Source organism: Sphaerisporangium sp. NPDC049457 (assembly GCF_055586705.1).
In genome coordinates this window covers 198335-254631 of sequence record NZ_JBVJHR010000005.1, presented here as the reverse complement: position 1 = coordinate 254631, position 56297 = coordinate 198335, and the positions used below count along the sequence as shown (strand labels likewise).

Annotated in this window: 52 protein-coding genes, 1 tRNA gene and 1 pseudogene (2 of these 54 running past the window's edge); 27 read left to right on the top strand and 27 right to left on the bottom strand. The window is 69.9% G+C overall.

Annotated features, from left to right (window positions below; translation table 11 throughout):
• A protein-coding gene (locus ACZ6QO_RS10435) for a DEAD/DEAH box helicase (protein WP_465849519.1) crosses the window boundary here: on the top strand, positions 1–302 show its 3' end. 2035 nt of this gene lie to the left of the window's left edge; the window shows 302 of its 2337 coding nt (coding positions 2036–2337); its start codon lies off the left edge, out of view; the stop codon is at positions 300–302.
• Positions 303–435: 133 nt separating this feature from the next.
• On the opposite strand, the gene ACZ6QO_RS10430 is transcribed toward ACZ6QO_RS10435, so the two are convergent.
• The 8 genes from ACZ6QO_RS10430 to ACZ6QO_RS10395 all read right to left on the bottom strand — a co-directional run bounded on the left by ACZ6QO_RS10430 (position 436) and on the right by ACZ6QO_RS10395 (position 9299).
• Complete coding sequence (locus ACZ6QO_RS10430; protein ID WP_465849695.1) at positions 436–870, bottom strand: Rv3654c family TadE-like protein; 435 nt, start codon at positions 868–870, stop codon at positions 436–438.
• The gene (locus ACZ6QO_RS10425; RefSeq protein WP_465849517.1) at positions 815–1246 is read right to left on the bottom strand and encodes a TadE family type IV pilus minor pilin; all 432 of its coding nucleotides are present in this window, start codon (positions 1244–1246) and stop codon (positions 815–817) included. Before ACZ6QO_RS10425 ends, ACZ6QO_RS10430 begins: the two co-directional genes overlap by 56 nt.
• Before the next feature lie 367 nt (positions 1247–1613).
• Positions 1614–1841, bottom strand: coding sequence for a DUF4244 domain-containing protein (locus tag ACZ6QO_RS10420; RefSeq protein WP_465849516.1), 228 nt, complete (start codon positions 1839–1841; stop codon positions 1614–1616).
• Positions 1842–2416: 575 nt separating this feature from the next.
• The gene (locus ACZ6QO_RS10415; protein WP_465849515.1) at positions 2417–2968 is read right to left on the bottom strand and encodes a type II secretion system F family protein; all 552 of its coding nucleotides are present in this window, start codon (positions 2966–2968) and stop codon (positions 2417–2419) included.
• 885 nt (positions 2969–3853) lie between these two features.
• Positions 3854–4573 (bottom strand): type II secretion system F family protein, encoded by a 720-nt coding sequence (locus tag ACZ6QO_RS10410; protein WP_465849513.1) that lies wholly within the window; start codon positions 4571–4573, stop codon positions 3854–3856.
• A 266-nt stretch (positions 4574–4839) separates the two neighbouring features.
• Positions 4840–5997, bottom strand: a complete 1158-nt coding sequence (locus ACZ6QO_RS10405) for a TadA family conjugal transfer-associated ATPase (protein ID WP_465849511.1) — start codon at positions 5995–5997, stop codon at positions 4840–4842.
• A 181-nt stretch (positions 5998–6178) separates the two neighbouring features.
• Positions 6179–7219 (bottom strand): septum site-determining protein Ssd, encoded by a 1041-nt coding sequence (gene ssd, locus ACZ6QO_RS10400; protein ID WP_465849509.1) that lies wholly within the window; start codon positions 7217–7219, stop codon positions 6179–6181.
• 1228 nt (positions 7220–8447) lie between these two features.
• Positions 8448–9299, bottom strand: a complete 852-nt coding sequence (locus ACZ6QO_RS10395; protein ID WP_465849508.1) for a Fic family protein — start codon at positions 9297–9299, stop codon at positions 8448–8450.
• Positions 9300–9705: 406 nt separating this feature from the next.
• Here ACZ6QO_RS10395 and acs point away from each other — a divergent pair, with 406 nt between their 5' ends.
• The 4 genes from acs (at position 9706) to ACZ6QO_RS10375 (ending at position 14149) form a co-directional block, all read left to right on the top strand.
• Positions 9706–11682: an acetate--CoA ligase gene (gene acs, locus ACZ6QO_RS10390; protein ID WP_465849507.1), complete on the top strand. Its 1977-nt coding sequence runs from the start codon at positions 9706–9708 to the stop codon at positions 11680–11682.
• Between the two features lie 250 nt (positions 11683–11932).
• Positions 11933–12484 carry a phage holin family protein gene (locus ACZ6QO_RS10385; RefSeq protein ID WP_465849506.1) on the top strand — a complete coding sequence of 184 codons (552 nt, stop codon included), beginning with the start codon at positions 11933–11935 and terminating at the stop codon, positions 12482–12484.
• 8 nt (positions 12485–12492) lie between these two features.
• A complete protein-coding gene (locus ACZ6QO_RS10380) occupies positions 12493–13419 on the top strand; it encodes an alpha/beta fold hydrolase (RefSeq protein ID WP_465849505.1) in 927 nt (308 codons plus the stop codon).
• A 73-nt stretch (positions 13420–13492) separates the two neighbouring features.
• Positions 13493–14149: a DUF309 domain-containing protein gene (locus ACZ6QO_RS10375; protein WP_465849504.1), complete on the top strand. Its 657-nt coding sequence runs from the start codon at positions 13493–13495 to the stop codon at positions 14147–14149.
• A 60-nt stretch (positions 14150–14209) separates the two neighbouring features.
• On the opposite strand, the gene ACZ6QO_RS10370 is transcribed toward ACZ6QO_RS10375, so the two are convergent.
• Positions 14210–15400, bottom strand: coding sequence for a MarP family serine protease (locus ACZ6QO_RS10370; protein ID WP_465849502.1), 1191 nt, complete (start codon positions 15398–15400; stop codon positions 14210–14212).
• A 61-nt stretch (positions 15401–15461) separates the two neighbouring features.
• Between ACZ6QO_RS10370 and ACZ6QO_RS10365 the strand changes: the two genes are divergently transcribed.
• Positions 15462–16109 carry a HEAT repeat domain-containing protein gene (locus ACZ6QO_RS10365; RefSeq protein WP_465849500.1) on the top strand — a complete coding sequence of 216 codons (648 nt, stop codon included), beginning with the start codon at positions 15462–15464 and terminating at the stop codon, positions 16107–16109.
• A 25-nt stretch (positions 16110–16134) separates the two neighbouring features.
• On the opposite strand, the gene ACZ6QO_RS10360 is transcribed toward ACZ6QO_RS10365, so the two are convergent.
• Both ACZ6QO_RS10360 and nth read right to left on the bottom strand, forming a co-directional pair.
• A complete protein-coding gene (locus ACZ6QO_RS10360; protein ID WP_465849498.1) occupies positions 16135–16782 on the bottom strand; it encodes an NUDIX hydrolase in 648 nt (215 codons plus the stop codon).
• A 175-nt stretch (positions 16783–16957) separates the two neighbouring features.
• Positions 16958–17614, bottom strand: a complete 657-nt coding sequence (nth, locus tag ACZ6QO_RS10355) for an endonuclease III (RefSeq protein ID WP_465849497.1) — start codon at positions 17612–17614, stop codon at positions 16958–16960.
• Between the two features lie 193 nt (positions 17615–17807).
• Here nth and ACZ6QO_RS10350 point away from each other — a divergent pair, with 193 nt between their 5' ends.
• Positions 17808–18488 (top strand): Crp/Fnr family transcriptional regulator, encoded by a 681-nt coding sequence (locus tag ACZ6QO_RS10350; protein WP_465849495.1) that lies wholly within the window; start codon positions 17808–17810, stop codon positions 18486–18488.
• A gap of 165 nt (positions 18489–18653) precedes the next feature.
• Here ACZ6QO_RS10350 and ACZ6QO_RS10345 read toward each other — a convergent pair whose 3' ends face one another.
• The 4 genes from ACZ6QO_RS10345 to ACZ6QO_RS10330 form a co-directional block, all read right to left on the bottom strand.
• The gene (locus tag ACZ6QO_RS10345) at positions 18654–19457 is read right to left on the bottom strand and encodes an MBL fold metallo-hydrolase (protein WP_465849493.1); all 804 of its coding nucleotides are present in this window, start codon (positions 19455–19457) and stop codon (positions 18654–18656) included.
• Positions 19454–20212 carry an NUDIX hydrolase gene (locus tag ACZ6QO_RS10340; RefSeq protein WP_465849491.1) on the bottom strand — a complete coding sequence of 253 codons (759 nt, stop codon included), beginning with the start codon at positions 20210–20212 and terminating at the stop codon, positions 19454–19456. Before ACZ6QO_RS10340 ends, ACZ6QO_RS10345 begins: the two co-directional genes overlap by 4 nt.
• 369 nt (positions 20213–20581) lie before the next feature.
• Complete coding sequence (locus ACZ6QO_RS10335) at positions 20582–21043, bottom strand: RidA family protein (RefSeq protein WP_465849489.1); 462 nt, start codon at positions 21041–21043, stop codon at positions 20582–20584.
• Entirely contained in the window at positions 21040–21195 is a 156-nt protein-coding gene (locus ACZ6QO_RS10330) for a DUF4177 domain-containing protein (RefSeq protein ID WP_248962398.1), read from the bottom strand. Before ACZ6QO_RS10330 ends, ACZ6QO_RS10335 begins: the two co-directional genes overlap by 4 nt.
• A 184-nt stretch (positions 21196–21379) precedes the next feature.
• Between ACZ6QO_RS10330 and bagA the strand changes: the two genes are divergently transcribed.
• Both bagA and bagB read left to right on the top strand, forming a co-directional pair.
• Entirely contained in the window at positions 21380–22384 is a 1005-nt protein-coding gene (gene bagA / locus ACZ6QO_RS10325) for an ATPase BagA (RefSeq protein ID WP_465849487.1), read from the top strand.
• A gap of 124 nt (positions 22385–22508) precedes the next feature.
• Complete coding sequence (gene bagB / locus ACZ6QO_RS10320) at positions 22509–23681, top strand: ATPase BagB (protein WP_465849486.1); 1173 nt, start codon at positions 22509–22511, stop codon at positions 23679–23681.
• A 130-nt stretch (positions 23682–23811) separates the two neighbouring features.
• On the opposite strand, the gene ACZ6QO_RS10315 is transcribed toward bagB, so the two are convergent.
• Positions 23812–24108, bottom strand: coding sequence for a WhiB family transcriptional regulator (locus tag ACZ6QO_RS10315; RefSeq protein ID WP_114029663.1), 297 nt, complete (start codon positions 24106–24108; stop codon positions 23812–23814).
• Between the two features lie 269 nt (positions 24109–24377).
• On the opposite strand from ACZ6QO_RS10315, the gene ACZ6QO_RS10310 reads away from it, so the two are divergent.
• Positions 24378–26645 (top strand): transglycosylase domain-containing protein, encoded by a 2268-nt coding sequence (locus ACZ6QO_RS10310; protein ID WP_465849483.1) that lies wholly within the window; start codon positions 24378–24380, stop codon positions 26643–26645.
• A gap of 140 nt (positions 26646–26785) precedes the next feature.
• On the opposite strand, the gene ACZ6QO_RS10305 is transcribed toward ACZ6QO_RS10310, so the two are convergent.
• On the bottom strand, positions 26786–27241 hold the full coding sequence (locus ACZ6QO_RS10305; protein ID WP_465849482.1) for a GatB/YqeY domain-containing protein: 456 nt from the start codon (positions 27239–27241) through the stop codon (positions 26786–26788).
• A gap of 136 nt (positions 27242–27377) precedes the next feature.
• On the opposite strand from ACZ6QO_RS10305, the gene ACZ6QO_RS10300 reads away from it, so the two are divergent.
• A complete protein-coding gene (locus ACZ6QO_RS10300; RefSeq protein WP_465849480.1) occupies positions 27378–28280 on the top strand; it encodes a metallophosphoesterase in 903 nt (300 codons plus the stop codon).
• A 91-nt stretch (positions 28281–28371) separates the two neighbouring features.
• Positions 28372–28445, top strand: a tRNA-Pro gene (locus ACZ6QO_RS10295).
• Positions 28446–29142: 697 nt separating this feature from the next.
• On the opposite strand, the gene ACZ6QO_RS10290 is transcribed toward ACZ6QO_RS10295, so the two are convergent.
• The 3 genes and pseudogenes from ACZ6QO_RS10290 to ACZ6QO_RS10280 all read right to left on the bottom strand — a co-directional run.
• Positions 29143–29535 carry a hypothetical protein gene (locus ACZ6QO_RS10290; protein WP_465849478.1) on the bottom strand — a complete coding sequence of 131 codons (393 nt, stop codon included), beginning with the start codon at positions 29533–29535 and terminating at the stop codon, positions 29143–29145.
• A gap of 65 nt (positions 29536–29600) precedes the next feature.
• A complete protein-coding gene (locus ACZ6QO_RS10285) occupies positions 29601–30251 on the bottom strand; it encodes a HEAT repeat domain-containing protein (RefSeq protein WP_465849693.1) in 651 nt (216 codons plus the stop codon).
• Positions 30252–31049: 798 nt separating this feature from the next.
• Positions 31050–31358, bottom strand: a pseudogene (locus ACZ6QO_RS10280) (ADP-ribosylation/crystallin J1); the annotation flags it as partial.
• A gap of 858 nt (positions 31359–32216) precedes the next feature.
• On the opposite strand from ACZ6QO_RS10280, the gene ACZ6QO_RS10275 reads away from it, so the two are divergent.
• Entirely contained in the window at positions 32217–33230 is a 1014-nt protein-coding gene (locus ACZ6QO_RS10275) for a winged helix DNA-binding domain-containing protein (protein ID WP_465849476.1), read from the top strand.
• Between the two features lie 298 nt (positions 33231–33528).
• Here ACZ6QO_RS10275 and ACZ6QO_RS10270 read toward each other — a convergent pair whose 3' ends face one another.
• From ACZ6QO_RS10270 to ACZ6QO_RS10260, 3 genes are all read right to left on the bottom strand, one after another.
• Positions 33529–35007 (bottom strand): non-reducing end alpha-L-arabinofuranosidase family hydrolase, encoded by a 1479-nt coding sequence (locus ACZ6QO_RS10270; protein WP_465849475.1) that lies wholly within the window; start codon positions 35005–35007, stop codon positions 33529–33531.
• Positions 35008–35040: 33 nt separating this feature from the next.
• Complete coding sequence (locus tag ACZ6QO_RS10265; RefSeq protein ID WP_465849474.1) at positions 35041–36465, bottom strand: glycoside hydrolase family 10 protein; 1425 nt, start codon at positions 36463–36465, stop codon at positions 35041–35043.
• A gap of 624 nt (positions 36466–37089) precedes the next feature.
• Positions 37090–37458 (bottom strand): YciI family protein, encoded by a 369-nt coding sequence (locus ACZ6QO_RS10260; protein WP_465849473.1) that lies wholly within the window; start codon positions 37456–37458, stop codon positions 37090–37092.
• A 266-nt stretch (positions 37459–37724) separates the two neighbouring features.
• Between ACZ6QO_RS10260 and ACZ6QO_RS10255 the strand changes: the two genes are divergently transcribed.
• Positions 37725–38453: a polysaccharide deacetylase family protein gene (locus ACZ6QO_RS10255; RefSeq protein ID WP_465849471.1), complete on the top strand. Its 729-nt coding sequence runs from the start codon at positions 37725–37727 to the stop codon at positions 38451–38453.
• On the opposite strand, the gene ACZ6QO_RS10250 is transcribed toward ACZ6QO_RS10255, so the two are convergent.
• A complete protein-coding gene (locus ACZ6QO_RS10250) occupies positions 38426–39496 on the bottom strand; it encodes an acyltransferase family protein (protein WP_465849692.1) in 1071 nt (356 codons plus the stop codon). The genes ACZ6QO_RS10255 and ACZ6QO_RS10250 overlap by 28 nt on opposite strands.
• 371 nt (positions 39497–39867) lie before the next feature.
• Between ACZ6QO_RS10250 and ACZ6QO_RS10245 the strand changes: the two genes are divergently transcribed.
• On the top strand, positions 39868–40731 hold the full coding sequence (locus ACZ6QO_RS10245; RefSeq protein WP_465849469.1) for an MEDS domain-containing protein: 864 nt from the start codon (positions 39868–39870) through the stop codon (positions 40729–40731).
• Positions 40728–41771, top strand: a complete 1044-nt coding sequence (locus tag ACZ6QO_RS10240) for an anti-sigma factor RsbA family regulatory protein (protein ID WP_465849467.1) — start codon at positions 40728–40730, stop codon at positions 41769–41771. Before ACZ6QO_RS10245 ends, ACZ6QO_RS10240 begins: the two co-directional genes overlap by 4 nt.
• Here the strand turns inward: ACZ6QO_RS10240 and ACZ6QO_RS10235 are convergent.
• Positions 41708–43936, bottom strand: a complete 2229-nt coding sequence (locus tag ACZ6QO_RS10235) for a molybdopterin-dependent oxidoreductase (RefSeq protein WP_465849465.1) — start codon at positions 43934–43936, stop codon at positions 41708–41710. The genes ACZ6QO_RS10240 and ACZ6QO_RS10235 overlap by 64 nt on opposite strands.
• A gap of 361 nt (positions 43937–44297) precedes the next feature.
• Between ACZ6QO_RS10235 and ACZ6QO_RS10230 the strand changes: the two genes are divergently transcribed.
• The gene (locus ACZ6QO_RS10230; RefSeq protein WP_465849463.1) at positions 44298–44609 is read left to right on the top strand and encodes a hypothetical protein; all 312 of its coding nucleotides are present in this window, start codon (positions 44298–44300) and stop codon (positions 44607–44609) included.
• Positions 44610–44705: 96 nt separating this feature from the next.
• Here the strand turns inward: ACZ6QO_RS10230 and ACZ6QO_RS10225 are convergent, their stop codons facing one another.
• Positions 44706–45419: an HNH endonuclease family protein gene (locus ACZ6QO_RS10225; protein WP_465849461.1), complete on the bottom strand. Its 714-nt coding sequence runs from the start codon at positions 45417–45419 to the stop codon at positions 44706–44708.
• 135 nt (positions 45420–45554) lie between these two features.
• Positions 45555–46367: a CPBP family intramembrane glutamic endopeptidase gene (locus ACZ6QO_RS10220; protein ID WP_465849460.1), complete on the bottom strand. Its 813-nt coding sequence runs from the start codon at positions 46365–46367 to the stop codon at positions 45555–45557.
• Between the two features lie 238 nt (positions 46368–46605).
• Here ACZ6QO_RS10220 and ACZ6QO_RS10215 point away from each other — a divergent pair, with 238 nt between their 5' ends.
• From ACZ6QO_RS10215 to ACZ6QO_RS10170, 10 genes are all read left to right on the top strand, one after another.
• The gene (locus ACZ6QO_RS10215; protein ID WP_465849458.1) at positions 46606–47397 is read left to right on the top strand and encodes a glycosyltransferase family 2 protein; all 792 of its coding nucleotides are present in this window, start codon (positions 46606–46608) and stop codon (positions 47395–47397) included.
• A gap of 291 nt (positions 47398–47688) precedes the next feature.
• A complete protein-coding gene (locus ACZ6QO_RS10210) occupies positions 47689–47991 on the top strand; it encodes a hypothetical protein (protein ID WP_465849457.1) in 303 nt (100 codons plus the stop codon).
• 131 nt (positions 47992–48122) lie between these two features.
• Positions 48123–49880 (top strand): PP2C family protein-serine/threonine phosphatase, encoded by a 1758-nt coding sequence (locus tag ACZ6QO_RS10205; protein ID WP_465849455.1) that lies wholly within the window; start codon positions 48123–48125, stop codon positions 49878–49880.
• A 54-nt stretch (positions 49881–49934) separates the two neighbouring features.
• Positions 49935–50975 carry a cobalamin B12-binding domain-containing protein gene (locus ACZ6QO_RS10200; RefSeq protein WP_465849453.1) on the top strand — a complete coding sequence of 347 codons (1041 nt, stop codon included), beginning with the start codon at positions 49935–49937 and terminating at the stop codon, positions 50973–50975.
• Positions 50976–51133: 158 nt separating this feature from the next.
• Positions 51134–51835: a phosphotransferase gene (locus tag ACZ6QO_RS10195; protein WP_465849451.1), complete on the top strand. Its 702-nt coding sequence runs from the start codon at positions 51134–51136 to the stop codon at positions 51833–51835.
• A gap of 334 nt (positions 51836–52169) precedes the next feature.
• Positions 52170–52430, top strand: a complete 261-nt coding sequence (locus ACZ6QO_RS10190) for an NERD domain-containing protein (protein WP_465849450.1) — start codon at positions 52170–52172, stop codon at positions 52428–52430.
• A gap of 219 nt (positions 52431–52649) precedes the next feature.
• Positions 52650–53612 carry a hypothetical protein gene (locus ACZ6QO_RS10185; RefSeq protein ID WP_465849449.1) on the top strand — a complete coding sequence of 321 codons (963 nt, stop codon included), beginning with the start codon at positions 52650–52652 and terminating at the stop codon, positions 53610–53612.
• Positions 53613–53619: 7 nt separating this feature from the next.
• Positions 53620–54450: a hypothetical protein gene (locus ACZ6QO_RS10180; RefSeq protein ID WP_465849447.1), complete on the top strand. Its 831-nt coding sequence runs from the start codon at positions 53620–53622 to the stop codon at positions 54448–54450.
• A 2-nt stretch (positions 54451–54452) separates the two neighbouring features.
• Positions 54453–54920, top strand: coding sequence for an NUDIX domain-containing protein (locus tag ACZ6QO_RS10175; RefSeq protein ID WP_465849445.1), 468 nt, complete (start codon positions 54453–54455; stop codon positions 54918–54920).
• Between the two features lie 749 nt (positions 54921–55669).
• Positions 55670–56297: the 5' portion of a Kelch repeat-containing protein gene (locus tag ACZ6QO_RS10170; protein WP_465849443.1), read on the top strand. It continues 506 nt past the right edge of the window; only the first 628 of its 1134 coding nucleotides appear in the window; the start codon lies at positions 55670–55672; the stop codon falls past the right edge of the window.

The following is a 56297-nucleotide window of genomic DNA, read 5'->3' as shown; positions in this document are numbered from 1 at the left end:
CCTGCGACCGCTGGGACATCGGCGGCGTCTCCACCGAGTTGCACCCTGACACCGGTCTCATGACGGTCTTCGTCTACGACGGCCACGAGGGCGGAGCGGGCTTCGCCGAACGCGGCTACGCCCGCGCCTTCGACTGGCTCACGGCCACCCGCGAGGCCATCGCCTCCTGTGAGTGCGAACGCGGATGCCCTTCCTGCATCCAGTCCCCCAAGTGCGGCAACGGCAACGACCCCCTCGACAAACAAGGAGCCATCCACCTCCTCGCCACCCTCCTCCCCCCTCCCACCCCCGAGCCATCCTGAACCCCGAGGGCAGGGACATCAGGAGTGGCGCTACCGCGTCGGATCGGGGACCAGCCGAACCGAGCTGGTCGGCGGACCAAGCCGAACGCGCACGGCGGACCGGGCCGAAGCGGGCTGGATGGCTGGATTGGGGCTATCTGGGGCCTGCGCGGGCTTCCGCGGAGGCGTAACGGTCAGCGAACCATGGGAGCCGCAGGGGGACTTGCACTCGCACGACCACCACCGTCCCATGAACGAGGCATCGCGTGATCGAGGCGTGGTTGGCGGACGCAAGGTCACGGGCGTGCCTGCACGCGGTGTCCGGAGCGGCGAGGGCCCGGCTCGCCCCCGCCAGAGCGCTGAGATCGGCCGCCGCCTGGGCTCGATGACGCGCGATGCGCGCGGCCCCCACCAGGACCAACGTGGCGGCCGTGAACCAGATCAACGTCATGAACGCGACGACCCAGATGGTGCCCGCCCCGCGATCGCCTGCCACCGTTCGCCGGTACACGTCCGTTTCCTCCCTACGACGGTCATGGTTGTACGCCCAGGCGATCAGCCGATGCCCGGCTCTCCTCCGTGACGGCATCATCGACTCCCCACTCGGTGGCGGAGGTGGCCGAAGCACCCACATGAACCGGCGGCATGCCAATGGCCCAGCTCGGGCGGATGAAGGCCGTGATCGTCACACGGCTCAGCCCCGCGTCGCGGGTGACCGAGACGACTGCGCCCGGTGGGGCGGCACGACCGGCGACCTGCCGGACAGCCTCCAGCGCCTCACCACGGGCGGCCGCCCTGGCCGCCGCCCGAGCAGCGTCCACACACTCGAGATGAGCACCCACCGCCGTGACAGCCCACAGGGCAGCTCCCAGCACCAGCGCCAGCGAGGGGAGCGCGACCGCCGTCTCGGCCGTCACCGACCCGGACTCGCATCGCCCGCGAGACGGACGCCTTCTCCAGCACATCGGCACCCGCCCTGACCACCCGGCCGCCGCCTTAGGCCCTCTCTGGCACATCGACACCCGCTCCAACCACCCGGCCCGCCGCCTTACGCCTTCTCCGGCACAGCGACACCCGCTCTGACCGCACGGCCGCCGCCTTACGCCTTCTCCGGCACAGCGACATCGCTCCGACCACACGACCGCCGCCTTCCACATCGACATCCGGCCGCGACCGCACGGCCGTCACGTTCGGCCCATCGACGTCCGCTTGGACTACATGGCGTTCGCCCACGGGAGGCGGAGGAGCAGCCCGCTCGGAGGCCGGCGTGGCCGGCGTGGCCGCCGTGTCGCCTTCACGCCGTCTCTGTGGGCCGCCATGGCGGCCGGCGGTTCACCCGGCGAGTCTCAAGGCACGACCGATGAGGTCGGACAGCATCTTGCGAACCTCGGGGCTACTCACGATCTTGAAGAGCAGGCCGGCGAAGGCACAGGCGGCGATCGTGCCCACCGCGTACTCCGCTGTCGACATTCCGGCCTGTGCTCGCATGCGGGCCGCCTTGGCCAGCGTGCACGCGGCTGCCTGGACGCGACTCTGCAGGCGCCGCAGCCGAAGATGCACCACCGCCCCCTTCCCACCCCGGATCGATTGGAGTGCACGCCGCCCCCATCGACGAATCCACCTGCGCATCGGACCTCCCCTTGAGTCGTCACCGTGGCCGTGCGGGTGAACCCGTACAGCCCCTGACCGGCGAGAACAGCTTGTCCGAGCAAGGTGGCGCTCTTCCTGGCCGAACGGCGTTCTGTGGACAGTCCACCGTCCATGGCCATGCCTGTGGACAACCTGCGGATTCCCGGTTGCGCCCGTGGACAGTTCGCCGATCCCGGTGCGCATGTGGACGGCGGCCCCATCTGGGCCAAGCCTGTAGATGTCAGCCCAAGCCTGTGGACAAGTTCTGAATGTCGGCCCGAGCCTGTGGACAGGCCACGGCTTCACGCGGGAAGAACGGGCCCACAAGTGTGGAGACCGCCTGTGAGCTGCCAGGACGGCGCGTACCAGGATGAGCGATGAGCAGCGCACCCAGACGCCTGTGTGGAAAGCGTTGGAGGGCATTCGTACAAGGATGGGCTGCGAAGAGCGTGGAGGGCATGCATCGGCGCGCCGTGCGGCGTCGCGCCGGCTACGTCATCTCTCTGTCAGTCAGTGAAGACCTGGCCGGCCAGACCCGCCACCACCGGGACTATCCCCAGGAGCACGAACGCCGGCAGGAAGCAGAGCCCGAGAGGCGCCACCGCCTGAACGCCCACCCGCCGTGCCGCGGCGGCAGATGCGGCACGAGCGTCCTGGCGAGCGTCATCGGCGAGCCTGGACAGCACATCCGCGACGGGTGCCCCGCTAAGAGCGGCGCGGAGCATGCCACGCGCCATGGCGGCGAGCGGCCGGTCGTCTTCGAGCGCCGACCAGGCGTCCTCGGGGCGGGCGCCGAGCCGCAGCTGGCCGGTCACCCATGTCAGACGCTCGCCGAGCGGACCGCCGATCGCCGTAGCGGCCGCCTGTACCGCAGCGCTCACAGGCTGACCCGCCCGTAGACAGGCCACCATGAGATCGGCCGCGAAGGGAAGATCGACTGTGATGCGCGCCTGCCTCCGGCGTACCTCGCCAGGTTGTCTGCGGCGACCGATGATCAGTAGCAGTACGCCCGCGCCTGCCCCGCCGACCACTCCCGGCACACCACCGACGAGCGCCATGCCTCCCGCCGCCGCGACGACCGGGAGGATCGCCTCCCGGAACGTGAGCGAGCCAAGGCCCCTTCTCGCCTGCCGTCCCGGTAGCCCGGAAGCACTTTCGGGAAATGGGAAAACCGGCACACCACGGGCTTCGCCGGGGCGCTCACCGACCCTCCGGGAAGACATGCCCGGCACCACAGCGCGAAGGGGGTTGTCCATGCCCCTCGGCCCGCTTTGATCTATCGGCAGACGGCGGGTGGGCGGCGTGATCGTCGGCGTGCTGGGCCAGGGTTGCCGGCCGTGGATCTGACGCTGAGGCAGCCTCGGAGCCGCGACGTGAAGTCGGTCCGAGGGCACGGCGTCACGTGGGCCCGGAGTGGAAGAGTCTGCCGGGCCCTCAAGCGGGTGTCCGGGACGGAGAATCGCCCGCGAGACGGGCAAGTCGCCCCCCGCTCGAGGGCCCGGAGGGGAAAAGTCTGCCGGGCCCTCAAGCGGGTGTCCGGGACGGGGAATCAACCGCGAGCCGGGCAAGTCGCCCCCTGCTCGCTGGCGGAGGGACGGCCTGTGCGGGAAGCGGGCCTGGCCCGGCCGATCACGCCCTTGGGCGCCGACCTGGGCCGCCGCCGGTAGGCGTGGACCATGCTGTCCATGATGCTCATCCGGATCTGGTCGCAGCCGGAACATGGCGATCTTGACGAGCCGTTCCCCCGCGTCCCACGGCGTGAGCCAGAGCCATGTGGACAGCGCGGAAAGCACGGTGAACGCCACAGCGAGCAAGAAGCTCATAAGACACCCGATCGTTCGTATCGGTCTAGGACCGGCCGACCGTGGCCGGCCCAGAGGTGAGACTGCTTCCCTTCTTCGGCGTACGTCCCTGCCTCTGCCTTGCCTTGCGTCTGCTCCGCTTTACGTTCCTGCCTCTTGGGCGTGTGATACGAGCCGGTTCATCCACCAGAGACCGGTCGCGTCCAGCAGCACACCGGCGACGAGACAGGCAGACCCGGCCGGACTTCCGAGCAGGAAGTCCAGCGGACGCAGTCCGAGGCCGGCCGCGAGCAAGACGCCGAGCACGGGAAGCCCCGCGAGCAGGCGAGCCGTCGAACGTGGCCCGGCCAACTGCGCCGCCACCTCTGAGCGGTGTGCCTCGGCCTCGCGCAACGAGCGACCCACGCGTTCCACCAAGTCGGTCAATGACGCACCCGTGGCCAGGCTGACACGCCAACAGGCGGCGAGTCTCAGCAGCCCCTCGCCTCCCTGCTGCGGAGCGGCACGTCGCAGGGCCGTCGCCACGTCCCCGCCATCCCTGGCGATGGCCACGACGGGACGAAGGGCGGCAGGATCGGGAAGGTCGAGGCAGGACACGGCCCGCGCCAGGGCATCCCCTGGCGTCCGCCCGGTCGCGAGTTCGGCGACGACGGCCTGGCACAGCTCGATCGAAGCCTTTCGCCAGGCGACGACCTGTCGTGCCTTGCTCTGCCGACGGGCGACGCGCGACAAGTGGCCGATGAACGGCAATCGTGCGTGATCGCGGGGGCGCGTCAGCGAGAGCAGCCGGACGGTCGCCGCATCGGGGCTCGTCCACACCCCCACTGCGACAGCCACCAGGATCACACCTATGGCGAGCACCTGACCCTCCTTGGGATCACGACTCCGGCAGGTACCGTCGGCCGCCTACCGTGCGCCGTCGACAGGCATCCGGCCGTCAGGGCACCGCGCGGGCATCGGCGGAGCCACACCGACCTGCGCCGGCGTGGCGCTCAGAGACCGCCAGGACACCACTGGGAACGAGCAGCCGTTCGCTGCTGGACCGAACCTGTAGCGGGCGTCCGCAAGGTCGTCGCTGCGCGCTGTGGGACTTGGCATCGAAGGTCTCTCGTGGTGGGCGATCGTGGTCATCGAAGGGCGTTGGGCGCCCTGGTGAGCAGGGCGGGCAGGGCTGGGCCGGGTTGGGGAGCACCGGTCGCCGGGAACGTGAGCGCGGGGACCACGCGGACGAAACCGGATGGCTCGCGTTCCATCAGGCATATCTCGGCGACCCTGCGCCGGCCGCCGCCAGGATCGCGGATCACGTGGATCACCGCGTCGAGCGCCGCGGCGATCTGGCTGTGGACGGCTTCCCGCGACAGGCCCGCAGCACAGGCGAGTGCCTCCAGTCGCGCGGGCACGTCGGCGGGGTTGTTCGCATGCAGGGTGCCGCATCCGCCATCGTGGCCGGTGTTGAGCGCGGCAAGGAGATCGACGACTTCGGCTCCGCGCACCTCGCCGACGACCAGCCGGTCGGGCCGCATCCGGAGCGCCTGCCGGACGAGGTCGCGCAACCCCACCCCGCCGGCCCCTTCCAGGTTGGGCGGCCTGGTCTCCAGGCGGACGACATGCGGATGGATCGGGCGCAGCTCCGAGGAGTCCTCCACGAGGATCAACCGTTCACTTGGGTGAGCCAGTGACAGCAGTCCCGAAAGGAGTGTGGTTTTCCCAGTTCCCGTGCCCCCGGTGACGAGAAACGCCAGACGTGAGACGACCATGGCGCGCACCGCCGCGGCACCTGGACCGGGAACGAGTTCCTCCAACGTGAACGATCTTCGCGGTGGGAGCCGCAGGGACAGACATGTGCCCTCGGACGCGACCGGCGGCAGGATCGCGTGCAGGCGTACGCCGCCCGGCAGTCGCGCGTCGACGTAGGGACAGGCGTCGTCAAGGCGTCTGCCGGCGGCCGCGGCCAACCTCTGGGCCAGCCGCCGCACCTCGTCGTCGCCTGAGAACACGACCGAGGTACGCCTCAGGCCGTCACCGGAATCGATCCAGACGTCACGGGGACCGTTGACGAGCACATCGGTGACGTCAGGCTCGGCCAGCAAGGGTTCGAGCGGCCCGGCGCCGATGAGGTCGGCGCGCAGGGCACGGGCGACGGCGAGAACCTCGGCGTCGCCCAGCACGGCACGCTCGGCACGGAGCGCGGCGGCCACCTGGGCGGCTGACGGCTCGGCGCCTGTGCGGGCCAGACGGACTCTGACGGCCTCCACCAGGTCGGGGGACACCACTGTGCGGTTCATCGGCGAACTCGCATGCCACGAGGAGGACGGGAGCGCCCGTTCAGCGATGGTGGGGCGAATCCCCGGCGTGCGCCGGGGCCCTTCGGCGAGGCCGGGACCGGGGATGGCGCCGCCGGAGTCGCCCGCTTGGAAGGCCGCACGACCCCCGCGATCAGGGTCTGGTCGTGTTGGGACGGAGGCGTCATCGGGACTCCAAGGTGGTGAGAAAGTCCATGCAGAACCGGCCGAGGGGGGTGCGGTCGCCCAATGGCGGCGCGTCGCCGCGGTTCAGGACGTCGGCGAGCCCGCGCTGGTCTTCGAGCACGCCGACACAAGGAACTCCGAGGGAGTGAGCGATCACCTCGGGGAGCAGCACGCCGGCGCGGACCAAGACACCGAGGGCGGAGGTGTGCCGGCTGATGTCGATCAATATCTGCGACGCGGACAGCACGCCGCGTACGTCCGCGGGCACGAGCAGCAGAGTGGAGACCGCCCGCGAGAGAGCCTCGCCCGACGCGGGGCCGACGTGCCGCGGGAGATCCACGACGATGAGATCGCACCCTCTGTGCGCCGCCTCGAGAACGGTGCGCATCGCCTCAGGAGGGATGGGCGGCGACTCGCCTCGATGCCATGACAGCACCGTGAGCTCGCCCATCGTCGGCAGGGCGGCCTGGAGGGCCGTGAAGCTCACCCGGCCCTCTCGCTCGACGATGTCGGGCCACCGTGCCCCGATGGCGTGCTCCTGGCCGAGGATGACGTCGATGCCGCCGCCGAGGGGGTCGGCGTCCACGAGAAGCGTGCGCAGACCTCGCCGTGCCCCGGTGAGGGCCAGGGATGCCGCGAGCACGCTCGCCCCGGCGCCGCCGCTGCCTCCGATGACGCAGACCGTGTCACCGGCCCGGATCACCGGCTCGGAGGCCTCGGCGAACTCGTCGACCAGCCGCCTTTCTGCCTCCGGCAACTCCAGGACCGCTTTGGCGCCCACGGCCACGCATCTTCGCCAGACGGCGGGATCATCGGACTCCCTGGTGACCAGCAGGACGCCCTGCCGTGGTGGCGGCGCGGCCGCGGCGAGAGCGTCGGCCGCGTCGGCGCCCACGACGACGAGCGGCGCCCGCTGCCAGTAGGGCCGGGCGTGCGTCGCGGCATGCGCCACGTCGATCTCGACCCCGGCGGCGGCCGCGACCCTCAGAAGATCGTCAAGCAGATCCTGATCTTCAGTGATCACCAGTGGGCGGTGCATGTGTGGCCTCCCTGTCGTTGGGAGCCCTCACCTTCTCCGATCTCCGCCCCCGCCAAGAGCACCGAACGTCGTTCTGTGGACAACCGCCTGCTGTGGACAAGTCCGCCTGAAGGATGAATACGCCGCTGCTCTCCGCGCTGATCATGTCCACGTTCGCGTGGTCCAGTTCGAAGGTCGAACGGACGGGGGCGGCAGGTGGCGCCGCACGGCCACTGCGGGCACGGCGCGACCCGGCGTGGCGCAGCGCGAGTGGCGTAGCGGTGGCACGGCCCGGCACCGGCGCAGCGCGAACGGGGCTGCGCCAGTGTGGGGGAGGCGCGGCGTGTGACCTGTGCGCCGAGGGGCGCGGGAGGGGCGGGTATCGCGGATCGCCCCGTATCGGGCTCCGTGGGGGACTGAGCCTGATGTTTCAAGAAAAAGGGCGACCCCCGCCGGGGGGGGAGAGCGGGGGTCGCCAACCGGTCCGGCTCCGGGGGGGTAGAGCCGGTCCCGTTTCAGAAGAAAGCTTTCATCGCCGACTGCGGCGCGGCAAGGGACTGCAAAAATCCTACCCGCGAACCAACGCCACAGTCATGTGGACACCAACGTATGGTGCCCGATGAACTTGAGTTCCGTCGAGGAGCAATCTCTGATTTCCGCGAGTTTTTTTCCGCCGTAGCGGATCGGCTACTACAAGTATGCGAAAAACGCCCCGACAGAGCCCGATCACGGTCGGTGATCGAAAGTGCTTCACCTGTCGTGTCAGGATCATCGAGATGGCTCGCCGGGGCCTCACGCGCGACCTCGCCGGCCGCCCCACGTCCGGCGCCCAGGACGCGCAGAAGTCGGTAAAGGTCTTGCTCTGAGGGGTTCCCATCAGGCGAGATCCGACGTAGAAAGGTTGCACGGACTGAGTGTTCGAGTGCGACCACCGGGTACCCACGCGCGACCAGCCGCGGGAGGCGCGTCGAGACGGGCTTGACCCGCTCCGACGATATGAGGTGCACGCTTGGTAACCCGGTGTGGCGCACTGGCGGCGGCGTCCCAGACCAGGGGCGCCGTTCGCTGCCGTTCAGAGCCGTATCACTTCCACCGGCCGGGCCGTAAAAGCTTCATCATCGCACACGGTTCCGTGTAGGATCTTCGCCTGTTCGGCCACTATTGAAAGTTTCTCCCGGCCTGGCCGTGCCGGACGCCGAGCGCCAAGTGCACGCCGAGCGCCGAGTCCGCCGGAGGCCGAGCGCCAGGGTCAGCCTCGTTGCAGGGCCTCGCAGATGGCCGTCGCCTCGCGGACGCCGAGTTCGACGGCGGCGGCGCAGTGCCGCACCCAGCCCGCGACGCCCTCGCCGGTGCCCTTGAGGTACCCCCGCAGGCTCTCCGCGTACGCGTCGCCAAGGTCATGGTGGCCGACCTCGACCGCCACCAGCGACTTGGGGTCCAGCCCGAACTCCACGAGCGTGAGCCGCTCGGCGGCGCGCGCCACCAGGCCGTCCACGGTGCCGAAAGGCCGGACGGCGACCAGCTCGGCGTGCACGATGGCGGCGAGCACCAGCGCCGGGGCCTTCGTCGGCGTCGTGATCAGGGTCACCAGCGACGCGACGCGCGCCGCCGCGGCGGCGGCGTCCGGAACGGGGCCGAGATCGAGGACGCCGGCCCCCAGGCGCTCAGGAGCCGGGCCGCGGGAGGAGTCACCCGCCTCCGTCGCGGGCGGCCGCTCGTCGGCGGGGGTCTCCGTGCGCGGGCGGCCCAAGAGCGGGTCGGGGACGAGACCCGCGGCGGCCAGGGCGTGGAGGCGGGCGAGCACCTGCCTCGGGGCCGTGCGCCAGGTGGCGCCGAGCCGTCCGATCTCGGCGGACGCGCGCAGCGCCCCGGCGGCGACCGGCGACCCGGCCTCCCCCGACCGCAGCGTCTCCAGCGCGACGTCGGCGCCTTCGAGCGCGGCCGACGCGCGCGCGCCCCGCAGGGCGGACTCCGCGGACACCTCTGGGCCGCGACGGCGCAGCACGCGATGTCCGTACAGCCGGTCGACCGCCGCCCGGGCATTCTGGACGGCCTCCGGGACGCCGGGTAGCCCGGCGAGGACAGACAGTGGGTCGCTCACGCCTCCCGACCCTACCGGCGAGTACGATGCGGACGTACGGCGGCGAAGGTCAACGGCGGGTCAAGGGAAGATCAGGGAAGTACCGGCGGAACGGACCGGGGTTCACAGGGACGCCATAGGCGTCCCCGGAGGACGCCGGCCGGCGAATGGGATGCCGTTCGGCGCGCGGTTCACACCGTTCAACGAGCATGCCCCGAATGGGCCTTCTGTGCCCACGGCTTTTATTGTTGGATATCATTTCCGCAACGAATCCGCTGCTTTTGTGACCGCCGGTAAAGCCCGTTGTGAACGTCCGCGGATGTCACCTCCGATGGGCTTCAGCGGTCCGTCCCCCTTGTCCCGCCACCGCGAGACTGGTGAAGTGGGACGCAGCCCAATCGAGCCAGGCCATGTGAAGGAGTACGTTGTGGCCCCGGAAACCCCTGGTCGTGAGACCCAGGAGACTCTGTCGAACCTGCTGCGCGAGAACCGGCGCTTCGCACCACCGGCGGATCTCGCCGCGGCCGCGAACGTCACGGCCGACGCCTACGACGATGCGGCGAACGACCGGCTCGCCTTCTGGGAGCGGGCGGCCGAGCGGCTGAGTTGGGGGCGGCGCTGGGAGACGACTCTCGAGTGGAACCCGCCCTTCGCCAAGTGGTTCCTGGGCGGCACGCTGAACGTCGCGTACAACTGCGTCGACCGGCACGTCGAAGCGGGCGACGGCGACAAGGTGGCGTACTACTGGGAGGGCGAGCCCGAGGGCGACTCCCGCACGCTGACCTACGCCGACCTGCGGCGCGAGGTGAGCAAGGCGTCCAACGCCCTCACCGAACTGGGCGTGGGCAAGGGCGACCGGGTCGCGATCTACATGCCCATGATCCCCGAACTGCCGATCGCCATGCTCGCGTGCGCGCGCATCGGCGCGATCCACTCGGTCGTCTTCGGCGGGTTCTCCGCCACCGCCCTGAGCGGGCGCATCCGGGACGCCGACGCCAAGCTCGTCATCACCGCGGACGGCGGCTACCGGCGCGGGGCGCCCAGCGCGCTCAAGCCGACCGTGGACGAGGCCGTCGCCGAGTGCCCCGGCATCGAGCACGTGCTGGTCGTGCGCCGCACCGGCCAGGACGTCCAGGTGACCGGCAAGGACATCTGGTGGCACGACCTCGTCGACCGCCAGAGCGAGGAGCACGAGCCGGCGCAGCACGACGCCGAGGACCCGCTGTACATCCTTTACACCAGCGGCACGACCGGCAATCCGAAGGGCATCCTGCACACCACGGGCGGCTACCTGACCCAGACCGCCTGGACCCACCACGCGGTGTTCGACCTCAAGCCCGAGTCGGACGTCTACTGGTGCACGGCCGACATCGGCTGGGTGACCGGGCACTCCTACATCGTGTACGGCCCGCTGGCCAACGGCGCGACGAGCGTCATCTACGAGGGCACGCCGGACACCCCGCACAAGGGGCGCTTCTGGGAGATCGTGCAGAAGTACGGCGTGACGATCCTGTACACCGCGCCGACCGCGATCCGTACGTTCATGAAGTGGGGGGACGATCTCCCCGCCAAGTACGACATGTCGTCCCTGCGGGTCCTGGGGTCGGTCGGCGAGCCGATCAACCCCGAGGCCTACGTCTGGTACCGCGAGCACATCGGCGGTGACCGCTGCCCGGTCGTGGACACCTGGTGGCAGACCGAGACCGGCGCCATCATGATCAGCCCGCTGCCGGGCGTGACGTCGGGCAAGCCGGGCGCCGCCATGCGTCCGCTGCCGGGCGTCGTGGCAGACGTCGTCGACGACCAGGCCGAGTCGGTGCCCGACGGCGGCGGCGGTTTCCTGGTGATCCGCGAGCCGTGGCCGTCCATGCTCCGCGGCATCTGGGGCGACGACAAGCGCTACGCCGACACCTACTGGTCGCGCTTCGAGGGCATGTACTTCCCCGGCGACGGCGCCAAGCGCGACGAGGACGGCGACCTTTGGCTGCTCGGCCGGGTCGACGACGTCATGCTGGTGTCCGGTCACAACATCTCCACCACCGAGGTGGAGTCGGCACTGGTGTCGCATCCCAAGGTGGCCGAGGCCGCGGTCGTGGGCGCCACCGACCCGATCACCGGCCAGGCCATCGTGGCGTTCGTGATCCTGCGCGGCAGCGCCGAGGAGGGCGCGGACATCGCCAAGGAACTGCGCGACCACGTGGCCAAGGCGCTCGGCCCGATCGCCAAGCCGCGCCAGATCCTGGTGGTGCCGGAACTGCCGAAGACCCGGTCCGGCAAGATCATGCGCCGCCTGCTCCGCGACGTGGCGGAGAACCGCAGCATCGGCGACGTCACCACTCTGGCCGACAGTTCCGTGATGAAGCTGATCTCCGAGAAGCTCCCCTCCGCGTCGAGCGAGGACTGATCCGGGTTCTGCGGGCTTCCATGACGGGAGTCGCCCGCGGGTGATCGTCAGGGTGCGGATCCGGCCGAAGAGGCACGGATCCGCACCCGCGGCGTTCCTGCCGCCCTTGCCGGGGCAGCACCTCGCATGCCGGCGGCCCATGATCGCCGGTACGAATGCGCGAGTCCGATGCGGCGAACGGGATGGCGAGGCGGGACGATGAACACCACGCAGGATGAATGTGACCGCAACATCCGATAGGAGAGCACACATGGCCGCTCCGCCCGAGGAGGAATCTCTCGGCGCCCTCGTCGCCCAGGCGAGCCACCACATCTCGACCCTGGTCCGCTCAGAGATCGAACTGGCCAAGGCCGAGCTGAAGTTCGACGCCAAACGCGTCGGCACGGCCGTCGGGTTGTTCGGCGTGGCCGCCTTCATGCTGCACCTGTGCCTGATCCTCGCCTCGTTCGCGATCGCCTACGGCCTGGTGCAGCTCGGCATGATGCAGTGGCTGGCGTTCACGATCGTCACGGTGTTCTACCTCGTCATGGCGGCGCTGCTGGCGTTCGTCGGCTACCGGCGGCTCAAAGGGCTCGCCGGGATGAAGCGCACCGCCCGGAGCCTGAAGAACCTCAAGGACGCCGCCAGGCCGGAGGCGGAGGAGTCCGCCGCCCTCCCGGCTCCCGCGCCCCGCCCGACGCCCGAGCCGTACCGCGGCCCGACGGCGGGAGAGGTGGGTCACCACCGCGTGCCGCTGTCCGGTTCGCCTGACGGCGCGGCCGCCGGTGACGGCGACGCCGGGCGTCCGCGCCCGGACCTGTGAGCCCCGCCATGATCGCGCGCCCTGACGAGTCGCTGACCCGGATCCCCGGGCCGTGGACCCATCGGTCCGTCCACGCGGGGAACGGGATGTTCCACGTCGTGGAGGCCGGCGACGGGCCGCTGGTGCTGCTGCTGCACGGCTTCCCGCAGTTCTGGTGGACGTGGCGGCACCAGCTCGAGTCCCTGGCGGGCGCCGGCTACCGCGCCGTCGCGGTGGACCTCCGGGGGTACGGCGCCAGCGACAAGCCGCCCCGGGGGTACGACCTGCCGTCGCTCGCGGGGAGCATGGCCGGGCTGATCCGCGCGCTCGGCGAGACCTGCGCCGTGGTCGTCGGCCACGACTGGGGCGGCCTGGTGGCATGGACCATGGGCGCGACCGACCCCAAGGTCGTGCAGCGCCTGGTCATCGTGTCCGCCCCGCACCCCCTGCGGCTGCGGCAGGCGATCCTCGGCGACCCGTTCGGGCAGTTCAAGGCCATCAGGCACCTGCTGGGGCACCAGCTTCCCCTGCTTCCGGAGTGGCGGCTGACCAGGCACGGCGCCGCGCGGGTGGGGCGGCTGCTCGACTCGTGGTCGGGGCCGGGCGGGCTGGAGGAGGACGCCGCCGCGACGTACCGCGGCGCCTTCAGCATCCCCACCGTCGCCCACTGCGCGCTTGAGTACGACCGCTGGTTCGTCCGCTCGCAGCTCCGGCCGGACGGCATGCGCTATCGCAGGCTCATGCGCACCGAGCTCGAGATGCCGACGTTGCAGCTGCACGGCGCGCTCGACACCTGCATGCTGCCGCGCACGGCGCAGGGATCCGGCAGGTACGTCGCCGCGCCGTACCACTGGCGGCTCATCGAGGGAGTGGGGCATTTCCCGCACGAGGAGCAGCCGGAGCGGTTCGACGCCGAGTTGCTGGGCTGGCTGGGCGATCCCGAGCCCGACAGGTGAGGACGTCTCCCACCGCCGGCTCTCGACGCATCGCGCACCGAGGAGGATGGGGAGTACCCAGGAAGGACGGACGATGAGCGGCCACCAGACGAGCCAAGACGGGCAGGACGCGCAGAACCGGCCGGACCGGCAGGCGGGACGGGATCGCGCCCCGGCCGAACAGGATCTCGACTCGGCCGGACGGGACCTCGACCTGGCGGGAAGGGGCCTCGACTTGGCGGGAAGGGACCTCGACTTGGCGCGACGGGATCGCGACCCGGCGGGACGGCCGCGCAACGCCCGTCCGCGTGACGCCCTGGGCCGTCCCCTCCCCAAGGGCGCGCAGGGCGTGGAACGCGTCCCGGACGACTACGCCCCCGACGCCGGGCAGGCCGTCGCCGACGCGTTCGCCTACCTCGCCGAGGAACGCCCCTTCCACGCCCACGAGGTGCTGGAGGCGCGCTGGAAGACCGGCCCTGCGGGCGAGCGCGAGCTGTGGCAGGGGCTGGCCCAGATCTGCGTCGGCCTCACCCATCTCCAGCGGGGCAACGTCCGGGGCGCGGGCACGCTGCTCGTCCGGGGCGCGGACCGGGTCGCCCGGTACGATGCCGGGAGCGGCGGCGCGGCGCGTCCCGTCGACGTGGCGGCGGCGGTGCGGGCCGCCCGCGAGACCGCCGAGCAGCCGGAGACCTCACCCGCCGTGGCCATCGCCCGCGTCGCGGACGCCTTCAGGACCGCACACCGAAACTGACCCCGCCGCGGACCGCCTTCAGCAGCGCACACCGAAGCCGGCCGCCGGGGAGCATGCGGGTCAGTCGCAGTCCTGGGTGTCCACGCGCGCGACGGCGGCGCTGCCGTCGTCGGCGTCGGGACGCACCTCGGCGGCGGTGAGCGCGTACCCGACGTCCGGCTGGTCGGTCGCCGCCGCGAAGATCACGCCGTAGACCTGGCCGGTCGGGGTGAGCAGCGGGCCGCCGGAGTTGCCCGGCTGCACCAGCCCCCGGATGGCGTACACCTCACGGGTGACCGTCTTGCGCGAGTAGATGTCCGACGCCTTGGCGTTCTGCTTGACGCGGATCCTGGCCGGCCTGGCAGTGAAGCCCTTGCCCTTCGGGAAACCGGCGATGATCGCGTCGTCCTGGCTCTCGGCGGTGAGGTCGAACTTCAGCGGCGTCACGTTCAGGTCGGGGACGTACAGGATGGCGATGTCACGGTCGGGGTTGTAGTGGACGACCTGGGCGTCATGCCCGACGCGGTTCTCGTCGGTGACCCGCAGGTCCTGGGTGACCCCGGCGACCACGTGCGCGTTGGTCATGATGCGGTGCGGCGCGAAGACGAAGCCGGTGCCCTCGATGAGCTTGCGGCAGGCGGGCGCCGTCCCCCGCACCTTGACGATCGCCCGGCGGGCCCGCTTGAGCTGTGGCTCTTTCAGCACGCTGGCGTCCGGCGGCGGCACATCGACGAACGTCCCGCCGCCGATGGCGCTGAACACCTGCGGGAACTCGGAGTTGTCGACGAACTCCTTGAAGGAGAGCTGCCATTCCTTGGCCTTCTCGGGCATCGCCCGGTCGACGGTGCGCAGCAGCAACGAGCCGTTGGTCTGCGTGTTCAGCCATGGGAAGGGTGCGACGGAGAGCAGCGAGCCGATCAGCCAGGCGATGATCAGCACGGACAGCGCGCTGGTGAAGGTGCCGCCGAGCGCGTCGACGGTGCGGGCGGGCTCCCAGGTGATGTGGCTGCGGACGACCGCGCCGATCGTGGAGGAGGCGAACTGGCCGATCACCGCGGCCAGGAAGACGATCACTATGGCCAGCAGGGCCTGCTCGGTGGGGCCGCTGACGACGGCGTGCGCGATCGAGGGGGCGATCAGCACCCCGAGAACGCCTCCGCCGACGAAGCCGAGGAAGCTGAAAGCCCCGATGATGAACCCTTGCCGATAGCCGGACACGGCAAAGGCGATCACGAGAACAATCAGGATGAAATCGAGGAGATCGCCGCTCACTCCTCAACGGTATCCAGCGCGGCCACGAGCCGTGCACTCGTTGGCTCGATATCGTTGCGGCATGGTATCGATCGGGGGGTCGAACGACGGGCGAGCGGACGGGAACGCCGCAACGGGCGCCACCGTGTCAGGCGGAAGGCCGCAGTCCTGGGTACGCAACCTCCGCTGGGTCCGCGCCGACGCCGGTGTGTCCCCCGAGCTGGCGAGGCTGAGCGTCGGCGAGCTGATCGCCATCGCCCTGGAGGACGACGATCCCGACGGCCCGAGCAGGTGGAAGGCCGTGGACGCGCTGCACGCGCGGGGCGATCTCGAGACGTTCACCGAAGCCAGGAGGCTGTGCGCGAGCGATTCGCGCGCCGAACGCGTCCTGGGCGTGGACATTCTGGGCGAGCTCGGCAGCCCGCAGCGGCCCTTCGTCGACAAGACGCTCTCGGTGCTGCGTTACCTCGCCGCCTCGGACGACGACGTCCGCGTGCTGCACGCGGTGCTGATCGCGTTCGGGCACCTGCGCGATCGGCGGGCCCTGCCGTCGGTGATCGAGCTGTCCACGCATCCGGACGCGACCGTCCGTTACGGCGCGGCGTACGCGCTGTCGCACGTGGTCGGCCGCCCCCCGGACCCGGCCGGCCTCGCGGCGTTGCGCCGGCTGGCCACCGACCCGGACGAGGACGTGGCCGACTGGGCGGCGCTCGGCCTCATCCTGCCGTGATCGCGCTCCGTGCGCGTCGATCGTCCTAGCGGCGGGCCAGGCGGAGCATCTCGGGGGGCAGCTCCTCGACGCGGTCGTCGTCCCAGGGCCGTTCGAACCCGGTGACCGCCAGCACATCGTTCAGGATGCCCGCCGTGAAGCCCCAGACCAGCATGCCGCGCACCTTGAACGCCGGCCCCGCGAAGCCGCCGGGCAGGCGCAGCCGCAGGCGGTTGTGCGGGTCGACCAGCTCGGCGATCGGCACCCGGGCCACCGCGTCCACCTCGTCCGGCGACGCCGCGTGGACGACAGAGGGCGTGTGCCACCAGCCGAGCACCGGGGTGACCCGGTTGTCGCTCCGCCAGACGTACAGCTCGGGGAGGGCGCCCACGACCTGGACGCCGCCGGGGTCCAGGCCGGTCTCCTCCTGCGCCTCGCGCAGCGCCGCGCCGATGGGGCCGCCGTCGCCGGGGTCCACGCCGCCGCCGGGGAACGCGGGCTGCCCGGCGTGGTTGCGTCCCTTGGCGCTGCGCTGGATCAGCAGGACGTCGGGGCCCGTCTCGGACTCGCCGAACAGCAGCAGGACGGCCGCCGCGCGCCCTCCGTCGGCCGGGGGGCGCAACGCCGCGGGAACGGGACGGTGGACGGCGTTCGCCGCGAGATCGTTCAGCCAGCCGGGCACGGGAGCAGTCATGCCATACCTCCTGCGGGGAGCAACATCGGCCGTATCCGGCAGCTTCCCGGGAGATGCCATGTGCGGCGGCTTCCCGCGCGGCGAACCAGGATCGATCGGGGTCCTGCGGGCTCCGCGTGTGAGATCGGCGGGGGCGGGAAAGCCTGGGACGGGCACAGGCGGGGATGCCAGGAGACTAGGAGAAGGGGCCGGTGCGGACGAGCTTGGCCGCCTGCTCCGGATCGGTCGGCCCCTCACCGAAGGACGGGCACAGGCTCGCCAGCGGGCACACGCCGCACGCGGGCTTGCGGGCGTGGCAGATGCGCCGCCCATGCCAGATCAGATAGTGCGACATGTCGGTCCACTGGCTCTTGGGGATGAGCTCGCCCACCGCGTGCTCGATCTTCACCGGGTCGGTCTCGGCGGTCCACCTGAAGCGGCGGGTCAGGCGCTGGAAGTGGGTGTCGACCGTGATGCCCGGGACGTCGAAGGCGTTGCCGAGGACCACGTTGGCGGTCTTCCTGCCCACGCCCGGGAGCGTGACGAGGTCTTTCAGCTTGCCGGGCACCTCGCCGCCGTAGCGCTCGCAGACGGCCTGGGCCATGCCGATGATGCTGTTGGCCTTGGCGCGGAAGAACCCGGTCGACCGGATGATCTCCTCCAGTTCGGCCCGGTCGGCGCCCGCGTAGTCAGCCGCGGTCCTGTACTTGGCAAAAAGTACGGGAGTAACCATATTGACCCGTTTGTCCGTACACTGCGCTGAGAGGATCGTCGCGACCAGCAGCTCAAGCGGGTTGCCGAAGTCGAGTTCGCAGTGGGCGTCGGGATACGTTTCCGCCAGGATTCGGGTCATTCGTCGGGCTCGGCGCACCAGAGCAAGCCGGGACTCCCCGGCGGAGGTCACTTTGCGGGGCACCCCGACAGCCTACGCGGACGGGCTCCATGCGACCCCCTTGATGCAGTACGTCACAATGTCTAGCAGCGAGCGCGATCCGGAAATGTGGCGCGCAGCCGTGGTGGCGCGGCCACTGGACGAGGAGGGCACCGTGAATACCGACGACGTGCTGGGTAAGGCCCCTTTGTTCTCCGCGCTCGACCGCGAGAGCGCCGCCGCACTCCGCACGGGCATCTCCGAGGTAGAGCTCCTGAAGGGGCAGACGCTGTTCAGCGAGGGCGAGACGGGCGACCGGCTCTACGTCGTGCTGGACGGCAAGATCAAGCTGATCCGCACCGCGCCGGACGGGCGGGAGAACCTGCTGAGCGTGCTCGGCCCGAGCGAGATGTTCGGCGAGCTCTCGTTGTTCGACCCCAGGCCTCGCACGGCCAGCGCCATCGCGCTGACCGACGTGCGGCTGGCCGGGTTGGGACACGACGACCTGCGCCCCTGGCTGACCGGACGCCCGGAGGTCGCCCTGCACCTGCTGCGCGCCCTCGCCCAGCGGCTCCGCCGCACCAACGACGTCATGGCCGACCTGGTGTTCACCGACGTGCCCGGCCGTGTCGGCAAGGCGCTCCTGGACCTGGCCGAGCGGTTCGGCCAGCGCACCGAAGAGGGGCTGCGGGTACATCACGACCTCACCCAGGAGGAGCTGGCCCAGTACGTCGGCGCTTCGCGCGAGACCGTCAACAAGGCACTCGCCGACTTCGCGCAGCGCGGCTGGCTTCGCATCGAGGCCAAGGCCGTCGTCATCATGGACGCCGACCGCCTCCACGCCCGCTCGCGATGAGCACAGGGCCCGTACCGGCCCCGCCCCCGGCTCTGGCTCCGACTCCGGCTCCGCTGAGGGACCGCGCGGACCAAGACCGCGAGAGCACTCCGCGAAACTGAGCGATCACCGCACCCGGCGAGCCGCCGGCCCCGGCCCCCTGCGACAGCCCGCAGGCGTCGCGGATCAGAGGCCCTGGGTCTCCAGGTAGGAGAGTTGCGCTCGTACGGACATCTCGGCCGCCGGCCACAGATCTTCGGGGACCTCCGCGTAGACGACCCGCACGATCTCCGCCGGTGTCCTCGCGCCCTCGCCGCGGGCCCGCCTGATCTGGTCCAGCCGCTCGCGCCTGTGGGCGATGTAGCCGTCCAGCGCGGTGATCGGCTCTGGGAGCAGCGGCCCGTGGCCGGGCAGCAGCACCCGCGCGGCCGTGATCTCGGCGCGGGCCCGCAGCAGGTCGAGGCTGCGCAGGTAGTCGCCCAGATCGCCGTCGGGCGCGATCACGGTGGTGCCCCGGCCGAGGACGGTGTCGCCGGTCAGCATGGCCTGGTCGGCGGGCAGCCAGAAGCACAGCGAGTCGAACGAGTGGCCGGGCGTGCCGATCACCCGCAGGTCGAGATCGCCGGCCGTGACGACGTCGCCGTCCGCGAGCCCCTCGTCCCCCAGGACGTGACGGGGGTCGAGGGCACGAACGCGCGCGCCCACCATCTCGGCGAAGCGACGGGCGCCGCCGCTGTGGTCGGAGTGACCGTGCGTGAGCAGGATCGCCTCGACCCGCCGCCCGGCGAGATGGCCGGCCACCCGCCGCAGGTGCCCCTCGTCGTCCGGGCCCGGATCGACCACCAGGACGGGCCCCTCACCCGGCTCGCCGATGACCCAGGTGTTGGTGCCGTCGAGGGTCATGGGCGAGGCGTTCGGCGCCAGCAGATTGGTGGCCCGGACCGTGCCGGCTCCGTCCAGACCGTCCACGGGGATTCGGAGGCCGCTCATGGCAGACGATAATCCTCATCGGGAATGACCAGCCACATCTCGCCGTCCACCTCGGCGGCGCGCGGCTGGAAGGTCACGATCTCTCGCTCACACGCCAGGACGGCGTCCACATCTGCATACTGCGACATCTCGGTCAGCGTGCGGAACGTGGGAGGCATCAGCAGGATCTCGCCGTTCCTGGCCCGCTCGATGGCCCGTGCCGGGCGCAGCCACGCGACCTCGTCGGCCTCGCCTCCGACGTCGCGGGTGCGCTGGCCGGGCGGCATCGCCGCCACGAAGAAGCGCGTGTCGAACCGCTTGTGCTCGACATCCGGCGTGATCCAGTGGGCCCACGGCCGCAGGAGATCGGCGCGCAGCACCAGGCCGCGCTTGTTCAGGAACTCCGCCAGCGACAGGCGCCGCTCGACCAGCGCCTCGCGGTCGGCCTCCCAGTCGTCCCCCGTGGTGTCGGCGACCACCGTGCCGGGGCTCGGGCCGGCCAGCAGGACCCCGGACTCCTCGAAGGTCTCGCGCACGGCCGCGCAGACCAGCCCGCGCGCGGTGGTGGCGTCGGCGCCGAACACCCGGGCCCAGGTCTCGGGGGCCGGCCCGGCCCAGGCGACGGCCTGGTCGGCGTCCCGTGGATCCACCGACCCGCCCGGGAACACGTACGCGCCGGCCGCGAAGGCCATGCTGGCCGCCCGCCGGAGCATATAAACCTCGACCCCTGCGCCCTCCCCCACATCCAGCGAGACCGGCCCCCCAGACCCGGCCACCCCAGAACCCGAGCCGCCGAAGCCCAGGGCATCGGACGCGGAAGCACCGGAGCCAGAGCCACCAGAACTCAGGACGCCGGAACCCAGAACGCCCGAACCCGAGCCACCGGGACCCGGGACGCCGGAACCCGACCCGTCAGAACCCAAGCCACCGGAACCCGGGGCACCGGAACCCGGTGCGCTTGGGCGGAGGAGCACGACGGTGGCGGCGTCTCTGGTGGGCACGGGGGCGATCTGCCCGGCGAGGATCGCGCGGGCGCGCTCACCCAGCGCTCCCGGCAGCGGGATGCCGTTCATGCGACCTCCGTGGCGCTCGGCCGGCTCCATGGTCCAACCGAACGGAACTCGGCCGGACCATGGTGTCACGGGCTATCGGACTTCGGCGATGAGCTCCACCTCGACCGGGACGTCCAGCGGGAGGGCGGCCACGCCGACGGCGCTGCGCGCATGCACCCCCGCGTCGCCGAAGACCTCGCCGAACAGCTCGCTCGCCCCGTTGACGACCTTGGGCTGATCGGTGAAACCAGGAGCGCTGGCCACGAAGCCGACGACCTTGACGATGCGCACGATGTTGCCCAGACCGCCCGCGGCCTGCGCGGCGGCGGCGAGGCCGTTGAGCGCGCACACCCTGGCCTGCCGCTTGGCCTCCTCGAGTGTCACCTCCGCGCCGACCTTGCCCGTGGCCCCCAGCTTGCCGTCTTCGAGCGGGATCTGGCCCGAGACGTACACATGATCACCCGTGCGGACGGCGGGCACGTACGCGGCCAGCGGCTTGACGACCTCGGGAAGGGTGAGCCCGAGCTCTTTCAGACGCTCCTCGGGCGTGCTCATGCCTTCTCTCGCTTCATGTAGGCGACGAGCTGCTCGGGGTTGGGGCCCGGGATGACCGTGACGAGCTCCCAGCCGTCCTGCCCCCAGTTGTCGAGGATCTGCTTGGTGGCGTGGGTCAGCAGAGGGACCGTCGCATATTCGTAGCGCTTCATGGTGGCACTGTAGACGGGGCGGACGGCTCGGCGCGGCCCGGCCGCCACGGTTGTGGACAACCTTCGCCCAGGCGGTCGTCACTGTGGACAACAGTGCCGCTCGGCGGTGTGACCTGCGTCCCACGTACCCCCTGGAGAGGTCGGACGGCGAATCGAAAAGTGACCGTTGGGTAGCCTTCGGAGGGTGAGCGCTCGTGACACCGATTGGGACGGCGTACGACTCCATGTCGTGACCGGCAAGGGCGGCACGGGCAAGACGACCGTGGCCGCCGCGCTGGCCCTCGCCCTGGCGGCGGGCGGCGGGAAGGTGCTGCTGGTCGAGGTGGAGGGACGCCAGGGCATCGCCCAGGTCTTCGACACCCCGCCCCTGCCGTACGAAGAACGCAAGATAGCCGTGGCGCCGGGCGGCGGCGACGTGTACGCCCTCGCCGTCGACCCCGAAGAGGCCATGCTCGAATACGTCGAGATGTTCTACGGGATGCGCCGGGCCGGCAGGGCACTCAACAAGATCGGCCTGGTGGACTTCGCGACGACCATCGCCCCTGGCCTGCGCGACGTGCTCGTCACCGGCAAGACCAGCGAAGCCGTCCGCCGCCGGGACTCCGCCGGCAGACGCGTGTACGACGCCGTCGTCATGGACGCGCCGCCCACCGGGCGCATCACCCGCTTTCTCAACGTGACCTCCGAGGTGGCGGGGCTCGCCCGCATCGGCCCGGTGAAGAACCACGCCGACCTGGTGCGCGGCGTCGTCGCCTCACCCGAGACCGCCGTGCACTTCGTCACGCTGCTCGAAGAGATGCCGGTGCAAGAGACGCTGGACGGCATCGAGAGCCTCCACGAGGCGAAACTGCCCGTCGGCGGCGTCTTCATCAACATGGTGCGGCCCGAGCTGCTGCCGGAGGCCGTCCTCGACGCCGCGGTCGACGGCGGCTTCGACCCGGGCGAGTTGGCCCTCGGGCTCAAGGCCGCCGGCCTGGCCGAAGGCGAGGCCGGCGCGTCCGAGATCGCCGAGGCGCTGGCCGAGGAGGTCTCCGAGCACGCGCGGCGCACCGTCCTGGAACGCCGCGAGCGGCAGTCGCTCGCCCGGGCGAGGACGCCGCAGTACGAACTGCCGCTGCTGCCCGAGGGCGCCGATCTCGCGGGCCTGTACGAGCTGGCCGAGGCGATGTGCGCCCAGGGAGCGGCGTGAACCCCGGCCCCGCGAACCGCCCGCGCCGCCTTACATCCCGCCCCGGGAACGGCCTGGGCCACCTGACATCGCACTTCGGGAACGGCTCGCGCCACGTGAACTCTCGCTCAGAGGGGACCCTCGCATGACCGCCTCCGCCACGGCCGCCGCCGGTCACCTCGGGGACGGCCCGCGCCGCACCTCACCGGTTCTCCACATGGACGCCGTCCTGGACGACCCGCACACGCGCATCGTGGTGTGCTGCGGCTCGGGCGGGGTGGGCAAGACCACGACCGCGGCGGCCCTCGGCCTGCGGGCGGCCGAGCGCGGCCGCCGCGTCGTCGTCCTCACCGTCGACCCGGCGCGCCGCCTCGCCCAGTCGATGGGGCTCACCGAGCTGGACAACACCCCGCGCCTGGTCTCCGGGGTGGAGGGCACAGGCGAGCTGCACGCGATGATGCTCGACATGAAGCGGACGTTCGACGAGATCATCGAGGCGCACGCCGACCCCGAGCGCGCCCGGCAGATCCTGACCAACCCCTTCTACCAGTCGCTGTCGTCCAGCTTCTCCGGCACACAGGAGTACATGGCGATGGAGAAGCTCGGCCAGCTCCGCCGGTCGGACGAATGGGACCTGATCATCGTGGACACGCCGCCGTCCCGGTCGGCGCTGGACTTCCTGGACGCGCCGGAGCGGCTCGGCCGCTTCCTTGACGGGCGGCTCATCAGGATTCTCATGGCGCCCGCGAAAGCCGGAGGCAGGAGTGCGTTCAAGCTGCTCAACGCGGGTTTCGGCCTGGTGGCCGGCGCGATGACCAAGATTTTGGGCGCGCAGTTCCTCAAGGACATCCAGACCTTCGTCGCCGCCCTGGACGCCGTCTTCGGCGGGTTCCGGCAGCGGGCCGAGCAGACCTACCGCCTGCTCCAGGCTCCCGGCACCGCGTTCCTCGTCGTGGCCGCGCCAGAGAGGGACGCGATGCGGGAGGCCTCGTACTTCGTGGAGCGACTGGCCGAAGAGAGCATGCCCCTGGCCGGTCTGGTGATCAACCGGGTGCATCGCTCCCCGGCTCCGGCCCTCTCGGCCGCCCGCAGCGCGGCGGCCGCCGAGGACCTGGAATCGCGTGGCGAGCACGAACTCACGGCCGCCGTGTTGCGGCTTCACGCCGGGCGTATGCAGCTCGCCGCGCGCGAGCAGAGGGAACAGGAGCACTTCGCATCGGCCCACCCCACAGTGCCGATCGCCGAGGTGCTCGCGATGCCGGAGGACGTGCACGATCTCGCGGGTCTGCGCGAGATCGGCGAGCTTCTCGCCTCCTGATCCGGCCCGGGTGGCGGGTTTCACGACCACCAGGACGCGTCCATCAACACCTGATCACACGACTCAGGGGGCCGTGACCAGCCCCCCGGTGCCTTGTCGGGCCCGAGGCGACCGCCCCGGCCCCCTGGACTCAGCCGGCGATCAACTCGTTGGTCCGCTCGTACTCTTCCTTCGCGACCTCCAAGAGGTCGCGCCACGAGGTGACATCCGGCCGACGCCTGAGCAGCGCACGCCGCTCTCGCTCGGTCATCCCGCCCCAGACCCCGAACTCGATGCGATTGTCCAGTGCATCCGCGAGGCATTCGGTACGGACCGGGCATCCTCGGCAGATGAGCTTCGCCCTGTTCTGGGCGGCACCCTGTACGAACAACGCGTCAGGATCCGCACCTCGACAGGCGGCACGGGAGGTCCAATCCGTGATCCACATTTCGACCCCACTCCCCTATAGGTGGTCAGTCGTCACTTGGCGGCCGACGGGCGCGGGCGTCGAGCCTCCTTATTCAGTTGCCGCAGAGGAGAACGTACGCAACCAGACGTTCGCCCCGACAGACCCCGGGCGGGTCAATTTCCCGCATGGTCATGTCAGGCCATGTGGCCGGGAATGACTAGTCATCCCCTCGCCGGGTAGTCCGCGAGTCAATGCGAAATGGACTTTGGGTACCTATTGAGTCAGCGGTTCGACATACCCTTGGACGCGTGCGAGCTGAAGGCAAGGGTCTGGGAACCGTAGTAGCGAACCTCGTGCGGCTCATCGCGGCCGCCGTCGCCGCGGGCGTGCTTGCCGCGGCCATCGCGCTGCCCTCCGTCGGAGGGGCCGGCGTCGGCATCAAGAGCGCCTCTGACGTGCTCAACCTCAAGCCCGAGGACCTCAAAGAGCCCGATCTTCCCGAGAAGACCGAGATCCGGGACGCCAAGGGCAAACTGATCGCCCAGTTCTACTACCAGAACCGCGAGTCGGTGCCACTCGACAAGGTCGCCCCGGTCATGCGGCAGGCGATCATCTCCATCGAGGACTTCCGCTTCTACGAGCACGGCGCCCTCGACCTGGAGGGCTTCGCCCGCGCGATGATGAAGAACTTCCAGTCGGGGGCCGTCTCACAGGGCGGCTCCTCGATCACCCAGCAGTACGTCAAGCAGGTCCTGCTGAACAAGGCCGAGACCAAGGAAGAACAGCTGGCGGCCATCGCGCCGACGGTCTCGCGCAAGCTCAACGAGCTGCGGTACGCCATGGGCATCGAGAACAAGTACACCAAGGACGAGATCCTCGAGCGCTATCTCAACATCGCCTATTTCGGCGCCAGCGCGTACGGCATCCAGGCCGCGAGCAGGCGCTTCTTCGACAAGCCCGCGTCCAAGCTGACCCTCGAAGAGGCGGCCACGCTGGCCGGAGCGGTGCAGAACCCCAACGCGACCGACCCGAACCTCGGCAAGCAGCACAAGGCGGCCCTGCTGGCCCGCCGCAACACCGTCCTCGACCGCATGCTCGAACTGAAGAAGATCACGCCCGAGCAGGCGACGGCGGCCAAGGCGAAGAAGCTCGTCTTCAAGGACATCGACATCCCGGGCGGCTGCGAGGAGAGCGACTACCCGTACTTCTGCATGTACGTGCAGAACGAGATCCGCAACGACCCGCAGTTCGGCAAGACCCAGAAGGCCCGTGAGGAGTTCCTCAACCGGGGCGGCCTGACCATCAAGACCACGCTCGACACCAAGATGCAGAAGGCCGCCGACAAGGCCATCAAGAAGTGGGTCCACGCCTCTGACAAGCCCGTGGCCGCCGAGGCGCTGGTCGAGCCCGGCACCGGCGCCATCAAGGCCATGGCCGCCAGCCGCAAGTACGGGCGCAGCAAGAAGAAGAACCAGTCGACCTACAACCTGGTCGCCGACGCCGCGCACGGCGGCGGCACCGGGTTCCAGGCCGGTTCGACGTTCAAGGTCTTCACCCTCGCCACGGCCCTCAAAGAGGGCATGAAGTTCGGCGACGGCCTCAACTCCGGCAGCAGCTTCCAGGCCGGCGGCTACAGCGACTTCAAGAACTGCAAGGGCCAGAACGTCGGCGACCCCACCCACGTGGCGCACAACTCCGAGGGCGGCGGCGGCTTCAAGACCCTCCAGACCGGCACCTGGGGGTCGGTCAACACCTTCTTCCTCGGTCTCGAACGCAAGGTCGGGCTCTGCGACGTCGTCAAGACCGCCAAGGACCTCGGCATCAAGCGCTCCGACGGCCGCAAGCTCCAGGAGGTCGAGACCTTCACCCTCGGCGTCAACGAGATGGACCCTGTCACGGTGGCCAGCGCCTACGCGTCGTTCGGCGCGCGCGGCAAATACTGCGAGCCGATGGCGATCACCTCGATCACCGACCGCAACGGCAAGACGACCGAGTTCAAGCCCTCCTGCAAGCAGGCCATCGAAGAGAAGGTCGCCGACGCGGTGTCGGCCATCCTCGAAGGCGTGTTCACCAAGGGCACGATGCGCGGCGTCGGGGGCATCGGGCGGGACGCCGCCGGCAAGACCGGCACCACCGACGGCTCCATGACCGCCTGGTTCGCCGGGTACACCCCCGACCTCGCCGGCGCCGTCAGCCTCGGCGACCCGCGCGGGTCCTACACCCACCCGCTGCGCGGCGTCACCATCGGCGGCGACTACTACGGCGAGGTGTTCGGCGCCACGATCTCCGGCCAGATCTGGAAGGCCACCATGCTCGACGCCCTGTCCGACATCGAGCCCTCGTCGTTCGTCGCACCGGACATGAGCCGGTTCGGCGGCTGCAGCGGCGGCTGCGCGCCCAAGCGTCCCAAGGACCCGATCGAGAACGACGGCACGGGCTTCCGGGTGCCGGACGGTCGCGAGAGGCCGGACAGGGACCTCGGTGGCCCCGACAACAACCGGAACAAGGGCAAGCCCGGCGACCGCAACCGCGGAGCCGACATCAGCCCGGTGACTCCCATCACCCCCAGCGACTGACCTTCGTCCCCCGGTGGCCACCCCGTCGACGGCGACCGACCACGCCGAAGTGCCCTCCGCGCAGCTACGCGGAGGGCACTTCACATCTCACGACCGACCGGCGGCGCCGGACCACCCGGGTCCGGCGCCCTCCGCGATGATCAGGAGGTCAGGCGAGCGCGCACCGCCTGCGCCACCCGGCCGCCCTCGGCCCGTCCGGCGACCTTCGGGTTGAGGACCTTCATGACCTGGCCCATCGCCTTCGGGCCCTCGGCGCCGCTCTCGGCGATGGCCTCCTGGACGAGCCGGTCGAGCTCCTCGTCGCTCAGCTGCGCGGGGAGGTACTCCTCCAGCACGGCGTGCTCGTCCTGCTCGGCCCGCGCCTGCTCGGCCCGCCCGGCGCCGGCGAACGCCTCCGCCGCCTCGCGGCGCTTCTTGGCCTCCCTGGTCAGCACCTTCACCACTTCGTCGTCGGTGAGCTCGCGGGCGGACTTGCCCGCAACCTCCTCGGTGCTGACGGCGGCGAGGGCCATGCGCAGCGTCCGGGTCCGCACCTCGTCACGGGCCTTCATCGACGTCGTGAGGTCGGCCTTCAGCTTGTCCTTCAAAGCACTCATGGCCACCATCTTGCCGTGTCCACGCACCCCGATCACCGCCATTTCCCCCCGGCGAGGCCGCGCCGCCGTCCGGGCGCCGGGTTCCACCCGCGGACATCGACGAGCGACGGGCTCCGCGCTCAGGCATGATTGGGGGGTGAGGAAAGCTGCCGCGATACCCCTGTCCTTGCTCGGCCTCGGCGTCGCCGGGCTCGGCTACGCCTCGGTGATCGAGCGCAACTGGTTTCGGCTGCGTCGTTTCGACGTGCCGGTGCTCGCGCCGGGCCAGCGGCCGATACGCATCCTCCAGTTCTCCGACCTGCACCTCACCCCCGGGCGCACCCGCCTGATCGAGTGGGTGCGTTCGCTGGACGCGCTCAACCCCGACCTGGTGGTGAACACCGGCGACACCATCGCCCACCCCGACGCGGTCCCCGCCTACCTGCGCGCCGTCGAGCCCCTGCTGTCCCGCCCAGGCCTTTTCGTCTACGGGTCCAACGACCTGTACGCCCCGAGGCCCAAGAACCCCGCACGCTACCTCTGGAGCTCCTCCAAGGGCCCCACGCAGCACTTCCCCAACCTGCCGTGGACCGAACTGGGCGCCGGCATGACCGCCGCGGGCTGGCTCGACATGAACAACACCACGGCGCGCATCAAGGTCGGCGACCTCGACATCCACGTGGGGGGCATCCACGACTCCCACATCAACCGCGACCGGTACGACGAGATCGCCGGCCCCGCGCCCACGGACGCCGACCTGCGCCTCGGCGTCATGCACTCTCCCGAGCCGGCGAACATGTCCCGCTTCGCCGCCGACGGCTACCAGCTCCTGCTCGCGGGCCACACCCACGGCGGCCAGCTGTGCATCCCCTTCTACGGCGCTCTGGTGACCAACTGCGGCATCGACCGCGCCCGGGTCAAGGGCCTGCACCGCCACGAGTCCGCCTGGCTGCACGTCTCGGCCGGCCTCGGCACCTCTCCCTACGCCCCGGTCCGCTTCTCGTGCCCCCCCGAGGCCACCCTGCTGACCCTCGTCCCCCGTCGCCCCACCGCCGCCTGACGCGCGATCGCCTGTCCCACAAGACTGGATGACGCGAGCACCACCAAAGTCCGCTAGACTCATGCGAGCACAAGCAAAAGCGCCTGTGCACCGGGGTGTAGCGCAGCTTGGCAGCGCGCTTCGTTCGGGACGAAGAGGCCGTGGGTTCAAATCCCGCCACCCCGACCCAGCAGTACCAGCCCAGAGGCCGGTTCCGATCATCGGACCCGGCCTTCTGCGTTGCCGGGTGACCAACATTTGAGCAGCCTGCCCCGGGGGACGCAGCGAGAAGGCCGTGACCTTCTGGTTGTCATCGACCACGACGATGGCGATGGTCGTGCCGTCGTCGGACCATACGGCCAACTCTGGAGCGTCGTAGTCCACGGAGGACCGCGTCCCATGAGGTGTCGTCTCGATCTTGAGTCTGATGCGCTTGCTCACGAGGTTGGGCACGCCACGCTCCCGGAGGTGGCGCGCCAGCTCACCGAGCTGTGCGCTGTGCTTCTCGATGCGTGTGGCACCTCGGCTGACGGCCGTGGTCGCCGGTTCCTCTCCGTGTGCGGTCGGTAACTGATGCGTGTCACATTCAGCTAACCCCTCGCGATCAGCGGACGCAGGATGAGAATTGGGGATAGCAGCAGGCACGGTCGTATCCGCGAATGTCCGGGGGTAGCCGATGAGCACCGCAGCGAGTACGCCCGAGTGGGCCGCGAACCTGCGTGCCGAGCGTAAGGCCCGCGTTGGGAGCGTGCGTGTTCGGCGGCGGTTACGACAACCAACCGCGTAGGCCGGCCAAAGGCAGTCCAGCCGGGTGACGAACTGAGTGACAACGACTCCGCACCACCACCGACGACCATGAACCCCGAGACATCATCAGGGCAGGTCAGAACCAGTTTCGCCGCACCTCACGATCTCCGACGGATTGCTTGGGGACGAAGAGGCAGAAGAAGTGGGCCAGCCCGAGCCCGCCCAGGTCCTCCTCCAATTGGAGCGTCGCGTTCGATACCAGAACCACGGGGACATGCGTCTGAGCCTGGCGCAGCTGGTCGAGGACGCTCTGATCGGCCCAGAACGGCGCCCCAGCGAACGCTTCTCCCAGCTTTCGGGCCTGCTCAGGGGGAATCTGCGTGGCGAGTTCGGCAATCACCGAGTCCACCCACTGCTCCACGGTCGCCTCCCCCAGCAGCGCGGGGCCGTCTATGTAGGAGAACCCAAACCAGCGAGTCGAGCTACAAGCCAACTCGTCGGCGCATACCGGCGCCTCCTTCGTTCCCATTCCACCACCGTTCTCGAAGCGGAGGATGCGAACCTGCGCACGCCCGCAGGAGCCGTCATCACCGCTCAGCGAGCGGTGTCGCCGATGTCGAGGATCCAGCGCAGCTGGTGGGCCTGCTGGGTGCCGATCAGCGGCTCGGCTGCGTCGATCAACCGGCTGAGTCGGAGCGCCGTCTCCTTGGTCGGCGCGCGGTAGGCGGTCGCGGCGCCGCGGCGTGACCAGTCGATCAGATCGGCGTGTGCTCGGGGGCCGAGTTCCACGTCACGGGCGGCCAGTAGGTGCAGGTCGACGTGAACGCGGGTCCAGGTGTCTTTCGTCCGCAGCTGCTCATAGGCCCCCAGCCGAACATGCGGCGGTGAATCAGCGGCCAGCAGTTCCCATAGCCGTGCGGCCGACACGACGCCGGGCTCGCTACGCAGCGCCTGCTTGACCGCACGGACGACCACTGGGGCAGGATCAGCGAGCATTCCGGCGATCCGGGTGAGGGATCCGCCCAGGCGGCGGACGGCGCGTACGGCTTCCGCCCGAACCCTGGGACTCGGGTGCTCCAGAAGAGGCAGGAGTACATCCACATCCTGATGCGTGCCACATTCGCCGAGGCCGGCGGCCAACGCACGAGCCCGGCTCACCGGCGAATCCGCGGTCAGGGCATTCCGGTAGATGGCGGCAGGACTGCGGCCCGCGCGGCGGACCGCCCACTGCGCAGTGGCGCGCATCATCGCCGATCGATCCGCCAGATGGGCCACACCGGTTTCAGGGCGGCCGAGCTTCACCAGGGCGGTGAGCGCCTCGATCCCGACCTTTGCGCTCCCCTCTCTCAGCAACCCTTCCAGCACGTCGAGGCGTCGGTCTCGGACGGCATCGGCCACGAGCCATTCCGCGCACAGCAACCGGCAGACCCCATCCTGTTCGCTCAGGGCAGCACGCGTGACCTCCTCGTGCCGGGAACGGCCGGACTCCAGCCACAACCGGTACGCCAGACGCCGCACCCCGAGGTCCTGGTGCGTACGGGCCGACGCCAGCACGCTGTCCGAGGCCGCACGCAGTGCTCCCGCAATGGCCTCCACGGCATGCCCACCACGCGTCCACGATCCGATCGCCGTGGCGACACTCGCCGCCGCCAGCAACGCCGAAGTGCCCGCCGACCTCAACGCGGCGGTCAACGACCTGCGTGCGCGCTCACGTACCTGCGGCACCCAATCGGCGCTCCGCAGCACCAGAACGGGCAGCAGTAACCCATCCGTAGCCTTAGCCAGGCCCGCGACCGCCGACTCTCTTCGGCGCCCGTCCCGGGAACAGCCCGCCACCAGTGACGACAGCCGCTCGTCCCCCGGCAGCCTGGCCTTCGTCGCATTCCAGCCGTACGTCACCGCGTGCGTGCGCAGCGCCCGGTCGAGCCCGATCCAGGTCTTTGCACCGGCGACTGACAACATCGCCAGAACCTCATCCGCCGACTCCCGTCCGGCAGCGGCTGCGGCGACCCGCATCGCCAGCCGGCCATATCCGGGAGCGTGGAACTCACGGACCACGTGGATCGTCCCCGCCAGATGAGCGTTGAACTCCTCCAGTTCCTCCGCCGGAACCCACAGCTCCACAATGGTCCGCCCGCCCGCCTGCCGCACCGGATAGCGGCGTGCGAAGTCCGCATCAAGCTCAAAACGCGTCACAAAACCGGCTCCCGACGCCGGGACGTTCCAGTCACGAGCGATCTTCATCGCATACGCCTCGTTCAACACGGGATAGAAGATCGGCTGATCGGGCAGCCGAGGCGGCCAGGCCCGCCACCCCGACGCACGCACCAACGACAACTCCGCCGGTCCCACCGGGCGCCACAGCCTTACCGTAGCCCGCCCGCCCGCACACGCTCCGCTCTGCTCGCTCACGAAACCCGAGTCTCGCGATTCCTGCCAAATTCTGACCACCGAATATCGGCACGCCTCGGGCCGGCAGACCCACAGGACGCCTCCGAAAACAGGAACCGCTCACGTGATTGGCGGCGAATGAGGACGGCACCGCTGCTATCGGTGGTGCTGACAGTGCTCCACGTGTAGCTCCGCCCACGGACGGCGGCGGTCCGGGAACCATCCGTACCCGGCCCAGGTTGATTTCAGCGCAGCAATGCGCGTCGGGACTCTTCGCGAGATGCCCCGGACGATCTTCCGTCAGGGTACGCACCGGGTGCTCCACTTGGCCGCCCCGGCGAAGTTGGAGGCTAGATCGCTTGGTTCTCGATCGCTAGGCCGGCGTCAGCGGTTGAACGATGGAACGTCTCCTCGTACTCGACCGGAGGAACGTTCTCACCGCCAATGAAAGGGTCTGTCCGGCCAACGGTTTCGCAGTCCCTTCCGATCATCGGAATCGGCCTTCTGGGTTTGGTGAGTGACTGATCGCGTGGCCATGCTTGCCCGTGTTCCGTCCGGCGGCGGCGAAGGTTCGCCGGTTGCAGGTTGCGGTCGTGGCTTCTGAAGGCGGGTTGCACGCCTCGGGTTACCGGTGGGCGATTGCATTGGCGGGATTGTCGGGGGTGAGCGTTACGGTGGCGGGATAGGAGGCGATCGTTGGTGGAACTCACTGGCCGGCAGGCGCTTGGGCTGCGGATGTCCAGTCTGTGGTTACGAGTGTCGCCTGGCGACACCGGGCGGGCTATGGGCGGGGTCGGGCCGGCTGTGGGGGTGGGGGAGGTGGTGACGTGGCTGGGGGCGATGCAGGCGCAGGACTTGGGGAGCGGTTTGTGGTCGTTCGGTGTGCGGCTGCCCGGGTACACCGCTGCCGACATCACCGCCGCGCTGGAGCGGCGGGAGGCGTTGCGCACGTGGCCGATGCGGGGCACCATCCATTTCGTCCCGCCGCGCGACGCCCGCTGGATGCTCGAACTGATGGGCGTCCGGGTGCTGAACGCCGCGGCGCGGCGGCGCGAACAACTCGGCCTTTCTGAGCGGACCACCGCCGAGGCCATGGAGGTGCTGGGCGCGGCCCTGGCCGGCGGCGGGCGGCTGAGCCGGTCGCAATGCCTGGCCGTACTCGCCGACAAGGGCATCGACGTCGGCGGTCAGCGCGGCTACCACCTGCTGTCGCACGCCGCCCAGCGGGGCCTGCTGTGCATCGCCCCCAACATCGGCAACGAGCAGAGCTTCGTGCTGCTCGACGAGTGGGTGCCCGACCCGCACCGGCCTGAGCGCGACGAGGCGCTGGGCATGATCGCCCTGCGCTACTTCCGCGGCCGCGGGCCGACCACCCGGCACGACTTCGCGGGCTGGACGGGCCTGACCGCCGCCGACGCCGTACGCGGCATCGCCGTGGCCGGTGACGCTCTGGCCCGCGTGACCGTCGCCGGGGTGGAGACGTACCTCGACGCCGCGCTCCTCGACACCGCCCCTCCCCCGGCGGGGGACGACGAGGTGCTCGTGCTGCCGGGGTTCGACGAATATCTGCTGGGCTACAAGGACCGCTCGCTCATGGTCGCCGACGAGCACAAGGGGGCCATCATCCCCGGCAACAACGGGGTCTTCCAGTCCACCGTGGTACGCGCCGGCCGGGTCGTGGCCATCTGGAAACGCACCCTTACGAAAAGCCGGGTGCGCATCGCCGTCCAGCCGCTCGTACCGCTCCGCGCGGGCGACCGGGCGGAGGTGGAGCGGGCGTTCGAACAGTACGCGCGGTTCGTGGAACGCGCCCCGGAGGTGCGCTGGCTGTGAAACGTCGCGGGTGGCATCGGTTCCGGCCGTCCGCAGGGCCTCTGTGAGTGAGATTGATGGTGTGACGGAGGCGTGGTCTCAGCCGGAAGGCCACTCGCGATCATCGCGAGTGGCCTTCCGAACTCTGTACGGCAGTGAGATTTCGGGCTCACCGCGGGACGCGGCGGGCTCGGTGGTGTGCCGAGCCCGCCGGTCCGGTTCCGTCCGGTCCTGATCGCAGGGGCCGTGGTGACGTTCACGGCGTGTGCCTCGGACGCCGTGAACGTCGGCGCCGCGCAGGCCGGGACGGGTCGGGTGGTCAGCGCTGCAGGGTGAGCACGCCGGGGCGGTAGGGCAGCAGGCCGTAGTCCACGCCGTTGGAGCTGGGGCTGCGGCCCTGGTAGAGCAGTTGCAGGTTGCAGGGGTCGACCGTCTTGGTCTGGTCGGGGTTGGTCCGGACCAGGTCACCGTGGCTGATGTCGTTGGTCCAGGTGGCGCCGCTGTTGGCCTTGCCGGCGAACGGGTTGTTCTCGCTGGTGGCGTTCGGGGTCCACGAGCCGCTGAGGCTGTCCGCCGTGAACGACCGGAAGTAGCGGCCCTGGGAGCCGATCGCCTCGACGATCATGAGGTACTTGTTCTGGCCCTGCAGCTTGTAGACCTCGACCGCCTCGAACAGGTTGTTGGTCGAGTCGCTCATGATCTGGGTGTAGTTGGAGCCGAAGCTGCTGGGGAAGTTCCCGATCGGCATGCTCTGCCGGTAGATCTTGCCGTTGTCGCCGGCGAAGAACAGGTACATGTTCTGGCCGTCACCGATGAGCGTCTGGTCGATCGGCCCGGTGCCCGAGCCGGAGATGCTCGCGGTGGACAGCGTCTGCTGCGACCCCCAGCCGTTGGCGTTGGTGGGGTCGCTGGAGGTGCGGTAGGAGAACGCCGTGCCGCCCCACTGGTAGGCCAGCACCCAGATGTTCTTGGGCGCGAAGTAGAACAGCGTGGGCGCCACCGTGCCGGAGTTCATCTTGGTCTGGGTGGCGGAACCCATGTCCGACCAGTTGGTGAAGGTGCTGAAGTTCATCGAGCCCCAGCTCGACCCGTTGTCGTGCGTGGTGGCGTACACCAGGTGCCTGCCGTTGTAGACGACGTTGGTGAAGTCCTTCAGCGACACCCAGCCCGACCTCGGCTGCGCCAGCGCGCCGGTCGACGTCCACCGGTAGCTCGACGGCAGAGGACACGTGCCGGTCGGCGTCGGTGTGGGGGTCGGCGTGGGGGTCGGCGTCGGGGTGGGAGTGGGCGTCGGGGTCGGCGTCGGGGTGGGCGTGGGAGTGCCCGGGGTGCCGGTGCAGGCCACTCCGTTCAGGGAGAACGAGGAGGGCTGCGAGTTGCCGCCGGTCAGCGAGCCGTTGAAGCCGAAGTTGACGCTGCCGCCGGAGGGGATGGCGGCGTTGTAGGAGACGTTGGTGGCGGTGACCGACGAGCCCGACTGGGTGTGGGTGGCGTTCCAGATCTGGGTGATCTGCTGGCCGGAGTCGAAGGACCACGTCAGCCGCCAGCCGTTGACGGCGTCGCCGAGGTTGTTGATGGTGACGTTGGCGTTGAAGCCGCCCGGCCAGCTCGAACTGACGGTGTAGTCGACCCGGCAGGACACGGCGGCCTGGGCGGGCGGTGTGGCCAGCAGGCCGGCGCCGGCCAGCAGGACCGGGATGGCGGCGATCGTGAGGCCACGGCGTGGGGCCCGTCGGCGCGGCGCCGCGACGGTGACGGCGGAGGGGCGCGGTGACCGCGCTCGCCAGGGCAGACGCATTTGTATTCTCCTCATCATCATGTCCGGCCGACGTCAGGGGCTGGTGCAGGTGGCGGTCGGGGTGGCCGCGGTGCCGTTCGCGGTGAACCCGAAGGTGGTGGAGCCGCCGGCGGCGACGGAGCCGTTGTAGGCGGCGTTGCGCACGGTGACGCTGGAGCCGGACACGCTCTGCTGGCCGTTCCACAGGCTGCTGATGCTCTGCCCGCCGGGCCAGGTCCAGCGCACGGTCCACCCGTTGACCGGGGAACTGCCCGCGTTGACCGTCACCGCCGACTGGAACCCGCCCGGCCAGCTGTTGGTCGTCGTGATCGTCGCCGAACACGCCCCTGTACCCGGCGTCGGAGTCGGGGTGGGCGTGGGGGTCGGCGTCGGAGTCGGGGTGGGCGTCGGCGTCGGCGTCGGAGTCGGGGTCGGCGTGGGGTTGGGGGTGGCGTTGTTCAGGGCGTCGAGGACGGCGTCGTAGGCCGGCTTCTTGTTGTTGCCGCTGAACAGCAGCGGGGTGTCGCCGGAGCGCCAGGAGTCCTGGTCGCGGACGCCCCACACGGTGATGCCGGCGCAGCGCGGGACGGCCAGGCAGTCGTTGACGATGTTGCGGTAGGTGGTGGCCGAGGCGCCCTGGACGTCCAGCTCGGTGATCTGCACGTCCACGCCGAGGGCGGCGAAGCTGGAGATCGTGGTGCGGTAGTTGCTGTTGTAGGCGCTGCCGCTGTTGAAGTGCGACTGCAGGCCGACACAGTCGATCGGGACGCCGCGCTGCTTGAAGTCGCGGACCATGTTGTAGACGCCCTGCGTCTTGGCCCAGGACCAGTTGTCGATGTTGTAGTCGTTGTAGCAGAGCTTGGCGGCCGGGTCGGCCGCCCGGGCGGTGCGGAACGCCACCTCGATCCAGTCGTTGCCGGTGGACTGGAGGTTGGAGCTGCGGCGGCCGCCGGAGTTGCCGTCGGCGAACGCCTCGTTCACCACGTCCCAGGCGTAGATCTTGCCCTTGTAGTGGCCCACCACGCCGTTGATGTGGTTGATCATCGCCTGGCGCAGCGCGCTGCCCGACATCGACTGCATCCAGCCCGGCTGCTGGCCGTGCCAGGCGAGGGTGTGCCCGCGCACCCGCTTGCCGTTCTGCACCGCCCAGTTGTAGACCCGGTCACCGGCGCTGAAGTTGAACTGGTTCTGGTTCGGCTCGGTGGCGTCGATCTTCATCTCGTTCTCGGCCGTCACCATGTTGAACTCACGGTTCGCGATGGTGGTGTACGCCGAGTCACCGAGCCGGCCTGAGGCGATGGCGGTGCCGAAGTACCGCCCGCTCTGCGCGGCGGCCGCTCCGAGCGTGCTCGCCGCCGCGCCGGCCGGCGCGACCGGCACGGTCACCGCGGTGACCACGCCGAGTACGCCTGCGGCGGCGGCGATCAGAACTCGCGGGCTCCTCAGAGACCGCAGCGAAAGTATGGCTTTGGTGCCCATGCCTGAGTGCTCCAGACTGAAATCACGGTCGGCGGACGCGCGGGGTCACCCCGCGCGATCGACGCCGCGTCCCGTGATCAGGGAACGCACACCACTAGGGCGTCGGAAACTGCGGCCCTCACTGCGCACCACCACATGGCAGGAGGAAGCCGCTTCGAGTCACAGTCTGGAAATCATGCTGAAATGTGTCAAGGTCGTGCGAAAGTTTCAGGGTGCCACTCTCGCCGTCACCGGGCGGCGCTCGGCGATAACGCCTGATGAGCCGCGCGCCCGGCCGTCGTCCCTCGGTGGTGCACGAGCCGCCGTCCTTGACGTCGCCTCTTCGTCTCGTATTGGCTCCGACCTGCCACCACAGCCCTCTGACAGAGAAGGAACCGCGACACCGAACGTTTGTTAGCGCTAACAGCCAGCCTGGCGCCTTCACCCGGCGGCCATGGTGCGGGGCGATCCGGCGGACAGACACCACGTCCCTGGGGCCGCCCTCCTGGAGAGTCACCAATGAGGAGGTCACGACGGCAAAGACGAACGTCCCGGACGGTCGCCTTCGTCGCGTCGTGCCGGCACGTGCGTGCTCCGCCCGCCAGGGCGGGCGGAGCAGCGGGCACGTCCAGCGGCGCGTTCGGGTCAGGCCTGGGGCGGCAGGTCGTCGAACTCGACGACCTCGCGCACCTCGACCTCGACCTCTTCGAACATGTCGGCATACCGCCGGGCGAACTCGACGGCCTCCGCCCTGTCGTTGAAGTTGAGCAGCGCGAAGCCGCCGATGACCTCCTTGGCCTCGGTGAACGGCCCATCGGCCACCCTGATCGCCGCGCCACGGGTTTTGCGGACCAGCGCGCCGCGCTCGGACGGGTGAACGCCCTCGGCCGTGATCAGGATGCCCTTCTCGCTCGAGTCCTGGATGAAGGCCCCCATCTTCTCGATGAACTCCGGGCTGGGGTTCCACGCCTCCGGGGCACGCTCGTCGAGCCGGTGCATCATCAGAAACCGCATTGCCGCTCCTTGTGTCGTCGGGCTGGGTCCGGCCTGTCCGGACGCGATGACCAGCCACTACATACACGTCGAACGACCGCACGCCGCTTCGACACTCCCCCGCACGACTTTTTCCGCCGCTGAAGCCGCCCTCAGCGATCTTGAGGTGGCTGTAGCGGATGTGGCCGTACAGCCCCGGCTTCGCGGGCGGTCTCTCCCCGATGTCGGGGTATCAGGTTGTTTGGATAGATCGCTACATCTCTGGGGCTTCACTAAGATGCGGTGGCATGTTGTGGAGAGTCCGGCTTCTGGTCGCCAGCGTGTGCGCGGTAGGTCTTCTGGTCGCCCCGGCGGCCGCCGACACGAAGAAGAAGGCGGACGATCCGCCCAAGCCGTACTGCGCCCTCCATAAGTGCATCGCCCTGACCTTCGACGACGGGCCGTGGCCCTACACCCCCGCGTTGCTCGACACGCTGAAGAAGCACAAGGCGAAGGCCACCTTCTTCCTGCTCGGCAGGAAGGTCGTGAACCGCACCGAGCTGACGCAGCGCATCGTGCAGGAGGGCCACGAGGTCGGCAACCACACCTGGAACCACCCGGACCTGACCAAGCTGTCCGACGATGAGATCCTGCAGGAGCTGAACTCGACCTCCGACGCCATCGAAGGCGCGATCGGCGAGCGGCCGGCGATGATGCGCCCGCCGAACGGGGCCACCGACGCCCGGGTCCGCCGGCTGACGGCCGAGCTCGCCCTGCCGCAGATCCTGTGGACCGGGTCCACCCTCGACTGGCAGGCCCGCAACGTCAAGGTCATCACCGCCCGGACGCTCAAGCTGGCCAAGCGCAACGGGGTCATCCTGCTGCACGACATCGTCCCCGAGACCGTCAAGGCCATGCCGGCCGTGCTCACGGCCCTGGAGAAGGAGGGCTACCACTTCGTGACGGTGTCGACCCTGCTGGGCGGGCGCGAACTCGAGGGCGGCGAGGTCTACCCCACGCGGTCCAAGTCCAAGTAGCCGTCGCCGGCGCGGAGCGAGCGGTCGAGGGCGGCCCTCAGCCGCCGTTGCAGGGGCACCTCCACCAGGCGGTACACGGCGTAGGCCAGGGCGAGGACGCTCAGGATGACCAGCGCCAGGGTGAGCCACCTGCCCAGCGGGGCGTGCCACCAGCCGATGAGCAGGTACCCGATGTGGTGGTGGAACAGGTAGAGCGGGTAGGTCAGCGCGCCCAGCACGGTCAGCCATCGCCAGTCGACCGCGTCAAAGGCGCCCAGCGCCACCATGATCATGATCAGGAAGATGAGGGAGATCACGCCGACCACCAGGCCGGTTCCGAGCTCCGCGCCGAACCTCTGGACGGCCGGCGGGTTCTCCCCCAGCACCTGGACCAGGGCGACCAGCCAGCCGGCGCCCACGAACAGCCAGGGGAACAGCGATCCCCCGAAGCGGTGGACGAGGTACAGGGCCATCCCCGCGATGAAGTAGGGGGCGCTGAACGGGACGAGGACCGCCTGCAGCAGGTCGGCGTCCACCCGCTCGGCGACGGCCAGGAGCAACAGCCAGCCGCCGAGAAAGGCCAGGCAGCGTCGGTAGGTGATGCCGATCGCCGCGAACACCGCGATGAGCGCGTAGAAGATCAGCTCCTGCCAGAGCGTCCAGTACACGATCTCCAGGTCGCGCACCCTCAGCCCGTGCTGGAGCATGGTGAGGTTGGCGAGCAGTTCGCTCAGGGTGGGCCGGTGGTCGGTGGTGAGACCCATGACCGCCAGCGCGCCGAGAACGATGACGCTGGCCCAGTAGGCGGGGTACAGCCGGGCGATGCGCGAGGAGATGAACGCGCCGGGGGTCCTGCCCCACGCGCTCATCAGGATCACGAAGCCGCTGATCATGAAGAACAGGCGGACGCCGTAGACGCCGAACATGGTCATCGCGCTGAGGGTGGGGAAGGCGTTCGGCGTCCCCCAGGCCCGGGTCTGCCCGTAGTGGAAGAGCACCACCGCGAACGCCGCGCAGAACCGGAGCAGATCGAGAACGCGCAGCCGTTGCCGGTCGGACTGCACAACCGGCAAATCGGAAATCTGGGGGGCTGAGGCCAGCATGGGGACGAATATAGCGACGAAGATCGTCCTTAACGCCTCTCCCTCCTGGACAACCCGCGATTCCGGCGGCGCCGGGCCCCGCGGCCGTACGCGGAACCGGTGGCGAAATACCGCGCCGTCCGGCCCTCCTCGTCGCCAGGACGCCATTCGCCACCGCCGGGATTTCGGCCCGCGGAGGGCGATGATCAGCATATTCAGCCCTACGACCGCCGATATGTGGCTGGTAGCCTGAATTTCAGCCCGGTACTCGGGTTGGCCGGGCAGCGCGGCGATCAGTGCCCGGGTGCGGCACGGAGAGACAGGGTCCGCGATCGCCAGAGATGAGGGGGTCGATGGACCCATCGGTGATCGAGCGGCTGCGTCCGGGCGACCATGTGTGCTGGACGTTCGACCATGAGGAACAGCGGCAGGCCGTCGTGGCCGGTTATGTGAAGGCCGGCGTCCGCGCCAACCAGAAGATCGTCTACCTCTCCGACACACCCGCGGACACTCTGGTGCGCGAGTTGCAGGCCGGCGGCGTGGACGCGCGGCGTCTCACCCGCACCGGGCAGCTCCACGTGAGCGACCCCCAGGACGGCGCTCTGGCCGCGGACCTCCTCGACCCCATGGCGGTGCTGGACGCCTGGCAGCGCGAGATCGCCGTGGCGCGCGGCGGCGGTTACACCGCCCTGCGGCTCATCGGGGACATGGCGTGGGCGAGCGCGCCACGGGTCGCCGCAGACCGTCTCAACTGTTACGAGGCGCAGGTGAACCGCATCTTCGCCGACGGCTACGCCATGGCGCTGTGCCTGTACGACCGGCGGCTGTTCGACCCGGGCAGGCTCGTGCGCCTCTCGGCCGCGCACCCGTCCACGGTGGACCCGGCCACCGACTGGAACTGGCGGCCCCTGCTGCGCATGGAGCGCACCTGCGAACCGCCGGGGTTGCGGCTGATCGGCGAGGCCGACGCCTCCAACCGCGACGCGCTGGCCGCGACCCTGTCAGACCTCATCGACGAGATGTCCATGTCCCGGGTGGGCTCTCCGGTGACCCTCGACGTGGCCGGGCTGCGTTTCGCCGACGCCGCGGCGGCCCGGCTGCTGATGAGCGCGGTCGGCACCGCCCCGCCGGAGGTGCGCATCACCGGCTGTTCCCTTTCCCTCGTGAAGCTGATGAAGTTGCTGGGCGGCGAGCCGCGGACCGGGGCGTTCGCATGACAGAGCAGACGCTCTCGCCGGCCGACGCCGCGGAGGACCCCTTCGAGCACATCGGCCTGTTCTACCGCGACGAAACCGAGTACGCGGCGGGCTGCACGGCGTTCCTGCGCCGGGGGCTGACCCGCGGCGAACCCGCCCTGGTCGCCGTGCCGGGCCGCAACGGCGAGCTCATCCGCGCCGAGCTGGGCGCGGACGGCGACGCCGTCGTCTTCGCCGACATGGCCGACGCGGGGCGCAACCCCGGGCGCATCATCCCGTCGGTGTTGCTGGCCTTCGCCGGCGCCCATCCCGGCCGCCGCGTGTGGATCATCGGGGAGCCGATCTGGGCGGGCCGCAGCACCATCGAGTACCCGGCCTGCGTCGCGCACGAAGCGCTGATCAACGCCGTGTTCACCGGCCGGGACGCGGCGATCCTCTGCCCGTACGACGCCTCGGCGCTCGACGCGTCGGCGCTCGCGGACGCCGAGCGCACGCATCCCATCCTTGATGACACCGGCGGCATCTGGACCAGCGCCGCCTACGGTGACCCCGTCGCGACGGCCGCCGCGTTCGACTGGCCGCTGCCCGCGCCGCCGGACTCCGCCGACCGGTACGCCTTCACGGGCGTCACCGCGCTGCCGGGCATGCGCGACTTCCTCACCGTGCGCGCGATGGCGGAGGGCCTGAGCGGCGACCGCATCATCGAGATGCTGCTGGCCATGAACGAGCTGGCCACCAACACCGCCGAATACACCTCCGGGTCCGCCACGGTCACGGTGTGGGCCGAGGACGGTGTGCTGGCGTGCCAGCTCGACGACGACGGGCACATCGGCGACCCGCTGACCGGGCGCATCCCACCGGCGGCGGGCGCCACCCGCGGGCGCGGCATCCTCATCGCCAACGAGCTGGCCGACCTGGTGCGCATCCACCGCGGGCCCGCGGGCACCTCCATCCGGCTGCACTTTCGCCTGCCGGCGCCCGCGGGTGTGGACGCGGGTCAGCGCACGGCGGCGGAGGGCAGCGAGAACGACTCGATGAGCTCCGGCTCCTCCGCCTCGTAGGGGGCGAGGGTCACCGGAACGCCGTTGAAGACCGCGTTGCCGGACGGCACGTCGATCACCGACTCGTCCGTGAGGGCGTTGGCGTTGACCCCCGCGTGCTCGGCGGCGACGCGTTGCGCGCTGCCGGCGTGCCCCCATCCGTGCGGCAGGCTGACCACGCCTGGCATGATGGCGTCGTTCGGCTCGACCGGCACGACGAGCTCTCCGTTCGCCGAGCGGATGACGGCCCGCTCGCCGAGGCCGAGCCGGGCGACGTCGTCGGGATGTACGTGCAGGGTGCACTGGTTGCTCCCGCCGACCAGCGTCGGCACGTTGTGCAGCCAGCTGTTGTTGGAGCGCAGCTGGCGCCGTCCGATCAGCAGCAGGCCCGAGGCGGGGGCGTCCAGCCGCTCGCGCAGCCGTCCCGCCTCCTCCGCCAGCCGCGGCGGGGCCAGCTCGACGCGGCCGGACTCGGTGCACAGCAGCTCCGGCAGCCTCGGCGTGAGCGGTCCGAGGTCGATGCCGTGCGGGTTCGCGATCAGGTCGGCGAGCGACAGCCCGTGCGTCCCGAGCCGCAGGAAGGCGTCCAGTAGCAGCTCGGGGCCGCTGTCGCCGATGAGCGAGGCGCGCACCTCCGCCACGTCCCTGCCCGCGAACGGCGAACCCGGCGCCTGCGTCGCCCCGCCGAGGATCTGGTCGAGCATCATCTCGGTCAGCGCCGAGGGGTCGGCGTCGGCGCCCTGCCCGGAGGCGATGAGCGTCAGCTTGGACAGGATCTCGGCCTCGGAGAGCTGACCCGGCTCCAGCGGCAGGATGGCCGGGGAGAACCGGGTGTAGTTGCGCACGGTGACCGACAGCAGCAGGAAGTCGTAGTGCGGCATCTGCAGGATGCGCGGCGGCGGCAGGATGACGTTCGCGTGCCGGGTGGTCTCGTTCAGGTACGGGTCCACGCACACCATGAAGTCGAGGTCCTGAAGGGCGCGGTCCAGGCGCGGGCCGCCGGGCGCGGACAGCACCGGATTGCCGGCCACCGCGACCAGGGCCCTGACCTGCCCCTCACCCGGCGTCTCGATCTCGTCGGCGAGGGTGGCCACCGGCAGTTCGCCGAGCGACTCGGGCAGGCCGCGCACGCGGCTGTGCCAGCGCCCGGTGGTGTACGGCTCGCCGGTGCGGCCGAGGTCCATGGTGGCGGTACGGGTGAACATGACGCCGCCGGGCCGGTCGAAGTTGCCGGTCAGGATGTTGATCACGTCGACGAGCCACTGCGTCGCCGTGCCGAACTCGACCGTGCAGCCGCCGATGCGGGAGTAGACGGCGGCCGTGGGCGCGGCGGCGAGTTCGCGCGCGAGGCGGGCGATGCTCTCGGCGGGCACGCCGCACACGCGGGAGACGACGTCGGGGGCGAAGTCGTCCGCCAGCCGCCGCAGGTCGCCGAGCCCCGCGACGTCGAGGTCGATCGTCGTGAGGTCCTCGGCGAGCAGGGTGTGGACGATGCCGAACAGCAGGTAGGCGTCGGTGCCGGGGCGGACGGGCAGGTGCTCGTCGGCGACGGCGGCGGTCCGGGTGCGGCGCGGGTCGACGACCACGAGCTTGCCGCCGCGCCGGCGCAGCGTCTTCAGCCGGCTGGGGAAGTCGGGGGCGCTGCACAGCGAGCCGTTGGACTCCACCGGGTTGGCGCCGAGCACGAGCAGGTAGTCGGTGCGGTCGACGTCGGGCACCGAGATGGCGAGCGCGTCGCCGAACATGTAGCCGCAGGCCACGTGCTTGGGCATCTGGTCGATCGTGCTGGCGGAGTACACGTTGCGCGTGCCGAGGGCCTGGCCGAGCGCTCCCCGGTACAGGATGCCGCCCATGGTGTGGAAGGTGGGGTTGCCGAGATAGAGGGCCACGGCGTCGCGGCCGTGGCGGTCGATGACGCCCCTGAGCCCCCGCTCGACGGTCTCGAACGCCTCCTGCCAGGTGACCTCGTGCCACTCGTCGTCCTGCTTGCGCACCAGGGGGACGCGGAGCCGGTCGGGGTCTTCGTCCAGATGGCCGAGGCTCGCCCCCTTCGGGCAGATGAACCCCTTGGAGAACGGGTCGTCCGGGTCGCCCTTGACGGAGGTGACGCGTCCGGTGTCGTCGAGCGTCAGCCGCAGTCCGCAGACGGCGTCGCAGAGGGGACAGGTCCGGTGCGCGGTTCTCATCGGCACTCCCAGAGATCGTCGATTGGACTCATGATGAGCGGGAGCCTGAGACCGGGGGAACCCCAGCAATCGGGGTGATAGGGGTCGATACGGGTAGGTCACCGGCGCCGCAGTGAGATTTGACACGCATTGGGAACTGAGGTTTACGAACCGGTTCGCGGCCAAAAATGGTTTTTCTCACGTACGGTGGGAGCCGGGGGTTTTCGCGGCGTGATCGCGGGCAGTCCGGTCGAGTTCGAGTCGGCCGATCGACCGTCCGCAAGGAGAGGGGAACCCGGCGGGGTGAGCTCGCCGGAGTCGCTCCGTCGATGGTGACCGTTCCGGCTGACGATGACGGGTGAACCACGGGAAGAGGGTCGTAATGGCGAACGAGGTCACCGACGGCAAGCTCGCCGCGCGCGAGCTTGCGGCACGGCTGCCCGGATGGACGGTCTGGTACGGGGAGCACACCGGGCGCTTCTGGGCCACGCCCAAGGGCGCCGCGAAGGGGGACCCGCGGCTCGCCGAGGGCGAGACCCCCGAGGAGCTGGAGGCCGCCGTGCGCGAGCTCGTCGCCGGCCCGCAGGCTCCGGTCCCGCCCGCGCAGCAGCCGCAGCAGCAGCCGCAGCCGCACGCGAACCAGGCGCCGATGGCGCCCGAGCAGTACCGCCACCCGGTCGGCGCGAGGAACTGACCGGGCCCGCCGCCGGCGCGAGGAACTGAGGGCGGGAGAAGCGGCCGGCCACCGGCCCGTCGCCGAGCGGCCGCGGGAGACCCGACCGGCCGCCGGTCAGCGGCACTGGGCGAGCATGACGGACTTGTCCGCCCTGGTGACCGGCAGGCCGTACTTCACCGCCACCTGCGCGAACCGCGCGACGTACGCGCAGCGCACCTTCCGTCGGGGAGGCAGCCAGGACGCCGGGCCCGCGCCGCCCTTGTCCTCGTTCGCCGGCCCGTAGACCGGGATGAGGTTGAGCGGGTCGTTGGCGATGCGCACCCGCTTGGCCATGGTCCAGCGGGAGGCGCCCATCCGCCACTCGTACGACAGCGGCACGACGTGGTCGACCTGGACGCGGTCGGCGCGGCGCTTGCGCCACTGGATCGTCCTGCCGGTGTAGGGGTCGCGCAGCTTCATCGCCACGACGACGCAGCGGGATCCGTCGCGGTAGGCCACCTCCTCGCCGTCCCGGGCCAGCAGGTCGTCACGGGTGCGGCAGCCGTTGCGCGCGTACGGGACCCCGCGCGCGGTGTCCGCCCAGTTCTCGCCGAACCGGGCGCGCGTGTAGCCCTGTTTGGAACCCTGGTGGCCGACGCGCACCCGCCTGATGAGGTCGAGTGCCTCCGCGCGGTCCATGCGCGAGGTGATGGCGACCAGGCCGGGCTTGGTGCCGTCCGGGTTCTCCAGCGGGCTCGCCCGCTGCACGACGCGCGCGGGCGCGTCGTCCTTCGCGGCATGGCCGGCCAGGGACACGAGCACTATGGCGACCCCCGCCACGGCGACCATCCCGCGCGCGCTCAGTGCCGCCTCCCGGGCATGTACGGGTGATGACTCGGTGACCTATCAATCCCCATAAATCTCGCGATCGACACCGGCCCGTCCCGGATCGGCCGCGGCAGGGCGGGGCGGCTTCGCGAGCGCTCAGGGGAGCCAGGCCACGCGGCCGTGGAGCAGGCCGTACCCGACGAACGCGACCGCGTCGATGAGCGTGTGCGCGACGACCAGCGGCATCGCGCGGCCCCACCGCTGGTAGAGGCGTCCGAACAGCAGGCCCATGGCGACGTTGCCGACGAAGCCGCCGAAGCCCTGGTACAGGTGGTAGGAGCCCCGGATCGCCGCCGAGAGTCCGACCGCGTGCCAGGGCCGCAGGCCGAGCGCGTCCAGGCGGTGCAGCAGGTAGCCGCTCACGATCACCTCTTCGAGCACGCCGTTCTGCGCGGCGGCGAGCAGCAGGACCGGCACCCGCCACCAGACGTCGGGGAGCCGGTCGGGCACCACGTCCAGGTTGACGCCGGCGCGGAACGCCAGCAGGTAGAACGCCAGCCCGGTGCCGCCGACGACGGCCGCGAGCAGCGCGCCGCGCAGCAGGTCGCGTCCCGGCTCGCGCAGGTCGGCGCCGATGGTGCGCGCCGACTCGCCGGACCGCGCGAGCAGGTAGGCGACCAGCGCCACGGGAGCCAGGGTGATCATCATGTCGGTGAGCTGGTACGACAGGTCCAGCCACGGGCGGCCGGGCGCCATCGTGCCGACGAGCACCGCGTGCTGCCCTTTGAGGTCGGCGGGCGCGGTGAGCGAGCCGATCAGCGAGACCAGCGAGCGCAGCGCACTGGCCCCGAGCGACACCGCGAACACGACGACGATCTCGGCCCTGACGAGCCGCGGATCGAGCGCCGCGACCCCCTCCTCCACCGGGCGTGCCGCCGGCCGTCCGGCGGGTCCTGACGCATCGAGCACGGTCCGACCGTAGAGGGTCGGCCGTCAGCACGGCGTGAGGACGGCGCGGCGACCGGGAAAGTCACGGCACAGTGGCACATTCCCGATTTGGCCCTCCCAATCTTCATGCCCGAAACGTCCGGCCGGACATCCCCGCACGTCGCACGCACCTCCGGGACCAGGCCGTAAATGTCGGACGATCATGGTTTTGCAAGGAGTCGTCAAGTCGCTTGCAGGCGGCCTGGGCCACCATGTGCCCATGACGACGTACGGGATCACCGCGCCCCAGGGCAAGTACACCCCTGTCAGCGACGACCTCGCCATCGGCACGACGGTCAGCGTGGTCGTTCCCGCGATGAACGAGGCCGAGAACCTGCCGCACGTGTTCGCCACCCTGCCCCGCTGGATCGACGAGGTCATCCTCGTCGACGGCAGGTCCACCGACGACACCGTGGCCGTGGCCCGTGCCCTGCGCCCCGAACTGCACGTCGTCTCCCAGACCGGACGCGGCAAGGGCAACGCCCTCATCGAAGGCTTCGCGGCGGCGACCGGCGACATCATCGTCATGATCGACGCTGACGGCTCCACCGACGGACGGGAGATCATCCGTTTCGTGTCGGCGCTGGTCGCCGGCGCCGACTTCGCCAAGGGATCGCGCTTCACCGCGGGCGCGGGGTCGGACGACATCAGCCTCACCCGCTCGCTCGGCAACACGGTGCTGACCACGCTGACGAACTGGCTGTACGGCACCCGCTACACCGACCTGTGCTACGGCTACAACGCCTTCTGGGCCCGCCACCTGGACGATCTCGCCCTCGACTGCGACGGCTTCGAGATCGAGACGCTGATGAACGTGCGGGCGGCCAAGGCCGGGCTCGCCGTCCAGGAGGTCCCGAGCCACGAGCGCCGCCGCCTCCACGGCGCCAGCAACCTGCACGCCGTGCGCGACGGCTGGCGGGTGCTCAAGACCATCCTGCGCGAGCGCGGCCGCCCCCTGCCCGCACGGCGCCGCGCCACCGTCACCCCGGTGTCCGAGCACGTCGCCGCCTGAGGCGCACGGGCCGGGACCGCCGTCCTCGCCTCGCCCGCGGCGGTGGCCGTCTCACCGACGACCGCCCCGTCCCTCCTCCCCTCCGCGGCCCGCGACTCCCGTGCGGCACACGCCCGCCCAGGGCAGGAATCCCGATGGGGAGGGCAAAGGGAGCGGATGTCATCGAACACGTTTTCGAAGAGTTGCTCAGTGCGTGTGGCTTCGATTGCGGAGGCGCCAGGCAGTTGATATTGCTTGCGCTAGCGAGCCCGCCGAAGGGATCAAAGATCCTTTTGGTGAGAGGTGGGCCACATGGTCAGATCGAGACGCCCCGGAGCGGCGCGGAGGCTGGAGGAGGCCTCCACCGTCGTCAGGGCCGCCAGCGGCCTCGTCGGGCAGACGTCCGGCCTGCTCGGGCACATGGCGTGCCTGCTCAGGCAACTCGTCATGATCGTCGGCTGGCTGGTGCTGCTGGCGGGTTCCGTCCGGCTGCTCCTCGACCCCCCGGCCACGCTCTCGCCCGAGCACTTCCTCGCTCCGGGGGCGGGGGCGGCGGCCGTCGCCCAAGGTCTGGTCAGGATGCCGTCCCAGTGGTGGAGATCACGGCGGCCGTAGGTCGATGCCGCATATTGTCGGGCCCTGCGACCTTGCCCAAGTCTCCTGACGGCCACCCATAACCCGAGAGGTCCTCTTTCACCGGAGAACTCCACAGGTAGGCTTGTTTCACTCGATGTGGAAGGTCCGTGATGTCACGAGCACGACCGGCCGGCGAGATCCCCGGCTCCATCAACGAACTCTCCACCCATCACGTGACCGACCCGTCGCGGAACCCGGGCAGGGCCCTGGACGCGAAACTCCTATACGCCATCCTGGACGCCTCCGGCGAGGGAGTCGTTCTGTGCGACGCGGGCGGTCACGTCATCATGTCCAACCCGGCCGCCGGCCGCATCGTGCCCGACCTCGCCCCCGGCGTCCTCACCGCCTTCGGCGCCGCCGCGGCCCTGTTCGACCAGACCAGCCCCACCGGCGAGGTCCGGCGAGCCCTCTACGGCGACCGGTTGATCCGCGTGCGCCGCGAGACGTTCGGCCTCGCCCACCAGGTCTGGTACCTGTCCGACGTCACCGCCGAGTGCGGCGCCGACGCCGGCCCGGAGTCACCCGCGAACCGGCGTACGGAATTCCTCATCGAGGCGGGCCACCGGCTGTCGGCCTCGTTCAACACGCGCCGCTGCGCCCGCACCACGGCCGAACTGGCCGCTTCGTTCCTGGCCGACGCCGCCACGGTGATGCTTCCCCCCGACCATCGCCGAACCCGATGGATGCGCGCCACAGCCGGGGAACCCATGGTCGAGGAGGGCGGTGTGGCGCCCGCCGCCGCCGAGGTGCCCGGCCTGACCGAGGCGCTGTACGAACACCCGGCCATGCCCAGCCGCCACCTCGACCCCGCCCAGGTCCCGGCGTGGCTCCTGCCCCCCGGCTTCGGACCGGCCTCGCACATTCTGATGACGCCGCTGCTCGGCACCGGGACACCCACCGGCGTCCTCGTGCTCGCCCGCCGACCGGGCGCGCCGCCCTTCGACGAGGACACCGAGATCCTGGTACGCGCCTTCGCCGTGCGGGCCGGCGCCGCCATCGCCGCTGCCATGCTCTACCAGGAGCAGAGCGCCACCAACGCGATTCTGACCGAGGACCTGCTCCCGCCGCGGCTGCCCGTACTCGATGAGGCCGAACTGGCCGGATCGATGCGCGCCTCGCAGCAGGCCGGGCTGATCGGCGGCGACTTCTACGACGTGTGCCTGCCCGACCCCCCGGACGGTACGGGCGCACGGCACGCCGCGCCGCTGGTCATCCTCGGGGACGTCTGCGGCAAGGGCGCCCGCGCGGCCGTCCTGGCCGGACACATCCGCCACGGCCTGCGCACCCTCCTGCTCCTGGAAAGCCGGCCGGAACGGCTCATCGAGCTGATCAACCGCACCCTGCTGGCGTCCACGGCGCCCGATTCCTACGTCACGCTGGTGATGGCCGGACTGCGTTCAGGCCGCGAGGGGCGTCTCCTCGTGGACCTGGCCGTGGCCGGGCACCCCGAGCCGCTGATCCTGCGCCAGGACGGCGGCGTCGAGGAGGTCACCGCCCACGGCTCCATGCTCGGAGTGCTGGACCGCATCGACCTCAACCCCGTCACCGTCGAACTCGCCCCCGGTGAGCTCTGCCTGCTCTACAGCGACGGCATCACCGAGGCGTCCGGCGGCCCCACCGGCCGCGAGCTGTACGGGACCGAACGGCTGAAGGCGGCCCTGGCCACCTGCGCCGGCATGTCGTCCACGGCCGTGATACAGCGCCTGGAGCAGCTCACCACCGCCTGGGCCTCCCACGGCGAGAAGGACGACCGCGCCCTGCTGGCCATCAGGGCGCGCCCCTTCCCGTACCGTCGCCCCTCGACGCCGCCGGACCACGCCGGCGCAGAGCCCGCCGGCCGCCGGCCGGAACCCGACCACGACTCCTGACGCCCGGCCCACCGCCACCACGGCGGCACCATCGGGCCGGGCGGGAAGGCGCAGATGACCGACCCCGCTCTCGCCTCCGACCTGAGCACGGCCACCGATCGCTACCTGAAGCTCATCGGTGAGGCCGACGAGTACGGCGCCCTCGACCTGGTGCTGGGGTTGCTGGACGCCGGCGTGTGCCCCGAACGCCTGCTCCTGGACCTCATCTCGCCCGCCCAGCGCCGGGTGGGCGAACTGTGGGCGGCCGACGAGTGGTCGGTGGCCCGCGAGCACGCGGCGACGGCCGTCAGCGAGCGGGCCGTCGGCGCCGTCGCCGCCCGGGTGCGGACCCCGCCCAAGTACGGCCGGGTCACCGTCGCCTGCACCGACGGGGAGTACCACCAGCTCGCCGCGCGGCTGCTGGCCGAGGTGCTGCGGCTGCGCGGCTGGCAGGTGGACTTCCTCGGCGCGAGCGTCCCCGGCGCCCACCTGATCACCCACCTGCACCAGACCGGCCCGGACGCGGTGGCGCTGAGCTGCGCCCTGCCCACCCGGCTGCCGCGGGCGCACGCGACGCTCACCGCCTGCCAGGCGGCCGGCGTCCCCGTGCTGGCGGGAGGGCCGGGTTTCGGGGCGGACGGGCGCTTCGCCCGCAAGCTCGGCGCCAACGGATGGGCGCCGACGGCGGACACCGCCGCCGACCTCCTGCGGGCCGGGCTGCCGCGGTCCTTCCACGCCCCGCTGGACACCCTGCCGCACCTGGCCGACCTCGAGTACGCCCGCCTGGTCAAGGGCCGCGCGGGACTCATCGACCACACGATGCGCGCGCTCGCCGACGCCTTTCCGCCGATGGCCTCCTACAACGAGCGGCAGCGGGAGGCCACCGCCGAGGACCTCGGCCACATCGCCGACTTCCTCGCCGCCGCGCTGTACGTCGACGACGTCCCGCTGTTCACCGACTTCGTCACCTGGGCCCGCGCCATCGAGCGGGCACGCGTAGGGCCGTCCGGAACGATGCTGCCGGCCCTGCGCCTGATGGCCGACGAGCTGCACGACCTGCCCCGCACCCGCCGGCTCCTGTCCACCGCCCTCCACACCGCCCACGCCGCAACCTGACGTCGTACCCGCGACAGCGAACTCGGCGACCATATGACCATCAGCCAGAGGGCCTGCTTCAGGTCACCGGGCCGGTCGCCCCCGGCACCGGCTTTCCCCCTCACGCTGGCAGCGGTCCGACATGCCACTAATGACCGCATTTTCAGTACATTCTGGTGATGCGGATGAGTGAACTGCTGGCTTCAGGGCGCACCGCCGATGTGTACGCGCTCGACGACGGGCGGATTCTCCGCCACTACAGGAACGGGGCGGACGCCACCGGCGAGGCGGCCGTCATGACCTACCTCGCCGGCCACGGATACCCGGTACCGGTGGTCCATCCGACTCCCGACGGCGCCCCCTCTGATCTGGTGCTGCAGCGGCTGTCCGGTCCGACGATGCTGCTTGCCCTGATCGACGGCACGATGTCCCCGGAGGAGGCCGGGTCGACCCTCGGGCGGCTCCTCCACCGCCTGCACTCCATCCCGGCGCGGACCTCCGGCGCCCCCGGCGACCGCGTCCTTCACCTCGACCTGCATCCGGGCAACGTGCTCCTGACCCCGGACGGCCCCTTCGTCATCGACTGGTGCAACTCGGCCGAAGGGCCTCCGGCGCTGGACTGGGCCATGTCCGCGTTGATCCTGGCGCAGGTCGCGCTCGCCCCGGAGGTCGACCCGGCACGGGCGGGAATGGTACGTACGGCGCTCGTCTCACTGCTGTCGGCCCTCGGCGACACCCTCGACCTCGGCGACCCGCGTTCCGGCCCCCTCGCCGACGCCGGGACGAGACGGGCCGCCGACCCGTCCCTGAGCCGGGAGGAGGCGAACCTCGTCACCCCAGCCCTGACCTTGATCGTGGAATCCCTGCCTCACCACCCATAAGACGAGTACGGCAAGGCACGTAGTACGGCCATCGCACCGACCGTCGGCGCCGACGGAGACAGCCATCGCCGAAACGGCAGGACAGCGAAGACATGGCTGATCGCGAACGGCACGTCCCAATATCGACGCGCCGACCATCTCGACGTAGGCGAGCGCCCGGGCCCCCGTTCTTCGCGACGCCCAACGCGGCGACGAATGATGCCAGGGACATATCTGGCAGCAGCGGAGCCATTGTGAGCCGCCCGTTATCGGAGCGCTCGCGAACTGCCCGGCCCGCGACCTATTCTGGCCCGGAAAGCACGCAGCAGCCCCCCACTGCACTGGAGATCCGGACGTGCGCGAAGGCCGATGGACCACGATCACGCCTTCCCAGTACCAGCATGAGCGCGAGGCCCTGGAGCACGTCCGCACGGCCCTGCCCGATGCCGAGCCTTATCGCGCCTGGTCGAATTTCACCTTCACCGCGAACACCGGCCATGTGCGGGAGGTCGATCTGTTCGTTGCCGCACCGAGCGGCCTTTTCTCGTCCTCATGCCGCCACGCTCGCAGCCAGACCTCTGCTGCACCTGCTTCGCAGGCTGCCGGCGCCCGTTGACCATGCCTTCGTCCACGGCCAGGGCTATCTGATCCACAACCTGCGGGTGCTGCACGGCCGCAGAGCGTTCATTGGGAATCGCAGGGCGGTAAGGCTCCTGGCCACCGTGACGCGGTCCTCCGAATACGCCTACCTGAACGAAGGCTTCCGTTTGCCGACGGAGTATCGCTCCGACGAGACCAGGGGCTGAGAGTGCGCAATTCGAGGCGATACAGCCAGGTGATCCAGCACCTGCAGGCCCTTCCCGGACAGACTTCCACGGAATTCCCCCAGGCCATCCGCCAGGTCGTCGAGCAGATCCCCGAGCCCGAGGAAACGCTGCGCGGCATCCTTGGGTTACCCAGGGTCGAGCACTCCATCCGCTTCTGCGCGCTGTACGGCGTGCTGCTCCGCCTGCGGAGAGAGGAACGCCACAGCGAGTACGAGCACACAGTCGTGGCTCACACCAAGCTTTTCAGTAAAGAGCCCTATTTTCCCACCTTCCTGGCGATAATCGAGCGCAACCGGGGCGACGTGGCCAGCCTTCGGAAAGCCGTCGAATATTCCCGCCGCGCGGCACGGGACATGCCGGATGTCGCCGGGGTCGTACATCAATTGGCCGCCTTCATGGCAGAGTATCTTGAGCGGAGAGAGGAATCTCCAACGGTCAAGGACCTTGAAGAGGCCGAGCGTTGCGCAGACTCAGCCATAACATCCACCAACGGGAGAATCGCACATTACCACGAGACAAAGGCACGTATCCTCGCACTTCGCCGCGAATTCGACTCGGCTCGCATATCCGTGACCCGGGCGATAGAGCTGGAGCCTCGCCAGGCCCGCGATTACCACCGGCGTCTGATGCAATATCAAACCACACGCATGCGCATCGACATGATGGAGCAGCAGGCGCGATGGCACGAAATGCAAGAGAACAACAAGCGAGAGCTAACGGAGTTCAAGAACCAGCAACTACAGCTTCTGGGCCTGCTCGCGGCTGTGGTCGCTCTGATCGCGGCCGGGGCGAACATCGCGAGCCAGAGCAAGCCCTCGGACGGAGTCCTGCTCATCGAGGTGATGGCCGGAGCGGTCGTCATCGTGTTCTCGGCGTTCTCCCTGATGGCGGCGCGGTCCCTCTGGCGCGTTCTGGTCGGCTTCGCGGCGGGTCTCGCTCTCATATTGATCCCGCACATTTTCGGACGGTGACACCACAGTGAAGGTGCTGGACATCACGCAGAGCCCTGGCTCGCGCACGAAGCCGACCGAGGACAGGGCGGGCTCGTCGGGAAATCTTGGGTGGGTCATCGACGGCGCTACCGACTTCACCAACGAGAGAACCCTCCCCGGCAGCTCGAACGTCCAGTGGCTGGTGGACCTGGTGGACGGCATTCTGCGTGAACTGGGCGCGCTGAACGAGTGCACGCAGGTCACCGATGTCTTCGACCGGCTGGGTGAGATGGTTCGTACCGAGTCGGCCTCTGTCGCTCCCCCCGGTCTGCGTCATCATCCCTGCTGCTCGATCGGGCTGGCGGTCTTCGACACCGATTCTGTGGAACTGGGCCGCATCGGTGACGCCGTGCTGGTGGCCTACGCGGGAGACCTTGTCAGGCAAGAGGTCAGCACCGATTTCTTCAATCAACGTGAAGCGCGAGCCGTGCGGCAGTCGAGGTCTGCCCAGCAGACAAGGGAAGAGATCATGGCGGCCATGTTCTCCCGGCGCCTGGAGTACATCACAGGCGTCCACCCGGAATCGGTCTTCTCAGGGCATCCGGCGGGAGTTTTCCACGTGCATCGGCACACCATGCCGTTGAAGCTCGCAGAGACGGTGCTGATCTGCACCGATGGATTCGCCCGAGCCGTTGACGACTATCGGCTGTTCCCCGACTGGCAAGAGCTCGGCCGCTATGCGCGCGATGCCGGCCTGAACGGCGTCACCCGACTGATCAGGCAGCACGAGGCGTCTTCGGCCGGCGTGTCAGGTGACAAATTCAAGGGCGCCGACGATGTGGCGGCCATTCTATTAGGCAGCGAAAGCGAGAGATGAGCATGGACGGCCCTGACCGCCTCCGTAGTGAAGGCATGCCCGAGTACCTTGTCGAGCGAGACCCCGGATACTACGAGTACCAACTGCCGATATCGGTTAAATTGGTGATCGACATGGGCGGGCAGATTCCGCTACTTATGAATGAACGGGATGAGTGGGAGCTGCCGGGCGGGAAGCTCGAAGTCGGTGAGACGCCAGAGGTGTGCGTCTGCCGGGAGGTCTTCGAGGAGCTGCACCTCACCGTCAGCGTCGAGGAGATCGTCGACACCTGGGTGTACGAGATCACCAAACTGCGGCACACCTTTGTCGTGAGCTACGGAACCACCTACAACGGAGACGAAGAGGTGCGCAGCTCCAACGAGCACAAGAGGCTCGGGCTGTTCACCTACGACGACGTGCCGGCCCTTCGCATGCCCGAGCCTTACAAGCGCACCATCCAGACCTGGCAGAAGATCATCGCCCAGCGATGACGCGGGTGGTTCTCAACGACGGCGACGGCCGTCGGGGGGCATTGCGCCCACTGCGCAAAGCGACAAGAAGCCCTCGGCCTTCGCCGAGGGCTTCGTAGCGTCGTGGTGAATGTCAAAAGGCCGGATAGCGGGGGCACGTTTCCATGCCCCCGCCTCCTCAGAACCGGACGTGCGGCGTCAACCGCATCCGGCTCAAGCAGGTCGCTATGAGCGTTCGGGAAGCTGCGTATGTGCTGGGCCCGGCTGGCGGTCGGGCTGATGCCGTCTGGCGCAGTGGGCGTGTACAAGGCGGTAACGTTCGTCCGTCTGGCTGCCGGTCCGAGTGAGGATGATCTGGCGGATCATCGCTATCCGGATCATGGTGAACCATCGCTCCCACGCACGGGGGGACTCGGGTTCACGCGTGGCGTGCAGGAGAAATTCGCCGCACAACGGGCAGCATCCACCTTGGTCCCGGATCTGACGGGCGTTTGATGGTGCCAGCGGCGGCGGTTTCCGGCGTCGTCGTCGGCCTTGCCAGTAGTCGGTCAGAGCGGGATCGTCGGGCGAGGCCCGATGCTTGACCAGTATGTGACGGACGATAGGTGTCCAGGCGAACTTGTGGAGGTAGGCGCCGCTGTGGCGGTCACTACCATCGAGGGAGCATGCACATGCATCCTTCGACCAGCTCGACGGTTGCTTAAAGCGACTGGCCGACCAAAAGCCCACCCGATAGGGTCACGACCCCCGAGCTCCGGAGGAGGGGACATATGCAGGTACCGATGAGCCGGCGCAGCCTCTTGGCCGTTGGCGCCGCCACGGCCGGAGGCGTTCTCGCCGGCGGCACCGTCCTCCTGAATCAACGCGAGAAGCCCTCGGAGGGCGATAAGTTACACCTTACTTCCACTTCTCTCCCGAAAGCGCCTATCGTCGCCCGGACCGATCATTCTGTCACCTGGACAGGCAGCGAGTTGGCCGTGTGGGGCGGATGGAATGGCGACAAGGCACATACCCGGTATTTTACCGACGGCGCACTGTACAATCCGACCACACGTCTATGGCGGATGATGCCCGAGCTATCGCTGCACTACAGCAACGATCACCTGGCTGTATGGAGCGGCTCGAAGTTGCTCATCTGGGGCAGTGTCGCTCCGGGTTCGCTGCGTGATGGTGCCGCGTACGACCCTCAGAAGAATGTGTGGCACACCCTCCCTGATGCTCCGTTGGAGCTATCTGCGGCCGAGCCATACGTTTACGGCCGCAGCATCATCTTCGCCCCCGTTCGATACAGAATTCCACTCGGCAAACCCGCCAAACCGCTACTGGTCTTCGAGCAGCAGAACAAGCGGTGGCGCGCCATCGAGGGCATCGGGGTGCATGTCATCGACATGGTGTCTG

What these genes read in the sequence shown, in the direction of transcription:
- ACZ6QO_RS10430 (WP_465849695.1), bottom strand. Translation starts at nt 870, where the DNA reads ATGCCGTCACGGAGGAGAGCCGGGCATCGGCTGATCGCCTGGGCGTAC.
- ACZ6QO_RS10425 (WP_465849517.1), bottom strand. Translation starts at nt 1,246, where the DNA reads ATGTGCTGGAGAAGGCGTCCGTCTCGCGGGCGATGCGAGTCCGGGTCG.
- ACZ6QO_RS10415 (WP_465849515.1), bottom strand. Translation starts at nt 2,968, where the DNA reads ATGGCGCTCGTCGGTGGTGTGCCGGGAGTGGTCGGCGGGGCAGGCGCG.
- ACZ6QO_RS10405 (WP_465849511.1), bottom strand. Translation starts at nt 5,997, where the DNA reads ATGAACCGCACAGTGGTGTCCCCCGACCTGGTGGAGGCCGTCAGAGTC.
- ssd (WP_465849509.1), bottom strand. Translation starts at nt 7,219, where the DNA reads ATGCACCGCCCACTGGTGATCACTGAAGATCAGGATCTGCTTGACGAT.
- ACZ6QO_RS10385 (WP_465849506.1), top strand. Translation starts at nt 11,933, where the DNA reads ATGGCCGCTCCGCCCGAGGAGGAATCTCTCGGCGCCCTCGTCGCCCAG.
- ACZ6QO_RS10380 (WP_465849505.1), top strand. Translation starts at nt 12,493, where the DNA reads ATGATCGCGCGCCCTGACGAGTCGCTGACCCGGATCCCCGGGCCGTGG.
- ACZ6QO_RS10375 (WP_465849504.1), top strand. Translation starts at nt 13,493, where the DNA reads ATGAGCGGCCACCAGACGAGCCAAGACGGGCAGGACGCGCAGAACCGG.
- ACZ6QO_RS10365 (WP_465849500.1), top strand. Translation starts at nt 15,462, where the DNA reads ATGGTATCGATCGGGGGGTCGAACGACGGGCGAGCGGACGGGAACGCC.
- ACZ6QO_RS10360 (WP_465849498.1), bottom strand. Translation starts at nt 16,782, where the DNA reads ATGACTGCTCCCGTGCCCGGCTGGCTGAACGATCTCGCGGCGAACGCC.
- nth (WP_465849497.1), bottom strand. Translation starts at nt 17,614, where the DNA reads ATGACCCGAATCCTGGCGGAAACGTATCCCGACGCCCACTGCGAACTC.
- ACZ6QO_RS10345 (WP_465849493.1), bottom strand. Translation starts at nt 19,457, where the DNA reads ATGAGCGGCCTCCGAATCCCCGTGGACGGTCTGGACGGAGCCGGCACG.
- ACZ6QO_RS10335 (WP_465849489.1), bottom strand. Translation starts at nt 21,043, where the DNA reads ATGAGCACGCCCGAGGAGCGTCTGAAAGAGCTCGGGCTCACCCTTCCC.
- ACZ6QO_RS10330 (WP_248962398.1), bottom strand. Translation starts at nt 21,195, where the DNA reads ATGAAGCGCTACGAATATGCGACGGTCCCTCTGCTGACCCACGCCACC.
- bagB (WP_465849486.1), top strand. Translation starts at nt 22,509, where the DNA reads ATGACCGCCTCCGCCACGGCCGCCGCCGGTCACCTCGGGGACGGCCCG.
- ACZ6QO_RS10315 (WP_114029663.1), bottom strand. Translation starts at nt 24,108, where the DNA reads ATGTGGATCACGGATTGGACCTCCCGTGCCGCCTGTCGAGGTGCGGAT.
- ACZ6QO_RS10305 (WP_465849482.1), bottom strand. Translation starts at nt 27,241, where the DNA reads ATGAGTGCTTTGAAGGACAAGCTGAAGGCCGACCTCACGACGTCGATG.
- ACZ6QO_RS10290 (WP_465849478.1), bottom strand. Translation starts at nt 29,535, where the DNA reads ATGGGAACGAAGGAGGCGCCGGTATGCGCCGACGAGTTGGCTTGTAGC.
- ACZ6QO_RS10285 (WP_465849693.1), bottom strand. Translation starts at nt 30,251, where the DNA reads ATGCGCGCCACTGCGCAGTGGGCGGTCCGCCGCGCGGGCCGCAGTCCT.
- ACZ6QO_RS10270 (WP_465849475.1), bottom strand. Translation starts at nt 35,007, where the DNA reads ATGCGTCTGCCCTGGCGAGCGCGGTCACCGCGCCCCTCCGCCGTCACC.
- ACZ6QO_RS10265 (WP_465849474.1), bottom strand. Translation starts at nt 36,465, where the DNA reads ATGGGCACCAAAGCCATACTTTCGCTGCGGTCTCTGAGGAGCCCGCGA.
- ACZ6QO_RS10260 (WP_465849473.1), bottom strand. Translation starts at nt 37,458, where the DNA reads ATGCGGTTTCTGATGATGCACCGGCTCGACGAGCGTGCCCCGGAGGCG.
- ACZ6QO_RS10255 (WP_465849471.1), top strand. Translation starts at nt 37,725, where the DNA reads ATGTTGTGGAGAGTCCGGCTTCTGGTCGCCAGCGTGTGCGCGGTAGGT.
- ACZ6QO_RS10245 (WP_465849469.1), top strand. Translation starts at nt 39,868, where the DNA reads ATGGACCCATCGGTGATCGAGCGGCTGCGTCCGGGCGACCATGTGTGC.
- ACZ6QO_RS10240 (WP_465849467.1), top strand. Translation starts at nt 40,728, where the DNA reads ATGACAGAGCAGACGCTCTCGCCGGCCGACGCCGCGGAGGACCCCTTC.
- ACZ6QO_RS10235 (WP_465849465.1), bottom strand. Translation starts at nt 43,936, where the DNA reads ATGAGAACCGCGCACCGGACCTGTCCCCTCTGCGACGCCGTCTGCGGA.
- ACZ6QO_RS10230 (WP_465849463.1), top strand. Translation starts at nt 44,298, where the DNA reads ATGGCGAACGAGGTCACCGACGGCAAGCTCGCCGCGCGCGAGCTTGCG.
- ACZ6QO_RS10225 (WP_465849461.1), bottom strand. Translation starts at nt 45,419, where the DNA reads ATGGTCGCCGTGGCGGGGGTCGCCATAGTGCTCGTGTCCCTGGCCGGC.
- ACZ6QO_RS10215 (WP_465849458.1), top strand. Translation starts at nt 46,606, where the DNA reads ATGACGACGTACGGGATCACCGCGCCCCAGGGCAAGTACACCCCTGTC.
- ACZ6QO_RS10210 (WP_465849457.1), top strand. Translation starts at nt 47,689, where the DNA reads ATGGTCAGATCGAGACGCCCCGGAGCGGCGCGGAGGCTGGAGGAGGCC.
- ACZ6QO_RS10205 (WP_465849455.1), top strand. Translation starts at nt 48,123, where the DNA reads ATGTCACGAGCACGACCGGCCGGCGAGATCCCCGGCTCCATCAACGAA.
- ACZ6QO_RS10200 (WP_465849453.1), top strand. Translation starts at nt 49,935, where the DNA reads ATGACCGACCCCGCTCTCGCCTCCGACCTGAGCACGGCCACCGATCGC.
- ACZ6QO_RS10195 (WP_465849451.1), top strand. Translation starts at nt 51,134, where the DNA reads ATGCGGATGAGTGAACTGCTGGCTTCAGGGCGCACCGCCGATGTGTAC.
- ACZ6QO_RS10175 (WP_465849445.1), top strand. Translation starts at nt 54,453, where the DNA reads ATGGACGGCCCTGACCGCCTCCGTAGTGAAGGCATGCCCGAGTACCTT.